This is a genomic window from Nocardia sp. SYP-A9097, assembly GCF_009649815.1.
Taxonomy (GTDB): Bacteria; Actinomycetota; Actinomycetes; order Mycobacteriales; family Mycobacteriaceae; genus Nocardia.
In genome coordinates this window covers 1-57,404 of the sequence record NZ_WJIC01000018.1, presented here as the reverse complement: position 1 = coordinate 57,404, position 57,404 = coordinate 1, and the positions used below count along the sequence as shown (strand labels likewise).

The window sequence follows — 57,404 nt, the reverse complement described above, 5'->3', positions numbered from 1 at the left end:
TAGCGAGCCAGCTCCACCGCCCGTCGCCCCGCTGCCTCCCGTCGCCCCGCCGTCGCACATCGGTAGCGCTCTACGGGTTCCCGCCACCGGTTCAGTAGCGACCGGTCTGTTTGATTCGCCCGAATCCGCCGCGAGTCTCGCGCAACGCCGCGCTTACGCCACGCGGACGCCGTTGACCTGGTGGTATGCGCAGCAGTAACTTGGGGGGCCGATGCGCTGGAGATACCGGTCGGCGTGCTGTGCGAAATCCTCGGGAGCGTAGGTGATTCGACGCTGGAGGCGGGTTATGTGGTGCGATGACGCGGCCGAGTTCGGAGGATCCTCGCGAGCGAATACGATCCGAAGCCTACTGTCGAAGCGGTTCGGGCCGCAGCGCGGTCGAAGGTGGGCGAACCTGTTGTGGCGAGCCGGATCGGCCGGGCTCACAAGCGTTTTGGTGGCGGCGCTGATCATGCCGGGGGCGCGGGCCGAAGTGGAAGTGGTTCCGATCCCGGATGCGGATCCGTTCTACGCGGCCCCCGCCGACCTGGCGGCCAATGGCAATGGGGCGGTATTGAATTCGCGGCCGATCTCGATATTGGGCTTGGGACTGCCGGTGACCGGATGGCAATTGCAGTATCGGAGTACGGATTCGTCGGGCGCGGCGGTGGCCGATGTCGCCACCGTGATGACGCCGCCGATCCCCTGGCTGGGTGGGGGCGGGCGGCCGCTGCTGTCGTATCAGGTGGCGGAGGACAGTCTCGGGACCCGGTGCGCACCCTCGTTCGCGCTGCGCGGCGGGCGGGACTTCTCGATTGTCAATACGGCACTCGATATTCCGTTCCTGACCGCCATGCTGTTGCGCGGGTGGGCGGTGGTGGTCTCCGATTACGAGGGGCCGCAGTCCCGCTTCTTCGATGGCGTGAACTCGGGGCGCGGGGTGCTGGACGGCGTGCGAGCGGCCAAATCCTTTGCGCCGGTGGGGATTACCTCCGACAGTCCGATCGGGGCGTGGGGCTACTCCGGTGGCGCGTTCGCCACGCTGTGGGCCATGCAGCAGCGCGCGGATTACGCACCGGAGCTGTGGTTCTCGGGCGCGGCCGCGGGTGGTGTGCCCGCCGATATCGCGGCAATAGCCCGCAGGGTGGACGGTGGCATCCAGGCCGGGTTGGCGGTGCTCATGATCGTGACCTTCGCGCGTATCGATCCCGGATCGGGATTGGCGGAGGATCTGAACGATCGGGGCCGGGAGTTGCTGGTGCAGGAGTCCTCGGCCTGTGGCGCGGATCTGGTGCTGCGACATCTCAACCGGCATATGGACGAGTACTCCGATACGCCGAATCTACTGTGGCATCCGCAATTTCAGGCCGCCACCGAGCGGCAGGAATTGGGTGCGGTCGCCCCGGATGTGCCGCTGTACATGTATCACGGCAATGCCGACGACGTGATTCCCGTCGAGGGTTTCAGTGCCCTGGCGGATCGCTATTGCGCGCTGGGAGCGGATATTACGGTTTTGCACTCCGGCATTTCGGGCCATAATCCGGCAGCCGCGGTGGAATCCATCGGCGCGATGAATTTTCTCGGTGACCGTTTCGCCGGAATCCCGGCACCCGCCGGCTGTATCGCGGGTTGAAACCGGTTGGGGCGCACGCCGCGCGCCCCAACGGATTTCGTACCGGTTTACTTCTTCTCGTTGAATTTCGTGGTGCCGGGTGCCGCGGTGAGCGTGCCGACCAGATCCAGACCGGCGACGAGCAGTGCCGGACCGCCGACCACCAGGGTGCCGATAATGCCGCCGATCGCCGCACCGGCGATCACGCTGGCGACGACGCCGGGACCGGCGACAATGCCGGTGAGCCCGACCAGCGCGCCGAGGGCGGTACCGATGAAGGCGCCGATGGCGGTGGCGATACCGAACTGGCTGCTGAAGGTCTGCATGGCCAGCGAGTTCTCGGTGGGCGAGGCGATCGGCTGTACCTCGACCGGGCGGGCCGAGGAGACATCCTTGATCGCGGTGATATCGAGGGTGTGCGCGCTATCGGCCAGCATGGCCGGCATCGTGTACTCGACCCCGTCCTGCCGGAAAGTGAGCGGCAGGCTGACCACCGTATTACCGGCGGTGTCCTTGACATTCACCGACTTGCCGGACAGCTCGAACACACCATTGGTCAGGGTGGTGATCACATTGTTCCCGACCAGGTCGGCGGAGTAGCCGACCTCGGGAATGGCGGTATCGGCATGTGCCACACCGGAGCTCGCGATTGCGACGGCGGCAGCGATGGGCGCGGCGACTGCCGTGAATTGGCGCAACTTCATTGATTGTCCAATCTTCATCAGGTTTCGGGGCAACACACGCCCAACACAATCGATTCCCTGCCGAGCGGAAACGTGTTGAGCCCCCGTGCGTTTGCGCAACCCCACTGCTACCGACCACGGTAGCTCGCCCCACCGACAGGTCGAATCATTTATGACTCGAGTGTCGCCTCAGAAAAGCAGTTCGCTCGCAATGCCCATCGCGCACATGCCCGCCAGCGCAATGAGTGCCACAACGTCCGCCCGCCCCGGCGAGCCGGGTTGTGCGGTCAATTCGCCGGTGCCGCCGCGCGTGGTGATGGCCTCGCCGAGTTCACCGGCCCGGCGGCTGGAGACGGCCAGGCCGGCGGTGAGAATATCCACCAGGGGGTTCTGCGCGGCCTGATGCAGCAGCGAATCCTTGGGCCGCAGCTTGCGCGCGGCGCGCAGAATCCGCATCTCCTCCAGCAGCAGCGGTAGTCCGCGCAGGGTCAATGCGATCACCACAGCCCACTCGTCCACCGGGATGCGATGGCGGACGCCGTGCCTGGTCCAGCCGATATGCCGCAGTGGCGCACCGAGTTTCGCGAGTGCGGGGGCGACCTCGCCCATGGGGGTGGTCCAGGCGACCATGAAGCTCGCGCCCAGCAGCAGGAAGCCGAACAGCACGATCTGCGTGTAGCGCAGCAGCGCGTCCATGCCCACGGGCGCGTTGATGGCCCCGCCGATGAGAATGCCGATCCAGACCCACCAGGGGAAGCGCGGGAGGGTGCCCAGTGGTAGCCGGGCGATCAGTCCGATCACGATCAATACGACCGTGCCGATGCCCAGCAGCGTCCAGGACGGTGTGAACATGAGCAGGACGCTGAAGACGAAGACCCAGATCATCTTGGTGCCCGCCCAGAGTCGATGCACCGGGCTGTCGGTCGGTACCTCGCGCAGAATGACGCTGCTCATCGCCGCCCTCCGATCGGATCGTGTGCCGCGTGGGCGCCGGAATGGACTGGGGAAGAGTCGTTTTCGATGAGGTGACCGTCACGCAGGTGCACGATGCGATCGCAGACGGCGGCCGTATCGGCGACATCGTGCGAGATGATGATCAGGGTCAGGCCCGAATCCCGCAGTCGCGCAAGCAATTCCACCACACCCGCGCGGCCTTGCGGATCGAGTCCGGCGAGTGGTTCGTCGAGCACCACCACCTGTGGGCGGCTGGCCACGATGGCGGCCAGCACCACGCGCTTGGCCTGTCCGCCACTGAGGGATTCGATGGAGCGGGAGGCCAGTGCGCGATCCAGGCCGACGGCGTCCAGGGCGCGGGCGACGGCGGCGGTGCCGCGCCCGCCCCAATCCTCTATCTCCGCGCCGACGGTCTGGCGCTGTAATTGCAGCCGGGAATGCTGAAATGCCAACTGCACCGCGCCGATTCGCTTGTGCGAGGGTTTGGTGCCGGTGTATTCGCGTAGTTCGCAATCGCCGCCGCTGGGGATGGTGAGTCCGGTCATGATCCAGGCGAGGGTGGACTTGCCCGAGCCGTTGCCGCCCACGATCAGCAGCGCCTCACCGCGTCGCACGGACAGGTTGATGCCGTGCAGAGCCGGTGCCTCCCAAGGGGTTCCGCGATTGTAGGTGTGCCGGACGTCGCGCAGTTCGAGCACGGTGTCACCCATGGGCCGGCTGCGCTGGGCGCTGACGGGGCGTGGCCAGGCGGGCAGGTGGTCGACGGCTCGTCCGTTTCGCAGATGTACGACGCGATCGGCCGCGGCGGCATCGGCCTCGTGATGGGTCACCAGGACGACCGCCATCGGATGCCGGCGCGGTAGCTCCGCGAGCAGGGCGACGAGGTCGCGCCGTCCCTCCGGATCGATCATGGAGGTGGCTTCGTCGGCGAGCAGCAGGGTGGGTTTGCGCGCCAAAGCCGCTGCCACCGCGAGCCTTTGCTGTTGTCCGCCGGAGAGGGTGGCGGTTTCGCGCCGGCCCATGCCCGCGAGGCCGACCTCGCCGAGCAGCGCGTCGATATCGACCTCTGCGGCGAGGTCGGTGGGCAGGCCCCACACCACATCGTCGGCGACGAGTACGCCGAGGGTTTGGCTCTCGGGTCGTTGCAGCACCATCGCGGTGCCGCCGCTCACGCCGAGTCCGGCCGAACCTGGGCGGGTGACGGTGCCGCCGGTGGGTGGGCGGCCCGCGAGAATCCTGGTGAGCGTGGACTTTCCGGAGCCGTTGTGGCCGACCACCGCCACGAATTCACCGATCCGCACGGTGAGGTCGATGCCCTGCAGGGCATCGGTGTGGGTGTCCGGGTATCGGAAGGTGACCTGCCGCAAGGTAACCGGCAGCGGGGCGACCGGGCGGTCGTCGGCGGGCGCGTCCAGTAGATCATCGCGTCCGGGTAGCCAGGCGAGCCGATCCAGGACGGAGCCGAGTACGAACCATGAGACGACTCCGCTCACGACCATGGCCGCGATGATGCCGCCGCCGATCCAGGCCCACCACCAGTGCAGGACCGAATCGGTGTAACCGGCGATATTCCGGCCGAGCGGTTCCAATGCCGCTTGGCGCGCCGCCAGATCTTCCACGCCCTTGGCGAGGTTGCGGATACTGTCGAACAGCAGGTGACGGGTCCGGGAGAACAGCAGCAGCATTCCGACGGAGAACGATGCGAACACCAGTCCGGCCAGCGTGGAGAGTCCCAGCACCGCGGGGAGGCCGCCGTGCCGCCGCTTGACGATTCCGATGATCCCGCCGATCACCGCCACGCCGACCAAATTGGTCGCGGGGATCAGTCCGGCGGCGACGAAGGTCACCAGGGTTCCGGCGATGGTCGCCGTGACGATGGCGCGCAGTCGCTGCCGGTGTGCGAGCAGGCCGAGCGGTACCGCGGCCACCAATTGCAGTGCGGCGGCGAACGGCACCAGCGAGCCGACGGTCACGAGTCCGACGGTGGCGCCGCCCAGGACCGCGCCGGTGGCGAGCTCGATGGGCCGCAGCGGACCGTGCGGAAGTACGGACCCGTGCTGCCGGTCCGGCTTGGCGCGTCGAGTCTGGGACGAATCGGTCACGCACACCAGTCTGCCGTGTATTCGAGAGTGCCCAGGCAGACCTACGTCAGATCCACACAATTTCTGCATACATGCGCAACTACGCATATGTTGAGGCGCTATGGGGCATGATCATTCGCACGCTGTCGCACCCGAGAGCGCCTCGGGCAAATACCTGACCCGCCTGGTCCTCGCACTCGGTATTGCGCTGGTCTTCATGCTGGTGGAGTTCATAGTCGCCATCGCGACCTCCTCCCTGGCCCTGCTCTCCGATGCCGCCCACATGCTCACCGACGTGGTCGGCATCGCCATGGCCCTCTCGGCAATCCTGCTGGCCCGCCGCAGCCGCCCCACCTACACCCGCACCTTCGGCTACTACCGCGCCGAAGTCCTTGCCGCCCTGGCCAACGCCCTGCTCCTGTTCGCCGTGGCCATCTACGTCCTGTACGAGGCGATCAGTCGACTGAGCGAACCCCCGAAAGTCCCCGGCATCCCCGTCCTGGTGGTCGGTGCCCTCGGCCTCCTCGCCAATATCGTCTCCTTCCTCCTACTCCGCTCCGGAGCCCAGGAGAGCCTCAACGTCCGCGGCGCATACCTGGAAGTCTTCGCCGACCTCATCGGTTCGGTAGGCGTCCTACTCTCCGCCCTGATCACCATCACCACGGGTTGGCGCTACGCCGACATGATCATCGGCGTAGCCATAGGCATCTGGGTCCTCCCTCGCACCTACATCCTGGCCAAACGCTCCCTGCGAATCCTGTTCCAGCACAGCCCCGAAGACCTCGACGTAGCACAGGTGGCGTCCGCCCTCCAAGCAATCCCCGGCGTAGCCGATGTCCACGACCTCCACGTCTGGACCCTCACCTCCGGCATGGAAGTAGCCTCGGCCCACATCACAATGGCCCCCACCCACTCCACCGACCAAGTCCTCCAAGCCGCCCAGCAAGTCCTAGCCAACGATTTCCACATAGAACACGCCACCCTCCAAGTGGAAGGCAAAGACTCAGCCCGCCGCTGCACCGAATTATCTTGGTAGCCACCATCACCGACTCCGCATCTCATATGTAGCATCCGGCGGAATAATCCACCGCGCAAAGGTTTCCAGCGGCTCGACAGTGATCAGATCGACAACCTGAATCAGCGCAATTGGGGTACTACCATCGAAGTGGCCGAGGCTAGGAGTGACGACAGCCTCGGCACGCATCCTGGTGGCAATATCGGCCAACCGCTCAGCAGGTGACTCGGTAACGTCCGAGCGAGGGGCGATATGGCGACGGTATTGAGAGCGCTTCTGCAACAACGGCATTTGCAAACGGTCTCGTCGTTCAACCGCGAATACGACCGGCTGGCGCGCCACGTCGATCCTGAACTCGTGGGCTGTGGTCCGAAGAAGGCACAGTTCTATCGATGGCTCGCGGGTGATCTGAGCGGACTGCCATACCCGCATCACTGCCGAATCCTGCAGGCGATGTTCCCCGAATGGTCGATCGGCGAATTGTTCGATCAGCACTCCGAGCGGATTGGTGCACCGGCACACCGGATTTCGGGACCGGAGTCGCGGGCCGGCATCGACGCGGAGCAGCATCAGGTCGCGGGAGTCGAGGCCGTGTACCTGAGCAGGATGGACTTCCTCAGGGCGTTGCCCCCGCAGGAGCTGTTCCGGGATGTTCAGCGCATCGACATGGCCGGTCTCTCGCTGAACCTGCTGTGCCAGCAGTGTTCGGACACTGACATCCTCGCCCTCGTCCGTGCGGGCACGCATATCCGATGCCTGTTCCTGGATCCGGATGGCGTGCATATCCGTCACCGCGAGAGCGAGGAAGGACACGCCGCCGGTGTGCTGAGAAGTCTCACCGACCTCAATATTCGGACGCTGGCGGGGATCCGGGCGAGGCTGCCTGGCGAGGCGGCCGGGTCGATCTCCATTCGGATCTACGATGCACCGGTCAGATACAACATCACCCTGGTCGATTCGGGCATTTGTGTCGTGCAGCCGTACTTGCCTACCGCACGCGGTGTCGACTCACCGACTTTTGTGGCGCGAAGATCTGATCGGCGCGGGCTGTTCGACACTTTTGCGGAGGTCTTCGAGACCATGTGGATGAATGCTCAGGATGGGGTCAGCGGATGACGGATATGGTCGAGCTGCTGGGGGTCGCGCGGTCGGCAGTTGCTCAGGGGTGTGCGCTGTTGAGGACTTCGGAACCCGGGGTGGTGACGGCGAAGAGCGATCGTGACTTTGTCACCGAGCTCGACGTGAGCATTCAGGAGATCGTCCAGGAGTTCCTTGCGGATGCGACTCCCGAGATCGCATTCCGGGGAGAGGAAAATGGGCAGGACGCGGCGATAGGGGAGCGCGATCGGTATAGCTGGGTGTTGGATCCGATCGATGGGACCTCGAACTTCATTCATGGGTTGCCGCTGTGTGCGGTTTCGCTGGCGTTGGTCAGCGGCGATGGTGCGGTGTTAGGGGTGATCGGGGCGCCCTTCCTGGATCTCGAGTATTTCGCGTCCGCTGGTTCGGGGGCGTTCCGCAATGGGCGGCCGATTCGGGCGAGCGGTGCCGTATCCCTGTCCGGGGCGATCGTCTCGATCGGTGATTACGCCGTCGGGGCCGGGGCGGAGGTGAAGAACCGAAGCCGGATGGCCCTCACTTCGGCGTTGGCCGTGGAGGTCGAACGGGTGCGTATGTTCGGTTCTGCCGCAATGGATTTGGCCTGGGTGGCGGAGGGGCGAACCGATGCCTGTGTGCTGCTTTCGAACAAGCCGTGGGATATGGCCGCGGGTGTGCTCATCGCCAAGGAAAGCGGTGCTCTCGTCACGGACTCGAATGGTGACCCGCACAGCCTCGCCGCCGCGCATACGGTAGCGGCGGCTCCCGGCATCGGGGCCGAGCTGCTACATCTGATCAAAGACAGTGTTGGTGGCTAGTCGGTGGCGGTGAGGTTGTAGTCGTAGAGGTGGAGTTGGCGGGTGCGGCGGCGGTAGCTGTGGGTGGTGCCGGGCCAGTTGTTGGTTATGCGGCCGGATTTGGTGCGGTACCAGCTGGTGCAGAAGTTCCAGGGGGTGCGGGTCAGGCGGCGTTGGAGGGCGCTGTTGTAGGCGTATTCGTTGTCGGACTTCACTTCCAGAGTGTGGCCGGGGTTTTCGGCGAGGAGTTGGATTGCCTGGCGGATGTAGTGGGCTTGGGATTCGATCATGTAGATGATGGAGCCGACGCCCACGTTCGTATTCGGGCCGTAGATGAGGAACATGTTGGGGAAATCTGGGACCGTCATGCCGAGGAAGGCGTGGGCGCCTTCGGACCAGACATCGGAGAGGTTGCGGGCGTGCCGGCCTCGAATCTTCATGGGCCATAAGAACTCTGTGCCTTTGAAGCCGGTGCCGTAGATGATTACGTCGGCAGCGTGGACGAACCCATCCGCGGTGCGGATGCCCTCGGGGACGATTTCGCTGATGGCGGTCGTCTCCACGTGCACATTGGGTTGGGTCAGCGCGGGGTAGTAGTCGTTCGAGAAGAGGCCGCGTTTGCAGCCGATCGGGTAGTCGGGGGTCAGTTCGGCCAGGAGTTCGGGGTCGGTGACCTGGTCTTCGAGGTGTTTCTGTGCGATTCGAGATACCCCGCGCACGATACCGGGGAACTCGACCAGACCCAGCGCTACGAATTCGGCCAGGACCCACCAGTAAAAGCGTTCCGCCACAGGCAATCCCGGCACATGCAGCAGCACCCGCTGATGCACCGGCTTGTAGTCGGTGTCGTATTTGGGCAGCACCCAGGCCGCCGTCCGCTGAAACAGCGTCAATTCGGCCACATCCGGTTGAATCTCGGGAATGTATTGAATGGCACTGGCCCCGGTTCCTATGCAGGCCACCCGTTTTCCCGCCAGCTTCACCTCGTGATCCCACTGCGCGGAGTGGAATGAGCTCCCCTCGAAGCTCCCGATCCCCGGAATGTCCGGCATGGCGGGCCGCGACAACTGCCCCACCGCCGACACGAGCACATCCGCGGTCCGCGCACCCCCGTCGGCGGTCCGCACCGTCCACTGCCCCGTGCCCTCATCGAACTCGGCCTCGGTCACCTCGGCCCCGAACACGATCGACTCCAACAGCCCATGCCGCTCTGCCACCCCGCGCACATAAGCGAGAATGTCATCCCGCCTCGAATACCGTTGCCGCCATTTGGGTTTCGGCTCCCGCGAGAATGAATACAACGGCGAAGGCACATCACAAGCCGCCCCCGGATACGTATTCTCCCGCCAAACCCCACCCAAATCCCCGGCCCGCTCCAGAATGGTCACCTCCCGAAACCCATTCCGTTGCAGCTCCAAGGCCATCCCCAGCCCCCCGAACCCCGCACCGATCACAATCACCGAAGGCATAAGCCCTCCTCAATCGAAGACACCTACCACTCTAGGAGCCCCTCCCGCGCCGCGTAGCGGACTCGATTGGGAATTCCGGCCGACATCGGCAGCCTGGAGTCATGCCTGATGTAGTGCTTCGAACGTAACCGCCAACGTCACAGGCATATCGAGCACCAGTCCGATCCTGTGCACCTTGTGCGGCATATATCGCGTCCCCGACCAGTCGAGCCGAAACTCCTCGATCCGGTCGATCGATTCCCAGCTTTTGTCGAAGTGCACGATCAGGTACACGGGAATCCCCGCGCGCGCGTAGATCAGAGGTTTGATCGAAACATCGGCGTCCGCTGTCGCCTTCGATACCACCTCTGCAAGGAGCAGAATGTGATCCCGCACGGTATTCACGTCATAGGGTTCGCAGTCCCGCATAGAAATATCCGGATACCGAACGTTCAGTCGCCGATCCGCCTGCCGATGCTCCGCATCCGGAAACCGCACCGCCACATCGGATCCCACCCGCAGGCATGGTCCAGCCGGATCTCTCGCATCCTCCAGGGCGGCCGCCAACCGTCGAACCACCCGGCTGTGCGCATCGCTCTGCGCCATCATTCGAATGATCAGGCCATCCTCGATCTCGACGTCACCGAACGCATCGGGTTCGCTCTGCAGGAACTCCTCGGCAGTCAGGCGCCCCTCGTCCCCGGTGTGCGTCGCGGTCATCGTGTAACTCCTCCCGAGGGTGTATCGAGTGATGTGAGCCTACCGTTGCCGAACGTCCTGACCACCGTTCTCCAATGCGCTTGGGGGTGGTTCGATCGAGAATTTCGGCCATAATTTGGGGATGAGCACGGTGACGGAGGCGGGGGTCAAGGATTGGGATTTTCCGCGGGGGGTGGCGAGTGTGGCCCTGATGGTGGGGTTTGCGGGGGAGCAGGGGGTGGGGGTGGGGCGGATGTTGCAGGGGAGTGGGCTGAGCGAGAAGGCGCTTGGGGATCCTGATGCGCAGATTGATGCGCATACCGAACTGGCGGTTATTCGGAATTTGGTGCGGGAGCTGGGGGATCGGCCCACTTTGGGATTGGAGGTGGGGCGGCGGTATCGGATTACCACGTTCGGGATTTTCGGGTTCGCCTGTGTCAGCTCGCCCACGCTCGGTGAGGCCATCGCTTTCGCGCTGCGGTATCTCGAACTGAGTTTCACGTTCTGTATTCCGGTGGCGCGGTGGCAGCCGGGGGAGTTCGTGGCCCGGATTCACGATGAGCGGGTGCCGGCGGATGTGCGGCGGTTTCTGGTGGAGCGGGATGTGACCGCCATGCATCAGATGCTCTGCGATCTGCTGGGGCATCGGGTGGAGCTGGTGCGGGCGGAATTCGATTATCCGGCACCCGCGGATACCACGCCGTATGTCGAAACCTATGGACTGCTACCGGGTTTCGATCGACCGCACAATCTGTTCTCGATGGATCCGGCGGTATTGGAGCGCCCGCTGCCGCAGGCCAATGAGCACACCCTGGCCATGTGCCTGGCGCAATGCCGGGATTTGGTGTCCCGCAGGCGGGCTCGAACCGGAATCGCGGCGGATGTGCGCGAGCTGCTGGTGCCGCGCGGCGGCGTGGACGGATTCGCCGCACCACCCGGAATCGATGCGGTGGCAAGGGATCTCAATATGAGTACCCGGACGCTCAGAAGGCATTTGGATACCGCGGGCACCAGCTACCGGCAGCTGCTGGATGAGGTGCGGCGCGCGCTGGCGGAGGAAATGCTCACCGCCACACCGCTTTCGGTGAGCGATGTGGCGATCCGGCTCGGCTACGCGGAGGCGTCCACTTTCATCCACGCGTTCAAAAGGTGGACGGGCACAACGCCTTCCGCGTATCGCAGGGATGGGGTCAGTCGAGCGGTTCGCTGAGCCAGCCGCCCATGGCGATGGGCCGGAACATGGTCAGCAGTCGCCCGTCCGCAATGGAGTGGAACAGTAGCGACGGGTCCGGTGCGAAGTCGATGGGCACGTGTCCCGGTGCGATCACTTCCCATTCGCAGCCGATGGTGGAGGAGACGCTGGGTGCGACGATCAACGGCTTACCCGCGAATGTGGTGATCAGTCCGGCATGCACATGCCCGGTGAGCACACCCAGAATGCGGTCGTCCCCGGCGACGATCTCGGCCAGCCGCTCCGGATTGGTGAGCCGGATGGGATCGCAGACCGTGCTCTGCACCGGCACCGGCGGGTGATGCATGGCGATCAGTATGTGTTCGTCGGCGGGCGCGGCGGCGAGCAGCTCGGTCAGGAAGTCGAAGGTGGCATCGTCCAGCAGCCCCTCGGGCTTACCGGGAATGCTCGAGTCGAGCAGCGCGAGGGTGACCCCGTCCACGCTGTGCGACTGATTGATCGGCGCATAACCGGCCTCCTCACCGAACAGCACGGTGCGCATATGACCGCGATCATCGTGATTGCCGGGCAGCAGAATCACCGGTACATCGGCGACCAGCGCCGCGCGTGCCTGCTGGTACTCCTCGATATCGCCCTCGTCCGCGATATCGCCGGTCACGATAATGACGTCGGGCCGCTGCGGCAGCTCGGCCAGAAAGGCCATCACCCGTTCGGCGCGTTCATTGTTCCGGGCGCCCATATTGAAGTGGGTGTCACTGAGCTGAGCCAGCAGAACCATCGGCGTTCGCTTTCTGTCAAGGGCAGCACCATTGCGCCCGCAGCGCCGCAGTGACGCGGCACTTATTCAGGCTAGATGGGCAGCCACTACGCGGTCTCGGTGAGACTCGCCACCGAATATAGCGATCTCGCATCAGTGTCTAATTTGCCCTACGCTGCGCTCCGGGCGGGTTCGCGGCCCCGAAGTCCCGTTTCTTCCCTCCCTCCGCTCCTCCGCTGCGCTCCCCCGCTCCACTCAGTCCAGAAACGGGACGGCCGCGAACTTTGATAGCTCGTCTGGATCGAATGTTACGGGCGTCTCTCCGAATTGCCAGAAGTCCACGCCCGGATCGGCTTTCAGCTCCAGTCGCGGGGGAGTGCGCCAGGCGGCGTCCAAGCCCAGTCGCCACGAATGCAGGTAGGTCCGGTCGTGTGTTCCGGACCTGTCGAACAGCGGATCGCCGACAATGGCGTGCCCGATCCACGCCAGATGTACGCGTATCTGATGCCGCCGTCCGGTGATCGGCCGTAGCGCGAGCACGGTGTGCGTATCGGTGGCTGCCACGGTCGCGAACTCGGTGATCGAGGGATAGTTCTTGCCCGCCAGCACATCTGACGCCTCCACCAGCCAGGTGTCCCCGTCCCGCCGAATGCTCTCGCGCGGCGCGGCGATTCGCACCCGGTTCTTGCGCCCCACGCTCAATGGCAGGTCGATGACCCCGCGCGCGGGCAATCCGGCGGATTCCACCACCGCCAGATACGCCTTGGCGGCGGTCCGCTTGTTGAACTGCCGCGTCAATTCCCCATGCGCGGGCAGCTCTTTGGCGAGCAGTACGAGTCCGGAGGTCACCTTGTCGATGCGGTGTACCGGATACAGCGTCTCCCCGGCCGCCGCGGCGAGCTCCACGATATCGGTGTCGTGGCGCTCCCCGGTGACGGAGATCCCGGCGGGTTTGTTCAGCGCGAGGATGTTCTCGTCCTCATCGATCAAGCACTGTTTCCGCAGTTCCGGCCACGAGGTATCCACCGTGCCCAGAGTAGAGATCAGGTGAGTGCCCGCTCCAACTCGGCCAGTCCGGCCTCCATGTGCTCGGGTATCCGTTCCAGGTCGGGCACGGTGCGGCGGCAGCCGACGAACCCGAAATCGAGATTGTCGCCATTGGTGGTGAGCGTGATGTTCATGGCCTGCGATTCGAACGGAATCGACAGCGGATAGTTGCTGTCCAATCGCGCACCCTGCATATAGACGGGTTTGCGCGGTCCGGGCACATTCGAGATGACCAGATTGAACGGCATCCGCGGCAGCGCTTCGAACCCGGGCAGCAGCGAAAGCCCGAACGGTGTCATGAGTAGCGCCGACAATGCCATGGCCTCCAGCTTCGGCAGCTGGGTGAAGACCTTTTTGGCCTCGCGCATGGAGGTGCTGATGATGTTCAGCCGTTCGACCGGATCCTCCAGATGCGTAGCCAGATTCGCCAGGCAGGCGGCGATCAGATTGCCGTCGGAGGCATCGGCATCGGCGGTGCTGCGAATATTCACCGGCACCATGGCGATCAGCGGTTCGGCGGGCAGCCCGTCGTGTTCGATCAGATATGACCGCAGCGCGGCGGAGCTCATGGCCAGCACCACGTCATTGACGGTGGCTCCGGTGGCGAGCCGAATCGTGTTGATGCGCTCCAGCGGCCAGGATCGGACGGCGATCCGGCGCGCCCCGCCGATGGACACATTGAACATGGTGCGCGGCGCGGTCATCGGCAGGGTGAGTCGCCCGTCGATGGCTCCGCGCAGCGGCGCGGCGATATAGGTGGTGCTTTTGATCATGCGCGGCAACGCTTTTCGCAGTTGCGACAGAGAACTCTCGGGTTCGACGGCGTCCTTGACGACCGGGGCGGTGCCCCACGGCACCCGCATGCGCGTGTCGAAGGGATCGTCGGTGAGGGTGCGCTGCAGTAGTCGCATGGCGGAGACGCCGTCGATGAGCGCGTGATGCATTTTGATGTAGACGGCGAATCGTCCGTCGTCCAGGCCCTCGATGACCCGCGCCTCCCAGAGTGGGCGATGCCGGTCGAGCAGAGTGCCGTGTAGTCGTTCGGTGAGGTCGATGAGATCGCCCATGCCGCCGGGGGTGGGCAGGGCGCTGCGCCGCAGGTGGTAGCCGAGGTCGACCTTGTCGGCGTGCGACCAGGTCAGACTGGAGAAGCCGCCGAACCTGCGGCTGGGCCGACGGCGGAAGCGGGTGCGCACCTCGGTGGTGCCGGCCATGGCCGTGTAGATGTCGTGCAGAAATTCGGGCCCGGCATCGGCGGGCGGCTCGAACAGTTGCAGGCCGCCCACATGCATGGGGTGTTCGCGGGATTCGATGGCAAGGAAGACAGCGTCGATCGGGTTCAAAAGGTCCATCGGTTTCGCCTAACCGGTGGGGCAGCGTTCATGGAAAGAAGCACGCACGGACTGCCCTGGGGAGTGACGGTCGGCGACGCTGCCCCCCGCTGCGTTGATGGGCAGTTACGTTATCACTGTGCTTGATTCGTTATAACCCGAACTTCGGAACGCAAACTACCGGTACCGTAGCTGGTTATTTGCTTACGCGCCAGATCCGCCGCCGAAGCAAAATGCATGCCGACCACTGTGCGCCGCCCGTGCGCGAAGGGATGCACGCGGTGCAGGGTGGTATCGGTGCGCATCAGGTAGAGGTCGCCCGCCTGTAGCTCATGCGAGTGAATCGGGTTGCGCGTCAGGGTGCGATACACCTCGGATTGGAAGCGGGAACGCGTGGTGTGCGCGACGGTCTGCACGAAACCGCCGTCCTCCAGCGGTGGGCACTCGACCACCAGCACCAGCGCGAAAGTGTAATCGTCCCAATGCCATCGGCCCGCGACATCGTCGTGATGCCGGCGCCGCACCGTGAATCGGCGTGGCGCCGGGCAGGGCAGTACATGCTGGGAAGCGACCTCGGTGAGCTTGTGCCGCAAGGGCTTACAGTCGTACAGCTGTGGAATGCATTGGCTGCGTGCGACCACTTCGCGCGAGTCGATATCGACGGTATGCCGTCCCGGTGCCTCCTGCCCCGGCCCCTCCCAGTCCAGGTGGTGGTCGACCAGGGCCAGCGCCTCGGCGGCCAGCGTGCGTTTGACGCGATGCGGCAGCAGGAATCCCAGGCGCGCTATTCCGGTCTCCGCCAACCGGTCTCGCGCATGACGCAGGGCCGTGGGGTCCACCGCGCTCAAGTGTTTCCGGGCGGCGTCCACGGTGCTGTGGTGCTGCACCTGTTCGATTGTAATTCGTTGCCCGCCAACGAATATGGAATCGGATCGCCGATAGATCACGATCGGGTGGCGGTCCGTGATCTGAGCGACGCGCCGCAGCGACGGGGTGTCCGAGCGGGGGTGGGCGGACCGGAGTAGCTTTGCATTCGCTATGGCTGACTACGGGCATGAGCTGAGGTTCGGGATTTTCGTTCCGCCCGAGGCGGCGCGCGGGCAGGCGCTGCTGCGGCTGATTCGCCGCGCGGACGAGTCGGGACTGGAAGTGCTGGCGGTGCAGGACCATCCGTATCAGCCCGCGTTCCTGGACACCTGGACGCTGCTCTCCTATGCCGCCGCCATCACCCGCAAGCTCACCCTCATGCCCGCCGTGGCGAATCTGCCGTTGCGCCCGCCCGCGGTGCTGGCCCGTAGTGCCGCCAGCCTGGATCTGCTCAGCGGCGGTCGGCTGGAGCTCGGCCTGGGCGCGGGTGCGTTCTGGGATGCCATCGAGGCCATGGGTGGCCCGCGCCGCACACCCAAGCAGGCGCTCACGGCATTGCGGGAGGCGGTCGGGGTCATTCGTGCGCTCTGGGGTGCGGAGAACCGCCCGTTCCTGGACGGCGAGTTCTACTCCCTGTATGGCGCGAAACCCGGTCCGGCGCAAGCACATCGGATCGGCATCTGGTTCGGCGTATACGGCCCGCGCGCGCTGCGACTGACCGGCGAATTGGCGGACGGCTGGCTCGGCAGTTTCTCCTACGCCCCGCCCGATGTCCTGCCCGGCCTGATGACCGCCGTCGATACCGGCGCTCGCGAGGCGGGCCGCGTTCCCGCGCTCATCCGCCGCGCCTATGTCATGGATCCGTCCATGCCGGTGGCTCAGCTCACCGATGTGGCCCTCGCGCACGGCATCAGCGAATTCCTGCTCCCGGTCAACCCCGACGGTGAAAGGGAGACACGGCATTTCGCCGAGGAGACCGTCCCCGCGGTCCGCGCCGCCGTGGCAACGGCCCGCGTCGCCTGAGGCACTTCGGCGGTCCGGCTATTGGCCGAAGAATCCGCTGTTCAGGATCTGGCGGAGCGGGGAGAGCGCGCCGTCGTAGGTGACGCGGTCGGAGCGGACCGTATGCAGTGAGCTGTCACCGCGTTTGGGGTCCTCGCAGATGACGCGAATGTGCTTGCCATTGGGGCGGAGTGGGCCGAGGGTGAGGTCGGCGGTGCCGCTCTTGTCGACCACGCTCCAGGGTCCGGCGAGGTTCTTCCCGGCGATCTGGCAGCGATTGCCGGCTTTCTCGCCGGTGACGTGCGCGGTGACGGCGGTGCGGCCCTGGATGACGGCCTTGGGTTCGCTATTGGCGGTGGCGGCGCCGGCGGCGAGCAGCGTGCCGAGGGTGCCGATCACGACGGCGGTGGTGACGCGGTGGCGGAGCGATCGAGACATGGTCCCGATAGTGAAGCGCGTCCCGTGAGCTTTCTGTGAATTCTCGGGGTGAATTGGCGATGAATTTCGCGCCAAAACCCGTTTCACCCGGTCCGTTTGGTACGTTTTGTTGATCATGGACCGCGCCATCAGCCGTCGCGCCATGCTCGGTTTGGTCACCGCCGCCGGGCTCTCCATTGCGGCCTGTAACCGTTCCAGGGATTCTTCCGGTAGATCCACCACGTCGACAGTATCGAACACCGATGCCGTGGCAATCGCGACCGACGCATACATTTTCGGATATCCCTTGGTCCTCATGCACGCGACTGCGGATTCCAATGGTCCGGTGAACCGTTTCCGGCATACCCAGGCGACGCCGACCGCCGCCGATCACATCGTGCCCGGCCTCAACGTGGACACGCTCTATTCGTCCGCCTGGCTGGATCTGTCCGCCGATGCCCTGGTGCTGCAGGTGCCGGCCATCAATCCGGGCCGCTTCTGGGGCATGCAGTTGCTGGACGCCTGGTCCAATACCGTGCACGACCCGAGCAGTATGCGGCCCGGTGACGGCCGAGAACCACCGTTCACCTACCTGATCAGTGGCCCGGACTGGAAGGGCACGGTGCCCGACGGCATCGAACACCTCACGATGCCCACCAAAACCGCGTGGCTGCTCGGCCGTATCCAAGTGGACGGTGCCGCCGGTATACCCGCTGTACTTGCCATTCAGGCGGAATTGCGGCTGGCTCCGCTGACCGCGTGGCGGGCGGATCCGGGAGCGCCCACCCCCGGTTTGCCGGCTTTGCTGGGTGGTCACGGTCCGGTCCCCGTTCAGGATGTGGCGGCGCTCGACGGTCGCCGATTCTTCGATCGGCTCTGCGAATTGATGGCGGTGGACGCGCCGGCGCCGGACGACGCCCCGGCGCTGAAACGGTTCGCCAAGATCGGGATCGGGCCCGGCGGCAGTGTCGACGCGGTGCGGATGGCCGATCTGGACGCGGCCGCCGCGGCCGGCCGCAAGATCATCGCCGGGTATACCGACCCGGGTGCGCGCATCGAGAACGGCTGGGACTTCCTCGACAATCTGGGCACCTACGGCACCAATTATCGGTTGCGGGCCGCCGCCGCCATGGCCGGGATGGGCGCGAATGTGCGCCGGGACGCGCTGTATCCGACGATCGGGGCCGTCGCGGACAGCAATGGCGAACCGCGTTCGTTCCGGCTGCATTTCGAGCGCGGTCAGCTGCCGCCGGTGGATGCCTTCTGGTCCTTGACCGCGTATGACGCCGATGGATTTCTGGTGCATAACCCCGCTGACATCTACTCCATCGGTCATCAGCTGCCCCCGGTCCCCGGTCCGGATGGTTCCTTCGAGATCGTCCTCCAGAACGCCGACCCGGGACCGGCTGTGCCACATGGTAATTGGCTGCCCATCCCGCTGTCGGGCCGGTTTTCACTGACCCTGCGGTTGTACGCGCCGCGCCCCGAGGCCCTGGACGGCAGGTGGAAGCCGCCCGAACTCAAACCGGTGTCCTGACTGTCCGGCCGGAGTGTTCTCTGCCAGAATCGAATTGCTGTGAGTACGCTGACGCCGTTCATCGTGGGTTCCGGAGCCGATAGGACCAGCTGCGGACCGACCTCGAGGAGGATGTGGTGACTGCCGTAACTCCCAAACCGGAGGCGGGGTTGACGGCCGAGCGGCCCTATCCGCCACGGCTGGGACCCAAGGGTTCTTTCCTCTACAAGGCGGTGACGACGACCGACCCCAAGGTGCTCGGCGTCATGTATCTGTTCACCGCGATCTCGTTCTTCCTCATCGGCGGTCTGCTGGCGCTGCTGATGCGCGCCGAGCTGGCGCGGCCGGGCATGCAGTTCCTGTCGCCGGAACAGTTCAATCAGCTGTTCACCATGCACGGCACGATCATGCTGCTGTTCTATGCCACGGCGATCGTCTTCGGTTTCGCGAATGTGGTTCTGCCGCTGCAGATCGGCGCGCCCGATGTGGCGTTCCCGCGATTGAACGCCTTCAGTTACTGGCTGTATCTGTTCGGCGGCACCATGGCCACCGCGGGCTTCGTGACCCCCGGTGGCGCGGCCGACTTCGGCTGGACCGCCTACAGTCCGCTCACCGATATGGTGCATGCTCCCGGCGTCGGCGCCGATCTGTGGATTCTGGGCTTGGCCGTTTCGGGTCTGGGCACCATCCTCGGCGCCGTCAATATGATCACCACGGTCGTCTGTATGCGCTGCCCCGGTATGACCATGTTCCGGATGCCCGTCTTCACCTGGAACATCATGGTCACCAGCGTGCTCATTCTGCTGGCCTTTCCGATCCTGACCGCCGCGCTGTTCGCCATCGCCTACGACCGGCATCTCGGCGGGCACATCTACGATTCGGCCGTCGGCGGCACCCTGCTGTATCAGCATCTGTTCTGGTATTTCGGGCATCCCGAGGTGTACATCATCGCGCTGCCGTTCTTCGGCATCGTCACCGAGATCTATCCGGTGTTCTCGCGCAAGCCGATCTTCGGTTACACCACACTGGTTTACGCGACCCTGGCGATCGCGGCACTGTCCATCGCGGTGTGGGCGCATCACATGTACGCCACCGGTGCGGTGCTGCTGCCGTACTTCTCGTTCATGACGTTCTTGATCGCCGTTCCCACCGGCGTGAAGTTCTTCAACTGGATCGGCACCATGTGGAAGGGGCAGTTGACCTTCGAGACGCCGATGCTGTGGTCGATCGGCTTCCTGGTGACGTTCCTCTTCGGTGGTCTGTCGGGTGTCATCCTGGCGAGCCCGCCGCTCGACTTCCATGTCTCGGACACGTATTTCGTTGTCGCGCACTTCCATTACGTGCTGTTCGGCACCATCGTGTTCGCGACCTTCGCGGGTATCTACTTCTGGTTTCCGAAGATCACCGGCCGCATGATGGACGAGCGCCTGGGCAAGTGGCACTTCTGGACGACTCTCGTCGGCTTCCACGCCACGTTCCTGGTGCAGCACTGGCTGGGTAACGAGGGCATGCCGCGCCGGTACGCCGACTATCTGGAGACCGACGGATTCACCACGCTGAACACCATTTCCACGATCGGCTCATTTATTCTCGGCGCGTCGATGCTGCCGTTCGTGTGGAACGTCTTCAAGAGCTTCCGCTACGGCGAGGTGGTGACCGTGGACGATCCGTGGGGCTACGGCAACTCCCTGGAGTGGGCGACCTCCTGCCCGCCGCCGCGGCACAACTTCTACGAGCTGCCCCGGGTCCGCTCCGAGCGTCCCGCGTTCGAGCTGCACTACCCGCACATGGTCGACCGTATGCGCGCCGAGGCGCATGTGGGCTGGGGTTCCAAGTCGCACCAGCTGGCCGAGGAGTCGAAGGTCTCCGGATAAATTTCAGGATTGACATACGAATCCCCTTCAGCCGCATCTGATCTCCGCTACCGGATTCAGGCTGAAGGGGATTTCTCATGCTCGCGCCGCGATCTCGGCCGCGTGACGGTTCGGGTCCGCTGAGGCGAATTACGGTCGCGGCCAGGGTCTTCCGTCGATGCGCTCGATATCGGTATTGAGCCGTTCCAGATATTCCGCGAAGGTGGCGACGTCGGCGGCCGACCAGGTCGACATAACCCGTTGCAGCCCTTCGGTATTGGCCGCGCGTTCGGCTTCGAGGCCGCGTTCGCCGGCGGCGGTGATGCGGAATTTGCGGGCGATACCGCCGTCCGGATCCGGGATGCGTTCCACCACGCCGGTGCGCAGCAAGGCGGCGGTCTGCCGGTTGAGGGTGGAGGTGTCCAGGCCGAAGGCGTCCGTGAGCTGGCCGATCGTCATGGGGCCCTGCACACTCAGGCGGCTCAGCAGCACGTAGGCGCTGCGGTCCATGCGGGTGCCGTCGCGCCGGTAGCGCGCGTTGATGGTGTATCGGCCGAGCAGCATGGTTTCGAATTCGACCCGGTCCGTGGGCTTTTCCATGCCGTCCTTCCGTCGCGACTCGGTGAATCTGTCTACCACAGGTGACCCGCGTCACAGCAGACATGTGCATTATGCATTACATGTGTACCGTACACATGGCATTGAGCTCGATCGATGAGGAGAAGCACGTGGATGAGTCACCCGGATCCAAGGGCATCGTCGGAGTGCTGGCCCTGGGCGGCATTGTCGCCGCCGTTATGCAGACCCTGGTGGTGCCGCTGCTCGGCCAGCTGCCGGTGCTGCTGCACACCAGCGCCTCCAATGCCTCCTGGGTGGTGACCGCGACCCTGCTGGCCGGCGCCGTCGCCACGCCCGTCGCCGGACGGCTCGGCGATCTCTACGGCAAGCGCCGCATGCTGCTCATCTCGGCCGTGCCGCTCATCGCGGGCTCGGTACTGTGCGCCGTGGCGGATTCGGTGCTGCCGATGATCGTCGGCCGCGGCCTGCAGGGCATGGGCATGGGCATTCTGCCGCTCGGTATTTCGGCGCTGCGGGATCTGCTGCCCGCCGAGCGGCTCGGCCCGTCCATCGCGATGGTGAGCGCCTCCCTGGGAATCGGCAGCGCGCTGGGGCTGCCCGTCGCGGCTGTTGTTGCGCAGCATACGAATTGGCATGTGTTGTTCTGGGGCGCGGCCGGATTGAGCGTGCTCGTCGCGATTCTCATCTATGTGGTGGTGCCCGATGTCCCGGTAGTCGCCACCGGCCGGTTCGATGTCGTCGGCGCGATCGGGCTGGGTGCGGGCCTGATCTGTCTGCTGCTCGGGATTTCGAAGGGCGTGACCTGGGGCTGGGGCAGTGGCAGCATTGTCGGTCTGCTCGCGGCGGCGGTACTGGTGCTGGCGCTGTGGGGCTGGTGGGAGCTGCGGACCGGTGATCCGATGGTCGATCTGCGGGTCGCCCGGCGGCCGCGGGTGTTGCTCACCAATGCCTCCTCGGCGGTGCTCGGTTTCGGTATGTACTCGGCTTCGCTGATCGTGCCGCAGCTGCTGGTGCTGCCGAAGATCACCGGATACGGCCTGGGACAGTCGATGTTGGCCATGGGCCTGTGGATGGCGCCGGGCGGAATCATCATGATGGCGGTGTCGCCGCTGGGCGCCAAGCTCTCCGCCGCGCGCGGACCGAAGGTGACGCTGGTCGCCGGGGCGCTGGTGCTGGCCGCCGGATACGCGGCCTCGGTGGTGATCATGGGTTCCACCTGGGGGCTGCTGGTGGCGGTGTGTATCTGCAACTCCGGAGTGGCGCTGGCCTACGGTGCCATGCCCGCGCTGATCATGAGCGCGGTGCCGCTTTCGGAGACGGCCGCGGCGAACAGCTTCAATACCCTGATGCGCTCCATCGGCGCGTCGTTCTCGGCGGCGATCATCGGTGTGGTGCTGGCGCAGCTGAGCACCACGCTGGGCGGGCATCCGATTCCGACCGAAAACGGTTTCCGCGTAGGACTTTTCATCGGCTGTGGGGTGGCGCTGGCTTCGGCGGCCATCGCCGCATTCATCCCGGTGCGGAATACCGGAGCAAGCGAGCGCTCGACGGAGAGCGAAGCGGTGGTCGCAGCCTGATCATTCGTCCACTTACGGCACGCCCGGGCTGAGCCTGATCGGGCAGTGGTACGAGGCGCTGTCGCGCGCGGCCGAACCGCCATCGTTCGGTCTGCTGCTGATTCGCCTGCACGGCGCGGGCGCGGTCACGCACGGGTGCGCCCGCTGCGCCCGGCGCATCCGGCGTATGTCATCTACGCCTCCGGGTCGACCGGTGCACCGAAGGTGTGGTCCTGACCCATGCCGGGCTGACGGGTCTGATTGCCGCACAAGGCAATAACCTCCCCGCCGGGCCGGGCGACTGCGTGCTGTGCGTGACCACCCCGACCTTCGACGCCTCGATCTGGGAGTTGCTGCTCGCGGGTGCCGCCGGTGCGGCACTGATCATCGCCCCCGACGAGGTGTACGCGGGTCCGCCACTGGCCGGCCTCATCCGCCGCGAACGGGTGACCCATGCCTTCATCACCGCGCTGGTGCCCATGTCTTATGCGCAGCAACGGCTTTGGCCGGCGCATCTGAGGGATCCGGACTCGGCGGCGTTCAACATGCTGTTGAGGTTGCGGTTGATCGGGGCGGTGGATGTCAGTGCGCTGACCGCCGCGCTCACCGATGTGGTGGAGCGGCACGAGGCGCTGCGGACCTCGTTCGAGGAGGTCGACGGGGTGGTGTGGCAACGGATTTCGCCGGTCGGCACGGTGGTCGCGGGACTGGTGGCGGAAGACGTTGCGGCCCAGGACGTCGACCGGACACTGTACGAATTCGGCGGTAGCGGTTTCGATCTCGCGGCCACCCCGCCGATTCTGCTGCGGCTGCTGCGGATTCATGACCCGAAGGGCGTGGCGGAACAGCATATTCTCGCCGTTCTGGTGCATCATGTGATCGCCGACGGACTCTCGCTCGCTCCATGCGCCCGAGATCTGGCGGCCGCGTACCCCGCACGGGCGCGCAGCGCCGCCCCGGAGTGGGCGCCACTGCCGGTGCAGTACGCGGATTACACCCTCTGGCAGCGTGAGGTGCTCGGCGCCGCAACCGATCCGGAGTCCGAACTGTCTCGGCAGCTCGGCTACTGGTCGGAGGTGCCGGCCGGGCTGCCGGTGGCATCCGGTCTGCCACCGCACCGGCCGCGCCCGGCGCGGCCCACGCGGCGGGCCGGACGGGTGGATGTGCGGATCTCCGGCGAAACCGCCGGGGGATTGCGCGAGGTGGCCCGCCGACACGGCGCGACCATGTTCATGGTCGTGCACGCCGGTCTGTCGGCGCTGCCGACCGCGGTATCGGGTGGAAGCGATATCGCGGTCGGCACGCCGGTGGCCGGGCGCGGTGTCGCCCCGTTCGAGCATGCGGTCGATGCCGCCGCCGCGCCGCGTACGCATTTCCGGCATCCACTGTTCCAGGTGATGTTGTCGTCCGGCCGCGCGCGTACGCCGAATTCGACCTGCTCTCCACCGGTGAGCGCCGCCTGCTGCGCGAGTGGAACCACACCGGCCATCTGGTCGACGGTCAGCCTGCCCCTGCGATGGGATCCCACCGTCTCCATCGGTGGCCCGGTTGTGGGGCCGAACCGGAGTGCGCTTCAGAGGCCGGGGATTTTCGTGAAAACCGCTGCGGCGCTGTCCTGTCGGAAATAGGTGTCGTCCGGGTGGGCGGGGCCTTGGGACAGTTTCGAGTCCGGTAGCCAGGTGTAGTCGACGAGATAGAGCTCCAGGGGACCGGCCGGGGCGACCAACTCCACCTCGATGCCCTCGGCCGGGGGTGCGGCGAAGTGGAAGTTCTTGTGCGGTGGGCGAGTTACTTCGCGACCGGCGACCCGCAGCGCGTTGGGGGCCTGTTGCCAGTTCAGGTCTATCCGGGTCGCGGCACGGGTGGAGCGTAGCCGCAGCCGGATCGTGCGCTGCCCGGAAGCTGTTGTGTCGGAGAGGATTTCGGCGATCGGAGCGCTGAGGTTCTCGACCTCCGCTCGACCGCTGGATACCGAACTGGGGAACAGTGCGGAATAAGGCGCACCGGGAGCGTTGCCGCTCAGGAAGGTTCGCGTCCAGTCGTCCGGTGGCAGTACCGACAACCATTGCGCCGCATGGTGATCCGCGTCCAGGGCGTAGGCCACCTGTGTCACCCGGGGATGCTCCACATCGAATCGGTCCACGGCCAGACCGACGGCGGTCAGCACCAGCGTCAGTACGAGCGCCAGCGCCGGAATCGTCCAGCCCCGCCGCTGCGGCCAACTCCGAAGGAGCGTCAGCAACAGCAGTCCGCCGAGCAGCGCCACCAGCGGCACCGCGGTGAACGGTGCGGTCATCAGTCCGGCCTGCAGGCCGGGCCAGGTGCTGCCGCCCAGCAGCAGCGCCGCAGGAAGCAGGAAGACCGTGAGCGTCACCAGTCGCCAGCGGTCCGGGACCAGGAAGGTCGATGCCACCCCGATTGCCGCCGCTGTCGCCGGGATCACCAATATCTGCGCCGCGGCGGGGGAGTATGCCGTCACTCCGGCACCCGCCACCGACACTCCCGTGACCAAGCCGATCGCCGCGCCGGTCGGTCCGAACAGGCGGCGCGCCAAGGCATAACCGGCGGTGAGCACGCATACCGTCAGCACCAGCACGGCGGTCTGGAAGAATTCGGGTCGATAGGGGTCCACCGGCCAGGCCCGATACTCGGGCCGGATGCGCTGCACCAGCCACCACCACCCGTAGGTCGCACCCACCGCGACCAAAGCACCCGCCAATATGACTGCGGTGGAGCCGATTACACCCTTCACGGTGGTCTCGCCATTACGGCGTACCTGCCGGATCACCCAGCCCACGATCAGCAGCGACAGCACCGCGAGCGCGATGATCACCCAGGCGGGCACCACCACCAGGACACCGAAAGGCAGAGCGAAATAGGCCGGATTCGAGCGATTCGAGGTGTCCGCCAGATCCCGCTCGCCGAAATCGCGGGCCAGCGCGAGGGTGTTCTCACCCAACTGCTGCACGGTCGCGAGATCCACCTGCCCCGGCTCATCCTTCGGGTTGTGGTAGTAGGCGCTGCGGCCGGCGTATGCCCAGTCCAGGACCGGTAATCCGGCCTTGTCGAAGGCGACGAAATCCGTTGTGCTGGAGACGCCCGCGCCCGCGAGCGCGGTGGTGGTCGAATCGGTGTCGGGATGTGGTGCGTCCTTCGCGACCCCGATCAGCCCGCCGTCGGGCCGGGTGATCCGCCACAGCAGCGCGGGCCCGCCCGCACCGCGCGCGTCATGATTGATCACCACCGCATTGCGGTCGTAATCGCCCGCTGCGACAAAGGATTCCGCACCGAGCAGGCCCGGCTCCTCGCCGTCGGTGAACAGTGCGACCACGTTATTGCGCAGCCCGTTCTCACTGTCCCGCAGTGCGCGCACCGCCTCCAGAATCGCCGCGACCGCGACCCCGTCGTCATTCGCGCCCGGCCCGGACGGCACCGAATCGTAGTGCGCCACCAGGTAGACGGTGCCGGTCGGATTCGTACCCTTCAGCGTGCCAACGATATTGGCGACCCGGCCGAGTCCGGCGCTGTCGGGTTTGAAGTCACCCGGCCAGCGACCGACACCCTCGCGAATCTCGGTCTCCAGCCCCAGCTTTCGCAACTCACCCGCGAGATGATCACGCACCCGGTCATGTTCGGCCGTACCCACCGGATGCGGTGCGCGCGCGATCTCCTCAACCGTCCGCAAGGCCCGGCCCGCACTGAACACCTCCGGCGCCGCCGATTCCCCCAGATACCCGTGTGGTTGCCCCTGCCAGGCGGTGGCCACCACCACCGCCAGCAGTACCGCGAATGCCAGAAACCCGGAAAGCCCTCGTCCCACCCGCATGAGGTCGATAGTAGGCATGCCGGCGGGGCAATCGGCTCGGCTTCACGCCTGCTGGGTCGGCAGCACAATGACCTGACGCAGATTGACGTGCGCGGGACGGCTCGTCGTATATGCGATCAGGTCGGCGATATCGTCGGCGCGCATGGCGTCGATGGCCGCGAACATGCCGTCGAGTTGGCCGCTCAGGTTCGGATTGTCGATATGTGAACCGAGTTCGGTATCGGTCAGGCCCGGTTCGATATTGGTGACGCGCACCCGGCGCGGCCCCAACTCGGTGCGCAGGCTCGCGGACAGATGGGTGAGCGCGGCCTTGGTCGCACCGTAGACCGCGTAATCCGGGAAGGTGACATGCGCGCCGATGGAGGAGATATCCACCAGGTCCGCGGTGCGGCCGGCCGCGGCGGCGGCCAGCAGATCCGGTACGAAAGCGCGGATGATCCGCAGTGCGCCGGTGATATTGGTGTCGATCATGCGCGCCCACTCGTCCTCGCGGCCTGCGGCAATCGGGTTCGGCAGCATGACACCGGCCGAATTCACCACCAGATCTGCGGGGCCGAAACTTGCGTGGACGAGGTCCGCCGCAGCACTCACACTCGCCGGATCGGTGACATCGACCGGTACCGCCACCGCCACCCCGCCCTCGGCCTGGATCTTGGCGACCAGGGTGTCGAGGCGATCCGCGCGGCGGGCCAGCAGCGCCACCCGGGCACCATTGCGGGCCAGCAACAATGCGGTCGCCTCACCCATACCGCTCGCCGCTCCGGTGATGACGGCGGTGCGTCCTGCCAGGTTCTCGTAACTCATTTCCTGCTCCTTCGCTGTGGTCTGCACCCATCCTGGGCGGGGGCGAAAGGGTCAGCGAGGGGTCCGGTTTTCCTGGGTCCGGCAGTACCAGGATGGGACTTCCCTAGGGTGGAGCGTATGGACAGCGATCTCGGCGAGTTTCTGCGATCCCGGCGCGCCCGCATCCAGCCCGCCGAGGCCGGCTTGCGCGAGTACGGCCGCCGCCGAGTGCCCGGACTGCGGCGCGAGGAGGTGGCGCAGCTGGCCGGGGTCAGCGTGGACTACTACATCCGGCTGGAGCAGGGGCGCGGCCGCAATGCCTCCGACGCGGTGCTGGACGCGGTCGCCCGGGCACTGCGGCTGACCGATTCCGAACGGCTGCACCTGTACGCGCTGGCCCGGCCCAGCGGTACCCATCTCTCCGGCGGCGGGGTGTACCAGGCCACGCTGCGACCGGGCGCGCGGCTGGTGCTGGACTCGATCGCGGCACCCGCGTTCGTACTCGGTCGCCGGATGGATGTGATCGCCTGGAATGCACTGGGCGACAAGGTATCCGGGTTCTCCTCGGTACCCGCCGCGGAACGCAATCAGGCCCGCTACCTCTTTCTGAACCCGGCCGCACCGGACTTCTATCCGGACTGGGAGACCGTGGCCGTGGAGACCGTCGCCTTTCTGCGCCGCGATGCCGGACTACACCCGGACGACCCGGCACTGCCCGCACTGGTCGACGAATTGACCACGCGCAGTGCGGAATTCCGCCGCATCTGGACCGCTCACCCGGTCGAGGAGAAGACGCACGGCAGCAAACGAATTCGGCATACCCGGGCCGGAATGCTCGAAATGGGTTACGAATCCCTGCTGCTGCCGGGCGATCCCGATCAACTGCTCGTCATCTACACCGCCGTCCCGGGCTCGGCCACCGCCGCCGCCCTGGCAGCCCTCGCGGAGAGCGATACCACCGCACACGTCTGAGGAAGGGGGAGGTCTTGAGCGCCTCCATCGAACACACCCCCGGCCGGTTCGCCTCGAACGAAATCGTCACCGTGGGAATAGGACCGGTGAGCCCGGCGGAGGTGGTGCGTGTCGCCCGCTATGGCGCGCGCGTCGAACTGTCGGCGGAATCGCTGGCGGTGATCGCCGAAAGCCGCACCCGCATACAAGAACTCGCCGACGATCCGAAACCGGTGTACGGCGTCTCCACCGGATTCGGCGCGCTGGCGAGCCGTTATATTCCACACGAGTTGCGAACCCAATTGCAGCGCAGCCTGATTCGCTCGCATGCGGCGGGCTCCGGGGCCGAGGTCGAGACCGAAGTGGTGCGCGCGCTCATGCTGCTGCGGCTCTCCACCCTGGCAACCGGACGCACCGGCGTGCGACCCGAGGTCGCGCGGACCTACGCCGGAATGCTCTCGGCCGGAATAACCCCGATCGTCTACGAGTACGGCAGCCTCGGCTGTTCGGGTGATCTCGCACCGCTGTCCCATGTGGCCCTGGCGGCCATGGGCGAAGGTCAGGTGCGGACGGCCGACGGTGAATTGCTCCCTGCGGCAACAGCTTTGGCGCAGGCCGGGCTGGAGCCGGTGGTGCTCGCCGAGAAGGAGGGCCTGGCCCTGATCAACGGCACCGATGGCATGCTCGGCATGCTGGTGCTGGCGCTGCACGACCTCGACGAACTGCTGCGCCTGGCCGATATCGCCGCCGCCATGAGCGTGGAGGGCCAACTCGGCACCGACCGCGTCTTCGCCGCCGACCTGCAGGCCCTGCGCCCGCATCCGGGACAGGCGATCGCCGCGGCGAATATGACCCGCCTGCTCGCCGGCTCCGAGATCGTCGCGAGCCATCGCGGACCGGAGTGCGCTCGCGTGCAGGACGCGTACTCGCTGCGTTGTGCGCCGCAGGTCGCGGGCGCGGGCCGGGATACCGTCGAGCACGCGCGCACCGTGGCGCTGCGGGAACTGGCCAGTGCCGTGGACAATCCGGTGATCACCCTCGACGGCCGCGTCGAATCCAACGGCAACTTCCACGGTGCGCCGGTCGCCTACGTATTGGACTTTCTCGCCATTGTGGTCGCCGATGTGGCGAGCATCAGCGAGCGGCGCACCGACCGCTTCCTGGACGTGGCCCGCAATCACGGCCTGAACGCCTTCCTCGCCGATGATCCCGGCGTGGACAGCGGGCATATGATCGCCCAATACGCCCAAGCCGCAATGGTTTCCGAGCTCAAGCGGCTCGCCAATCCGGCCAGTACCGACTCCATTCCGTCCTCGGCCATGCAGGAGGACCACGTCTCCATGGGCTGGTCCGCCGCCCGCAAACTCCGCCGCTCCATCGACGGGCTGACCCGGGTGCTGGCCATCGAAATCCTCACTGCCGCACGCGGAATCGATATGCGCGCCCCACTCGCCCCGTCCCCGGCCACCGCCGCCGTCATCGCGACCTTGCGCGAACAGGTCCCCGGACCCGGCCCGGACCGTTACCTCGCACCCGATATCGAGGCCGCTGTCCGCCTCGCCGCCGCCGGCACCCTGGTCGCGGCCGCCGAAGTGATCACCGGACCGCTGAACTGACGTCCGTTCGCACCGGCGATACCGACTTCCTCACCTGGACAGTGCGCCGCCGTCCCGCGACTCATGCCGGACACCGTTCGACTCGACGACCGAGTCGCGGTTGCAGGTGCGGCTGGGCGGCGGAAAACCCGGGTTCATTCTCTCCGAAATGTGCACGTCACCGAACCGGGATAGGATCCGCGCACCACAGGATTGCGCCAGGTTTTCACCGCTCGGCGACATGGAGCAGGAGGGAGCGGCGCTATCACGCTTCGCATTTGGCTGAGCAGCGCAGGGGCGGCAACGGCCCAGGTCATGCGATTGCTTCGGCAGAACCCCGACGGGGTCGACGTCATCATCTACGCCAGCAATGTCGACCCGGGTGCGGCGGCGCTGTCGGTCTGCGATGTACCGGCGGTCGAACCCCGGCATGTCGGCAATGACGAGTACGCCGAATTCGCACTCGACTTCTGCCGCAGACACCACATAGACGTCATGATCCCGCCCCGCCGGCTGACCGCGTTGGCGGGCCGGGCCGCGGACTTCCAGGCGATCGGGACCAGTCTCATGTGCTCGCCGCTGGCGGCGGTACGAGCACTCACCGATAAGGTCGCGACCTACGAATCCGCCGGTGCCGCAGGCATTCCCGTGCCACCCTGGCGGGCGGTCTCGGATGCGGAAGGTTTACGCGAGGCCGTCGAGGAGCTGTCCCGCACCGACGAAGTGCTGTGCATCAAACCGAGCGGTGAATACTCCGCCTTCGGTTTCCGCATCCTCGACGACCGTCCTCTCACCCTGGCGACCCTGCTGGCCGCACCCCAGCCCCTGGCCTCCGTCGAGGCGGTGGCCGGAGCCCTGCGCCGGGCCGCCGAACAGGGTGACCGTATTCCGGAACTGCTGGTCATGCCCTTCCTGGACGGGCCCGAGATCAGTATCGACTGCCTCTCCGGCCCGGGCGGCGTACTCCTGGCGGGCATTCCGCGCTCCAAACAGGGGCGCTTCCGGCTACTCCTGGACGATCCCACCCCCGTGGCCATAGCGGAGCGGCTGATCCGGCACTTCGAACTCGCCTACCTGACCAATGTCCAACTCCGTCATTATCACGGCAATCCGGTTCTCCTGGAAGCCAATCCGCGCCCCTCGGCGGGCTTGTTCCAAACCGCGTTCGCCGATGTCAACCTCCCGTGGGCTGCGGTTCGCCTTCTCCTGCAAGGAGATTCGGGTATGACCCACCCACCCCGGCTCGGCCGCTGCCTGGCGGTCGCGGAAGCGGTGATGGAGGTAACGCCGCGCGCCATCAACCCCGAACCCATTCCCGCCGAACCTATTTCGCTACCCGCGCCGTCGGTCGTGCGTTCCTCGGGGTCGGTACCGGTCGGGGTGCCGTAACCCTGCTTTTACCGGTGAGATCGGCTCATTCGGTGGTGGCCGGCATCGATCTGGTCCGCCGCCACTGAATGGGGCTGCAGCCGTGCTGTTTCCGGAACCAGCGGGAGAAATTGCCGGGGGTGGAGAAGCCGAGGAGCTCCGCCGTCTCGGTCAGCGAGCGGCGGGGATTGGCCACCAGGTGGCGGGCGAGTTCAGCACGGGTGGCGTCCAGCAGATCGGTGAAGGTCTCGCCCTCGGCGGCGAGATGGCGGGCAATGGTGCGGCGGTCGACGCCGAGGCTGCGGGCCACCTGCTCCACCGAACAGCGGCCGGTGGGCAGCAGTAGTTCGATGAGTTCGCGGACCCGCTCCGAGGTGGTCGCGGGGCGTGCGCTGCGAATCGGATTCAGCAGCTGCTGGGTGTAGGCGCGCAGCTGCGGGTCCGCCATCGCGTTCGGTGCGTCGAGATCTGCTGTGTAGGTGAGGATTCCATTGAAATCCTGGTCGAATGCCACCTGCGGGCCGAAGATTCGATGATGGGCGCGCAGATCCGGCGGAGCCGAGTGGGTGAAGCGGACTTCCATTGGCTGCCAATCGGTTCCGATGAAACCCTGCAGCAGTCCATGCAGTACGCCGACGGAGAGTTCGACCGATTGCCGGGTATCGCCGGGCTGCCCGGTATCGAGGGTCAATCGGATGGCGGCGATGCCGTTCTGTTCGGTGAGGCGGGTGTGCAGGGCCTCGTTGTACATGTCCTCATGCCGGGACATGACGGTCAGGGCGCTGCGCACATCGGGCTCCTCGCGAACTACCAGGCTCAGCGGACCCAGATTGGCGAAACGGCGGCGCTCGGCCAGGCGTAATCCGAAATCGGCGCGGTCCGCCGCGGCCGCCGAACGCTCCAATAGTTCGGCGATGGCGGCGGCGGGAACCCAGCGATCCTGCAGGCTCACCCCGGCCGGATCCAGGCCGGACGCCCGCATCAGCCCGATCGGGTCGATGCCGAGTTGTGGGCCCAGCTCCACATAGCTGTGCAGGGCCGCATAGCGCGCCAGCGGTTTCACCGCACCCCTCCGTGTCCCGAAATGATCAGTCATCTGTCCCCTGATGATAAGCGATAGCCCGTCGCTCCACATAGGCTGAGTTTCATTCCAGCTATCAGTGACTGATCGAAGGAAGGATTAACGGCATGACCACGAGTGGAGAGAATTGGTCCAAGCCAGCGGCGATGGCCATCCCCGCTGAGGGGTACTTCGAATACGAGCAGGGTCGGTACGGACCGGTATATCCCCGTACTCCAGCTAATTTCGGGTTTTCCATTATCGCGAAGGTCAAGCCGGGCTGCGAGGCGGCGATTCGAGGGCACGGCCAGATTATCGAAGCCGCCGTTCGACAGGACCCGAGTGTGCTCGCGCCACTGCGCCTGCACTACCTGCGCTGGGTGCTGTTCGATATCGGCGACGGCCTGACCTTCCAGTACCAGGGCATCTTCGACACCGACTTCGACAAATACCTCGAGGACGCGCTCGACCTGTTCCTGTCCACCGGTATCACCACCACCTTCGTGAATCTCGTCGGCTTCCCGGAGGATTGGCAAACCAACCGGACCGCCGCCATCGAATTCTTCCGCTCACATCACTTCCCGAGCTTCCTCGAATACGGCGAATACCCGTATGCGACAGCGGATGAGGTCAAGAAGGCGCTGCGACTCAAGGACGCGTTCTCGAACATGCTCGACGAGATGCAGTAGCGCGGGGGAGAGGTAATGCTCGAATTCGACGATATCCAGCACATTCTGCTGACCCGCGTACCCGCGTTGACCGGACGCTACGAGTTCCTGTCCTTCGCCGATGCGGCCGGAGCGCGGGCCTGGCTCGCGACCATGGCCGACCGGGTGCCCTCGGTCGCCGACCTACAGGACACGGTGGACACCGATAAGCCGTGGGTGTCGGTGGCATTCACCTGGACCGGACTGCGCGCCCTCGGCGTACCGGACGACGCGCTGGCCAGCTTTCCGGAGGAATTCCGGCAGGGTATGGCCGCTCGCGCCGGAGTCCTCGGTGATACCGGGGCCAACCATCCCGAGTACTGGATCGACGGCACCGCGGGCGACGAATTGCATGCCATCGTCATACTTTTCGCTCGCGATGCCGCCGAACGCGACCGTCAGGTGGCCGAGCACAATGCGCTGATCGCCGACTGCCCAGGCGTCACCGTGCTGTCATCGCTGGACCTGGAGGCGCTGCCGCCGCTCGGTTACGCACACGATCACTTCGGTTACCGAGATCGGTTGTCGCAGCCGGTAATCGAGAACACCGGGGAAGAACCCACACCCGGCAGCGGTGCACCATTGAAGGCGGGGGAATTCATTCTCGGTTACGACGACGAGAGCGGCCCGCCGATGGAACAGCCGCAGCCCGAGGTGCTTTCACGCAATGGCACCTTCATGGCCTACCGTCGCCTGCGCGAACACGTCGGACTGTTCCGCGATTTCCTGGCCGAGCAGGCCGAGACCGTCGAGGAACAGGAACTGGTCGCGGCAAAACTCATGGGGCGCTGGCGAAGTGGCGCACCACTGGTACTCGCACCCGACGCCGACGATCCCGAACTCGGCGCGGATATGCGGCGCAACAACGACTTCAACTACAAACAGCAGGATCCACACGGCTACGCGGTCCCGCTCGGATCGCATATACGCCGGATGAATCCGCGCGATACCGGCGTGAATATTCAGCGCCGCCGCATGATTCGCCGCGGTGCGACCTACGGGTCACACCTGCCCGAGGGTACGCCCGACGATGGTGCCGACCGTGGTATCGCGGCCTTCATCCTGTGCGCCAGCCTGGTGCGCCAGTTCGAATTCGCACAGAACGTGTGGGTCAACGACAAGTCGTTCCACGAACTCGGCAATGAGCGCGATCCGATCATCGGCAATCAGGACGGCACGCTCGAATACAAGATTCCCAAGCGCCCGATTCGCAAGACCATCAAGGGAATTCCGGCCTTCACCAGCGTCGTCGGCGGCGCCTACTTCTTCCTGCCCGGGCTCCGCGCACTGCGCTACCTGAGCACTCTCCCCGAAAGCGAGGCAGCGGCATGAGTTCATTCCCCGCACGCACTTACAACCAATCCCATCTGCCCCGCCCGTACGTACCCGGTAAGCGCCGGATCAGCATCTACTGGTCCTGGAGCTATCCCTGGGAGGCTCAGCGCGATACCGCCGAGCTGGACAATCGCTTCTCCACCATGACCGAGGTGCGCCAGGTCAGCTGGCCCGCCTACGAGACACCCGAATACGATGCCGCGCACTTCCTGCAGGGCATCGCGGGCACCTTGGAACTGTTCCATCGCTCCACCCTCGACTTCCAGCGGGTGGCGGGTGAGGTGACCGGCAATCCGGTGGCGGTTTTCCAGCGCATCGACCAGGCCGGCTTCAAGCTGCCCATCGACGAACGTATCCTCGCCGATACCGACACCCTCATGGTGTTCGGCCTCGATCACCTTCTCGCACAAGAGGAAGCGGCCCCCGAGGAGATCGCCGCCATCCAGCGGTGGTTGCAGCGTGAGGGCACCTGCCTGCTGCTCGCACCGCATCACGATGTGGGCTTCACCAACGATCTGAAGCAGCGTCAGATGGAGTTCGAGCATCACGGTGATCCGCTGGTGCCGCGCCAGCAGCGTTTCGGCGCCTACACCCGCTCCCTCATGACCGCCTTGAACGTGCCGGTCCGCAATGTGTACGGGCTGCGGCCCGCGGTGGTCGAGGGCACCCGTTCGATCGCGCCGCTCACCACCTTCCGCGACCTCGATACCCCGCGCCTGCTCGATGACGTCACCACCTTCAACTTCCATCCGCATCTGCCGCACTACGAACTCACCGAACCGGAGAGCGATGCGGTGCGGCTGCTCGCCCGCCAGCCCATCGAAATGAGTCGCCCGCACCCGTTCATCACCGCGGGTAATACCGAATTCAATTCGCTGATCTGGTTGCCGCCCAACACAGCTCGCGCCGGCGATATCGTCATGGCCGACTCCACCAACTTCACCACCCTCTTCGGCGGCACCGACAGCCTCGCCAACTTCTGGCGCAATCTGGCGGCGATGCAGTGATCGGAGACCTGTTCCCGCTGGCCGTGGGCGTGTGGCTGTCGCCCATTCCGGTGGTGGCGGCCATCCTGATGTTGTTGTCCGCCAATGCCCGACGGGCCAGTGCCGGGTTCGCGGTCGGCTGGGTGCTGGGCATTGCGTCGGTCACCGGCGTGGTGACGGCCGTGGCCGGATCGGGTCACACCGATTCGTCGGAGGCGCCGTCGGCCGTGGTCTCCGGGATCAAGATCGTGCTGGGTGCACTGCTGCTGTTCATCGCATTCCGCCAATGGCGCAGCCGCGCAGACGATTCGATCCCGCCGTGGATGAGAGCGATCGACGGACTCGGATTGGGTAGGGCGATCGGGCTGGGCCTGCTGCTGTCGGTGGTGAATCCCAAGAACCTGCTGCTCTGTGTCACCGCGGGGGTGACGATCGGTTCCGGCGGACTCACCGGGGCCGGTGAACTGGTCGCGATCGCGGCATTCGTACTGCTGGCCGCGGCCTCGGTGGTGCTGCCGGTGGGTGGCTACGCGGTGGCGGCGGATCGGCTGCGGGGCGTGCTCTCTCGCCTGAAGAACTGGCTGCAAGCCAATAATCACACGGTGATCGCGGTGGTTTTCCTGGTTATGGGCACCACGGTGTTCGGTAAGGGGGTAGTTGGAATATAAAGGTGCGCAACTTGATTCGGTGAGCCGCCGCCGTACCGCTACTCGGGCAGCGCGCGCTCCACGACCACCCGGATCAGTTCGCTCGCGCGCTCCTCGGTGAAAACACCGGGGAGCGTTATGCGTTCGACAATCAGCCAGTTCAACGCGAGATAGAGCAGTACGACCGTGTCCTCATCACCCGGCTGTCCGGTGCCCTCGTAGTTGCCGATATTGAAGTCCAGATCCGCGCGCACCCGCTCGGTGAGCAGGGCCTGCAATTCGGGCCGCCGAGTGGCCTCGAGTCGCAGCTCGAGTATCGCGAGATACCCGGTCCGGAACCCCGCGACCCGCTCGAGCACCTCGGTCATGAGTTCGGTCATGCCCGCACGGGTCTGCGGCCCCCGCGATTTCGCCATCGCCTCTTCGCTGGGAATCAGCCGCTCGTAGTACCGGTGTCCCACCTGCACGAGCAGCTCATCGCGATTGGCGAAGTAGTTCGACGCGGTCCCGGCGGGCACCGCGGCCTCCTTGTCCACCGCGCGAAATGTCAACCCCCGCGCCCCTTCCCGGGCCAGCACCTCGATCGAGGCGTCCAGCAGCGTCTGCCGTCGCTCAGGATTCGTACGCACCACTTGACACCACTCCATCTGTAGTACTAACCTTCAAACCACTTCACGCAGAGTACTACAACCTAGGCGGTAAACATGCGAAAGCTCGTCTACTACGTGGCAGTCTCCCTCGACGGCTACATCGCAGGTCCGCAGGGCGAATTCGACTTCTACCCGATGTGCGACGACATGACCGCGTGGGCCGTCCAGGACTACCCGGAGACGGTGCCGACCCATCTGCGTGAGCCGATGGGTATGCCGATCGATACGCCGAACCGAGTCTTCGACACCTTGCTGATGGGCCGCGGCACCTACGAACCCGGCCTCGCCATCGGCACCGACAGTCCCTACAACCACCTGAAGCAGTACGTCTTCTCCAGCACCCTCGCACCGGTGGCCAACCCGCAGGTGGAGATCGTCGACACCGACCCCGTCGACCTGGTCCGTCAATTGAAAACCCAACCCGGTCTGGACATCTGGCTCTGCGGCGGCGGCAACCTGGCCGGCCAGCTGATCAACGAGATCGACCAACTGATCCTCAAGACCTACCCGGTAATCGCAGGCGCGGGCATCCCCGCCCTCACCGCCAACTTCAACCCCACCCAATTCAAGCCCACCCACCGCCGAGAATTCACCAACGGCGCCCAAGCCACCTGGCTCGACCGCCGCTGACCTAACTCCCGAGAAATTCTTTCGGGGGCGTGTCGATCTGTCGGGGGGTCCGTTCGACCTTGGGGTGAGAGGGTCGGTGGGCGACCCGGGACCAGGAGGACGATCGTGAAGTTCATGTTGATTTGGCGGGCTACCGATGAGGGGAATGCGGCCATGATGGGGGCCGATTTCGAGAAGGTGCTCGAGAATGTCGGGCGGTACAACGATGAGATGATTCGCGCGGGGGTGTTGGTCGCGGCGGAGGGGCTGGATCCGGAAGAGGGTGTGGTGGTGGACTTCTCGTCGGAGCCGCCGGTGGTTACCGATGGGCCGTACGGGGAGACCAAGGAGTTGTTCGGGGGGTTCTACATTTTGAATGTGGCTTCCAGGGAAGAGGCCGTGGAGTGGGCTCGGCGGGCGCCGTCGTTCGGGCCGGGGTTCAAAACCGAGATTCGGCGGGTCACCACCATCGATGAATTCCCGCAGGACAATGAGTGGATTCAGAAGGAACGGGCGTGGCGCGAGGCCACCGGACAGCTGTGAGTCGCTGAGCGGATGGTCGAATCCACGGGTCGGGCGGCCGTTGCCGCGGTGTGGCGGATCGAGTCCGCGCGGATTGTCGGCGCGCTCGCCCGCTACACCGGGGATTTCGTACTGGCCGAGGACCTCGCGCAGGAAGCCTTGGCCGAGGCATTGGTGACCTGGCCGCGCGACGGCGTGCCGCGCAATCCGGCCGGATGGCTGCTCACGGTCGGGCGGCGGCGGGCCATCGACACCTTCCGCCGGCGGGCCACCCTCGATGACCGGTACTCCGCCCTCGCCCGCGAACTGGGTGAGGGCGGGGTCGCGGCGGGCGGCCCGCCCTTGGAATCCGTTGAGCCGGTGTGGGATCCGGATCAGATCGACGACGACGTGCTCGCGCTCGTCTTCATCGCCTGCCATCCGGTGCTCTCGCGCGAGGCCCGGATCGCGCTCACGCTGCGGGTCGTCGGTGGCCTGTCCAGCGATGAGATCGCCAAGGCGTTCCTGACACCGACGGCCACCGTGCAGGCGCGCATCACCCGAGCGAAGAAAACCCTTGCGGCGGCGCGCATTCCATTTACCGTACCGTCCGTTCCGGAGCGCGGTGAACGCCTCGGATCGGTGCTCAGCGTCCTCTACGTGATCTTCACCGAAGGATCGTCCGCCACCTCGGGCACGGATCTGATCCGATTCGACCTCGCCGCTGAGGCGCAACGGCTGGCCCGGGTACTGGCCCGGCTGATGCCGGAGGAGCCCGAGGTGCACGGACTGCTGGCACTGCTCGAACTCACCGCCGCACGCTTCCCGGCCCGCACCGATACCGACGGCCGGCCGATCCTTCTCGAACAGCAGAATCGACGCCGCTGGGATCGCGCGGCCATTCGCCGTGGCCGCGCCGCCCTGGACCAGGCGGCCAGGATCGGCCGCGGCCTCGGTGCGTACGGCCTGCAGGCCGCGATCGCCGAATGCCATGCCGTCGCCGCATCGGTCGAGGCCACCGACTGGGACCGCATCGTGCTCCTCTACGAGGCCCTGGGCCGCCTCGCACCCTCCCCGATCGTCGAGCTCAATCGCGCGGTCGCGGTATCCATGGCACAGGGTCCCGCAGCCGCACTGCGTATTGTCGACGAACTCGAAACCGCTGCAGCCCTTGCGAATTCGCATCTGCTACCGAGCGTGCGCGGTGAGCTGCTCACCCGCCTGGGCCGCACCGATGAAGCGCGCGCCCAACTCGAACTCGCTCTCGAACTGTGCGGCAACGAACCCGAACGTGCCTTGCTGACAGGGAAACTCGCCGAGCTGGGACCCACCTGGCCCCTGTGAGCAGGTTGGCTCAGGCCAGGGCGGTATGGCGTGTGCGTTGTTATTGAGGATCACGAAGGTGATCGGCAGGGCGTGTTCGACGGCGGTGTGGATCTCCATGCCGTGCATGAAGAATGAGCCGTCACCGGCGATGACATAGGTCGGGCGGCGGTCGGCGAAGGCCGAGCCGATGGCGGCGCCGAAGCTGTAACCCATGCCCAATGCCAGGCCGAACCGGCCATCCACGGGGAGGTCGAGGTAGTGCACGGCCGACGCGCCGGTATTGCCGGCATCCGCGAAAACCGCACTGCCCGTGGGCAATAGACCGGAAATTGTCTCCATTACTTCCCGATAGCGCAGCCCCGGCCCGCTTGCCGTCGGCGGTCGCAACCGAACCGCGGCGGCAGGCCGATCGTCGGGGCGCTCATCGAATCCTGGTGACCCACGCCTGGCCGCTGCGCGAGGTCTTCGCCGGCAGCGGCGTGCGGGTTCGGCAGGCGCGGGTCACCGTTACAAGATCGGGATGGCAGCGTCATCCGAGGAGGGGCGCTCGACCGGCGGTACGGGCTGCGGCCTCGGCGAATGCGCGGACCATCGCCGTCTCGCGGGCAGCACGCCATACCAGTCCGAACTCGAATACCGGCCAGTCCGGCAATGGCAGATACGCGATATCACGCCGCCCCAGATTACGGACCACACCATCATCGACAGTGCACACGCCCCGGCCGTCGGCCACCACCAACAGTGCTTCGTTCAGGGTCTTCACCGCCGGACCCCGTTCGATCGGCACACCCGCGACGGCCCGAGGCAACAGGGCATCGCGCCAGTAGTCGGGTATCGGCGCGACGAGGTCGACGAACGGGAGCCCGGGCTCGGCCGTCGACCGGCGTGCGATGTGCAACCGGTTCGAGACCGCAAGCAGACGTGGTTTGCGCAGTAACACCGGCCCCACCTTCAGTCCGGCCTCACGAACGGGCAGCTTGGTGAACACGACATCGACCTCACCGGATCGCAGTCCCGCCAACGGGTCGCCGAGGTCTGCCTCGCGCAACGTCACAGCACACTCCGGTTTCCGGGCGCTCAGGGTTTTCGAGGTGGCGGCTACGAAATCCCCGGCGGTCGGCCCGAGGAATCCAACCGCCAGCTCACCATTTATCTCACGTGCCGCGTCCGCGGCGCGCTCCAGCGCATCCGCGACCGCATTGTGCGCCGGTGCCAGGTCTGTGAACAACTGCGTGCCGATCACAGTGAGTGCGACCCGGCGGCTGGTTCGCTCGAACAGCGGTGCGCCGATACGCCGTTCGAACCGGCGGATGACCTGACTCACCCGCGCCGTCGACACCATCAAAGCCTCCGCTGTCCGGCCGAAGTGCAGTTCCTGGGCCAAGGCCAAGAACACTTCGATCTCCCGCGGCTCCACGGTGGTTACGTTTCGCCGAACCACTACGGACCTCCGAATCGTTAAGCCGTGATACACAATCACCGCGCAAATCGCCATTGTTCGTCGAACAGGACGCCGCGAAGCTCTAACACATGCCCCTCACCATTCCCGATTTCGACTACCAGCGCATCACCGTCGGCGACGGTGTCACCCTCAACGTCGCGATCGGCGGCGCCGGACAACCAGTGGTCCTACTACACGGCTTCCCCCAAACCCACCTTGCTTGGCGGCACATTGCCACCGACCTCGCAGCCGACCATCTCGTGGTATGCCCGGACCTCCGCGGCTACGGCGCCAGCGACAAACCCCTCGACGACGAAGCCCACACCGTGTACTCCAAACGCACCATGGCCGCCGACATCGTGGAACTGCTCGCACATCTCGGACATCGCCGCTTCGCTGTCGCCGGTCACGACCGAGGCGCGGTTGTCGCGTTCCGCGCCGGACTGGATCATCCCGACCTGATCACCCATGCCGCCTTCCTCGATGTCGTCCCCAGCCTCGACATATGGCCCCTGCTCACCGGGCAAACCGGTGTGGCGCTGTTCCACATCTACTTCATGGCCCACCCGGCACCACTGCCCGAAACACTCATTCACGCAGCACCAGAGGCCTACCTCGGCTACTTCCTCGACCTCTGGGCCACCGACCCCGAAGCCATCCCGAGAGACATCCGCACCGCCTACCTCGCCGCATCGATGACGCCAGATGCCATAGCCGCCATCTGCGCCGACTATCGTTCCGGCGCGACCACAGACATCCGCCACGACGCCCACGACCGCGCAGCCGGGCGACAACTCACCATGCCGACCGCAGCCCTGTGGACCCCCACCTGGCCGTTCGATCCCGCACCCATCTGGCACTCATGGACCACGGACCTGCGCACATCGGTGATCCCGGGTGGTCACCTGCTGCCGGAGGACAGACCCACAGAGGTCACCACCGCACTCCGCGAACTCCTGTCCACGTGACCGGCCCCGGTTGAGTCCAGGCCACCCCTCAGCCGAGGCTCGCGCTTTCGAACGGTTGGGCATCAGGGTCCACGAGGGTGCCGCCATCACCGGTGTGGAGGCGAACGGCGCAGTCACCGAGACCGGGCGCATTCCGGCCGAAATAACCATGTGGACAGCAGGTTTCACCGTCCACCCGATCGCGGCCGCCACCACCCTGGCGGTATCCGATACCGGGCAGATCGTCGTCGACGGCACCATGCGCTCGATCTCGCACCCGACCCTGATGATCCCGAGCCGTCGCCGTCGCATCGCTCCGGCTTCTCGAGTCGAATCCACCGCAATCACACAGTGACACAATAGATTTCACCCCACCCGAGGTCGAGATCGACGGCACCGAGCTCCCGTGCCGTTTTCGTTTCCGCCCGTCAGCGTGCCTCGAAAGGTGCTTTGTTGTTGACATCGAGGATCAGGTCGGTGGTCGCCCCGGATTCCTCGATGAAACCGCCGAGCGGCACGACACCGGCGTTATTGACGAGGATGTCGATGTGGCCCTCCTGCGGTGTCCTCATTCAGGTTCAGCGAGTAGATGATTCGACGCGGGTGGCGTCGGCCGCCGGTGCGTGACGGGTGATCAGGAAGTCGCGGTCGTCGGGTTCGGTGAGCAGCGCTGTCATCGTCTTGCGGTCGAAGGGCCACAGGTCGATGGTGTTCTGTTCGGTGAAGTACCAGGAATTGCAGCCGGTGTTCCAGACGGTCGGACCCATCGCCTGCGCGACCGCGTCGTGGAATCGGGTGGTGGCTTCCTCGGTGACCTCGACTGTGGCGAATTCCCCGGCACGGAACCGTTCGAGCCAGCGAGTGATGTAGCGGGAGGTGAGTTCCGCGGAGTACTGCAACGAGATCGATCCGGTCGGCGAGTTCGGGCCGAGCACCGTGAACAGATTCGGGAAACCCGGGATCGCCGACATGCGGTAGGCGCGCGGACCCTGCTCCCACGCCTGATCGATGGTCAGCCCGTCGCGTCCGCGCAGATTCATAGGCCGCATGTAGTTGTGCGGGTGGAACCCGGTCGCGAAGACGATCACATCGATCTCGTGCTCGCGTCCGTCGGCGGTGCGGATACCGGTCGGGCGGATCTCGGTGATCGCGTCGGTGACCAGTTCCGCGTTGGTGGCCTGGATGGCCTGGTAGTAGGTGCCCGAGACGACCTGCCGCTTGCACAATGGCTGATAGTCCGGGGTCAATGTTCGGCGCAGGCCGCGGTCGCGGACCTGTCCGCGCAGTGACCAGCGCGCCAATTCCTGGACCGTTTTGCGCCGCCAGGTCGGGTGCAGGGCGATATCGGCGAGGATTCCCGACGCCCACAGCGCCGCATCATAGAGCCGATCGTGCAGGGCAGGGGCCGCCGCGAGTACCTTCGCCACCAGCGCGGATTGGCGCAATTCCATCGGCGCCCACAGCACCCACTGCGGGGTGCGGGTGAACTGGGTCAGCTTCGCCGCACCGGGCTGCAAGGCCGAAATCACCTGTACACCGGTCGAGCCTGAGCCGATCACCGCGATCCGTTTGCCCTCGGTCACGAGCGAGTCGTCCCAGCGCGCGGTGTGCACCGTGGCGCCGGTGAAGCTGTCCAGGCCCGGGATGTCGGGGGTGAACGGATGATGTAGCACGCCGGTCGCCGCGATCACGAAGTCCGCGCTGAGCCGGGTGCCGCCGGTGACGGTCACGTCCCAGCGGGACCCGTCGAATACCGCGTCGGTCACCTCACTGTTCAACCGCAGGTGTGCTCGCAGACCGAACTTCTCGACGACTTCGGCGTGATAGCGCTGGATTTCGGGTCCGGTGGCCCAGATCCGGCTCCAGTCCGCTTTCGGGGCGAACCCGAACTGGTACAGCTGGGAGGGCACATCGCAGGTCAGGCCCGGGTAGCGATTCCAGAACCACACCCCGCCGACGTCGGAGCCCTTTTCCAGAATCACGAAATCCTCGAACCCGGCCTGCTTGAAGGTCACCGCCGCGGCGATGCCCGCGACGCCGGCGCCGATGATGATGATCGAGGGCTCACGAGTTGGCTTCGTTGCCATGGTTTTTCGGCCTTTCGGAAGAGTTGGATCAAGACGCGGTCGGGGTGTGCAGTCGGGCGCGCAGCACCTTGCCGCCGGCATTGCGGGGGATCTCGTCGAGCACGATGAATCGTTTCGGGACCTTGTAGCGTTCGAGCCCGGCGCGCATGTGCTGTTTGAGGGCGTCCTCGGTCGGGATCGCGGCTCCGGACGCGAGCACGATGAACGCCCGCAGGACTTGGCCGAACTCGGCGTCCGGGACGCCGATCACGACCGCGTCGGTGATATCGGGGTGTGCGGCGAGGCGGTCTTCGACTTCGCCGGGGAAGATGTTCTCCCCGCCGGAGACAACCATGTCGTCGGCGCGACCATCGATGAACAGTCGGCGTTCGGCGTCGAAGTGGCCCATGTCCCCGGTGCTGACGTGACCGTCGATGATCGCCTTCGTCGCTGCTTTCGCGCCGGCGTCGGGGGTGTAGCCGGTGTATTCCAGGCCGCTGCGTACGAAGATCTCGCCGATCTCGCCGGTCGCGGCCTCGCAGCGGTCGGCGCGCAGGATCCGCACCGAGACACCGAGGGCGGGCCGGCCGACGGTGTGCGGTGCCACGACCAGGTCGTCGGGTGTGGCGATGGTGACGAGTCCGGCTTCGGTCGAGCCGTAGCCGTTGGCCACGATCGGCCCGAACGCCTCGATCAGCGCCGACACGGTAGTCGGCGCGATCGGCGCCGCGCCGGTGACCATGATTCGCAGGGCCGATCGCGTCGCCGCCGACTCGCTCAGATCCGGCACGGCCAGCAGCCGCTGCAGCATCACCGGTACCGCCATCACCACGGTCACCCGATGGCGGGCCATATCGTCCAGAGTGGTCTGCGCGTCGAACCTGCGCCGGCAGATCACGGTCGCGCCCAAGGCCATTGGGCCGATCAGGGCGAGCAGCCCGAAGCCGTGGAACATCGGCGGTGCCACGATGACGCGGTCGGAGGTGCGCAGTCGCAGGATCGCCATGCCCGTCGCGGTCAACAGCGCGATCGCGGTGGGCGCGATCGACCGTCGTACCCCTTTGGCCAAACCGGTGGTTCCCGAGGTCAGCAGTGTCAGCTTGACCGCGTGACGCACGCGCGGCGGTACCGGATGGTGCTGGGCGGCAAGGTCGTCGAGGCTGGGCAAGGTGGAGGTCCCGGTCTCCCGCCAGGCCAGTACGCGCAGTCCCGGATAGTCGAAGCCTTCGACGGTCGCCGCGTACTCGTCGTCATAGATGAGTACGTCGGGATTGTGTCTGGCCAGGATCGCCCGCAGCTGTGCCGGTGAGAGTTCGGTATTGATGAAGATCAGTTCCGCACCCAGCTGCGCGCCGGCGGCCAGCGCCTCCGCGAATCCGCGATGGTTGCGGCAGATGATGCCCACCGATTTCGGCGGTGTCGCAGTGGCGGCGAACAGCGCTGCCGCGATCGCTTCGGCACGCTCCTGTAGCTGCCGGTAGGTCAGCTGCCCGCTGTCGTCGATGATCGCGACCTTGTCCGGATGACGGATTGCGGTGGCCGCCAGCAACATTGCCGGGGTCGGCCCGTACTGATGAAAAGCGCGCGCCAGGGCCACGGCTCCGCGCGGGCCCACCGGTGCGAGCATTCCCGAGGTGGCGATCGCCGGTAGCGCCGAAACCCATTGCCGCAGTGAGTGTTCGAGTTCAGTGCGCATTGCTTGCCCGCGCCTGGTCGTCACCCTGGATTCCAGGAATCGCGAGCTTCGGTTCGAGCCGCGACAGGGAAGCCTTCGTATCACCGAGATTCCGGAAGATGCGCTCGACGAGCAGTTCGAGCGGCTGCCGAAACAGCGTCGCCGAGATCGCCGAGGGGAAACCGTAGAGCGGGGTCATCGTGCGCGGCTTCTTCACCACGGCTTTGGCCAGTACCTCGGCCGCGTCCTGCGGGGTCTGCCCCGGCAGCACCCGCATCCAGCGGCTGGGCGCGCTCATCCGGGTGTGCAGCAGGCCACCGTAGAACGTGGTCAGTGTGACCCCGTCGGCGCGAGCCTCGGCGCCCACCGAGCGCATCCACCAGTCGAAGGCCAATTTCGACGACAGGTAGAAACCCCATTTCGGCATGGCAGGGAACATGATTCCCACTGTCGAGACATTGACGATGTGGCCGCTCCCGCGCTCGCGCATACCGGGCAGCAGGGCCAGGGTCAGTCGCATCGGACCCAGGTAGTTGGCGCCGGTGGTGGCGGTGATGTCCTTGGGCCGGTTGTAGGACAGGTGAATTGAGCGGCGCAGCGACTTGCCCGCATTGTGGATCAGCACATCGACCCCGCCGAAGTCGCACAGCACCGATTCGGCGAACTCGCGCACCGATTCCTCGCTGGTCAGATTGAGTGGGTACGGGTAGGCCTCGCCGCCGGCGGCCTGGATCTCCTCGGCGATCTCCCGCAACCGATCGACCGACCTCGCGGCGAGGACAACCTTCGCGCCGGCGCCAGCGAACCATTTCGCCGTCGCCTCGCCGACGCCGAAGGAAGCTCCGGTGATGACGACAACTTTGCCCTGTACTTCGCGGCGCAGCGCAGCCTGACTGCGCAGGCCACGCGGCCCGATCACCCAGGCCAGCGCCCGCGCGAGCGGGGTTTCGACGATCCGTGACGGACCGGTGGGCAGAGACTCGGACATCACTGACTACTCCGATATTTCGACACGGTCGATAGACGTGGGGGAGCCCAGGAGCAAGCCGAAACCGAGCGCGTCCGAGAGCAAGGCCTCGCCGGCGGCCGGAGTCAGTTCGATATCGGTGTCAATGCGCAACGCGCTCAATGCGGTACCGAAGAAGCTGCCCACGATCAGTTCTTTCACCTGCACGCGAGTGATCTCGCGGGTGTGCAGCCAATGCAGCACCACCCCCTCGACGAAAGACACGAACCCATTGATCGCGGCCCGCAGCACCGGAGAAGGTTTCGAGCCGGTCACCTCGACGGCCAGCGCATCGGCCAGCCGGCCTCGATGCCGGTCCTGAATGCGGCGTACCTCGGCATCGGAGACATCGGCGATGAGCGCTTCGAACGAGGCCGGCTGCTGTTCCGCCTGATCGAGCAATTTGTCGATACCCCGGCTCAGCCGATCGAGCGCGGGACCCCGCATCTCCAAGACATCGCTCCAGAACGAATCGGTCGCCCCCTCGAGCACCGCCAGGTAGAAGCCTCGCTTCCCTCCGAAGTGATAGCTGATCGAGCCGGCCGCCACGCCGAGCGAGCGCGCGAGGTCCACGATCGAAACCTCTTCGTACCGCTTACTACTGAACGCGATCGCACCTGCGGCCAACAGCGCGGAACGCGACGCTTCACCACGCCGATTGACCATCGCCCCTCCAGTTACTGAATCTGATTCAGTAACTGGAGGTTAGGCGGCGTCGAGGAGGCGGTCAAGAGTTTTTTGAATCAGATTCAATTAATAGTCACTACGCGCCGTCGAGGTGATCGAGGTCGGGGGAATGGGATAAACCAGTCTGCTCCCCTGCACTCGCCGAGTCGGCCCGCTGGTTGTCGAACAGATCCGCTGTCTGTCGCCGACCTACGTCAGTCAGCAGCGGCTCGACCTGGTGACACAGTTCGGTGCAGTCACCGGCGATGGGGCTGGTCGGGGCTGGTAGCGACGATCACCGAGCCTGGCCACGGCATCCAGCCCAAGAAGGCCATCGCTCAGTAGCCGCCTACGGCTAGCAGCAGATATACCGCCTCAAGATGCACGACGCACTCGTCCGGCCGATGAAACCGATGCATGTACCGCAGTTCCCGTGCTCGGTCGCTGGTTAATTCGAGCAAGTGCACCTGACACATGAACTCTGCCAGCACGCTATCTGCTTCGATGAATGTCTTGTGCTTCAACGGATCTGGTGAGCTCATCGGCAATCAGTCCCAGAGTTCGGCGCACGGCAACGGCGGCATATCAGGGCGTACGTCATCGTCCACCGTGACGATCAGCTCTGGAAAGCCCTGCGCCAGTTCATCGGCCACGTTCTGCACCTGTTGTGCCGACGCTTGGTAATCCAGTGCGAGGGTGCCGAACTCGATGTGGATGTGGCGAATGCGTCGAGGTGGAGTCATAGACCGCACGCCAGATCACCGCGGTTTGCTCGAAGAGAGCACGAGGCGGCCGGCGTCGATAAGAGCCTGGAGCGCCGCAGCCTTTCGCGGACACTTCGTCGCCCTGCACGCAACGTGAAACTGCATCACGGCGTGAGCCTCAGTTGCCGTAAACCGTTGCGCCGGTGGCTGATGGGCTTCCTGTTGGGTCGTTGAGACAAAACAGTGGGTTACGAGGGTCGTGTGGGACATCGGTGAGCGCCTTTCCAGCGAAGCGAAGAGGATGTGCCAAAGGCACCCGATACCAAGGGCTTTCGCCACCCAGCCCGGCTCACGGGGCGGGGTGCGCCGCACGTGCGGTACGGCGTCGGCTTGGTACCGGGTGCCGGTTCAACGGTGCCCTTTTGCCCGTACGGCCTGCGACCGCGTAATGGTCGGGTACTGTGGGCGTAAATAGGCATTTCCCCAGGTCAGGCGGCTATTGGCGAGGTAAGAAATGGTCAGAGGGCGGGCATGGACCGGGTTCGAAGCAGTGGCGCTCCAGGAAGCAATGCGGCGGTCGGTTCGCGACTTCGCCGCGATGCTCGGGGTGGAGACAACCACTGTCAACAATTGGCGCACTGGCCTCAGCGCAGTCAAGCCGCGTACTAACACTCAGTCGATTCTTGACACCACTCTCGGCCAGCGGGCGACTCCTGATGATCGGGCACGTTTTGAGCAAATCGTGGCCGACGGTGAGTCGGTATGGCGGGCACGAAACCCGTCATCGTCGCGGCGCTCAGCTGGAAGCGCTTCGGAGGGAACGGAGCTCAGAGCTTCGTCAGCTCGCGGGTCCGAAAGCGACTCGTTCCGTTTCGGTCGTGGTCAGGCGACGAGCATCAATGATGATCAAACGAAGGAGCCGTCCCCGCCGACGGATCCCGGGGTGACTGAAGAGCTGATCACCGTACTCAGCCGCGTCCACAAGCTGAGCCGATCTGTGAATCCCGAGATCATCGCACAGCTGCAGCTGAGCACGCTCCAGAGCATCGCTGGGTACGAGACGGTAGATGATCCGTCCGAACTTGTTCCCGCCCTTATGAAACAGCGTGCATGGCTCGATGAACTCCTCGATGAGTGTGGCCATCCGGCACGGCGCAGCGGGCTGTTCGAGGTTGCGAGCGAGACGTCGGGGCTCCTGGGTTACATCGCGGTGGGAAGCGGCCAGTTTTCCTTGGCCCGTGCGTACTGCCTGGAGAGTTTTCAGCTCGGCGACTACGCACAGGACCCAAACCTCATGGGGTGGGCCCGGGGCATGCAGAGTTTCTGTGAGTACTACGCCGGGCAGTACGTCGAGGCGCTGCGCTACGCCGAGGACGGCCTGGCTCATGCTGGAGCCGGACCGCAAAGTGTTCGCTTAGCGGTCAATGGTGTTGCGCGGGCAGCGGGCAAACTTGGCGATGCCGAGGCGGTCCGTCGGGCGGTGGATCGGGCATACGAACTCATGGCAGACAATGGGGCGCCGGCCGGGGTTCCCTCGAGCATCTCGCTGGAGAGCTACAGTCCGGCGCAGGTGGCAGGAAACGCGGCTACTTCATTTCTATCCCTGGCCAGGCCGGACAGGGTCGAGCAGTACGTCGAACTGGCCTTGCCTGAGATGAATGACGCTAATTCCCCATGGGGCCGTTCGCTGGTAATGATCGATTTGGCGCGGTCACACGTCCTGGCCGAGGACGCCGACTTGGATGCGGCCGCAGGCATCATGCTCGATGCGCTCGACGTGTCGCCGGGCAAGCCGATGATGCAAGTTCGTCGCCGCGGCCTGGAGTTCGCCCACGATGCCGCTGCCAAGTGGGGCGACACCGCCCAACTGCGTACGGTGCAAGAGACACTCGCAAGTCTGAAGGGTCTCGACGAACAGCATGGATGATTCCCGGGCACAGAAGCGCGGCGGGCAGATCGGCCCGCTGGGCCACTACTGGTTCCTGACCTTTGAGTACTCTTCGGAGCTCCATAACTTGGTGAAAGAATGCCAAGAGGCAATCGACGTCAGGTACTTCTATCCGGTCCCTCCGGATGGACTCCACCTGACGCTGGACAGAATCATGTACGCCGGACAGAGCACGCCAGCCGAACTCGACGTGATCGCCACGGCCGCGCGAAGCGCTTGTACGGACCTAGCACCGTTCACTGTGACGATCGACCAGCTGAAGAATCTCCGTGGTGCGATGGGCTTTGAGGTGGGGCCTGTTCAGCGCGTCCATGCCCTTCGCAACAGGCTTCGGGCAGCTACCTTGTCGGTCTTTCCCGAGGCACCGGTGAAGAGGTCTAGCTCCAATCCGCATGTGACAGTTGCCTACCCGGTAGGCGACAGGCTCTCGGATCGGGCGGTGTCAGCAGCTGAAACGATCAACGCCACTCTCCGCAGTGTGGACGTGACTGTGACGGAGGCTGTGCTGGTTGCACTCGAACGTCACCAGCACCGCTACTCGTGGACGGTTGTGGACCGCGTACCGCTGGTGGGCTGATCCCGAAGCGTCGGAGCCGCAACCGCTGGGGCCGCGAATCGTTCGGCGAACATCTGTAGTGGCATGTAGAGATCGGGAGAGTCTTGTGCCGCTCGATCGCCAACCGCCGCAGCCGAGCGGATGAGGGTAGCCAGCACCAAGGTCACCGAGGAGTGCGCCGCGGGCAGCCTGAAACATCGGCGGGTGCCAGCCTGGGCGCACCGGTTCTCGACTTGGGCTGCGTTGCTGGACTTTCCGGTGCTGCTGTGCTTTGTGACGCAGGTGTTTAACGTCGATCTGGCTGGACTATCAGCTGGTGACGGAGCGGTGTGGAGTGAGGGCCTAATCCCCCTGATCACGTCCATCATCTTCGCCCTGCTCGGCACGGCTGCGGTTGGACTGAAGTTCTTCGGCCGAGACCTCGAGGACTACCACGGGCACATCACGTTGCCCGAGGGCGAAGCACGCATCTTTGGTGCCCTCGGCAGGAATCGAACCTGCGACCTACCCTTTAGGAGAGGGTTGCTCTATCCCCTGAGCTACGAAGGCTGGACCGGTTGCTGGTGGGCGACCTGAACGTCGGGGAGTCTACCTGGTTGGGGAGCTGGGGGTCGCATTCATATCGGTGCGGATGGTTCGCGGCGTCGCAGGGGTGTTTTGCGGGCGGCGGGGTGCGGGGAGTCGGCCGCTGGATGTTGGTTAGGCACAGGGGGCATAGGGCGGGTGTATGGGCACGCTGGTGTTCGTGCCCATCGCCGGATCGCTCAGCGGGCCGCGGCCCGCTCCTCGTCGTAGTCGGACGGCTTGAAAGTGCTTGTCTTCCAGCGGAACAGCGCTGTCGCGCCCGGCCAGTTATTGGTGATCCGGCCCGAGGCATTGCGATACCAGCTGGAGCAGAAATTCCACGGGGTGTCCTTCAGACGGCGCTGTAGCCAGTCGTCCCAGTCCTGCTCGACCTCTGGTTTGGCTGCCAAGAACCACCCGGGCCGTGCCGCCAGGTACTCCGCCACCTGCCGGATGTACCGGGCCTGCGACTCCAGCATATAGATGATCGAACCCGACCCCACATTGGTGTTCGGCCCGTACATCATGAACAGATTCGGGAAGCCGGGCACCGACATGCCGAGGTAGGCGCGCGCGCCCTCGGCGGACCACTCGTCGGCCAGCTTGCGCCCGTTGAGACCGTAAATGTGCATGGGCGCAAGGAATTCCGTGCCCTTGAAGCCGGTGCCGTAGATGATCACATCCACCGGATGTTCGACGCCGTCGGCGGTGCGAATCCCGGTCGGGGTGACCGCCTCGATGGCCGTGGTCTCCACCTGGACGTTCGGCTGCCCGAGCGCCGGCAGGTACTCGTTGGAGAACAGCCCGCGCTTGCAGCCGGCCGCGTAATCGGGAGTCAGCTTGTCGCGCAGCACCGGATCGGGCACCTGGGCTCGCCGATGCCGATCGGCGAGGGCGACAACAGGGGTCTTCATGGCCGGAATATCGGTGAGCGCCAAGGCCAGCACCTCGAACAGTCCCCAGATGGCGAACCGCTCCGCCAGCCGGGTGATCGGTACGTGTTTGAACATCGCCTTGTGCAGCGCGCTGTACTCGGTATCGAACTTCGGCAGCACCCACGCCGCCGAGCGCTGGAACAGTGTCAGCTGCGCCACCTTGGGCTGGATCGCCGGAATGTATTGGATGGCACTGGCTCCCGTGCCGATGCACGCCACCCGTTTACCGGTGAGATCCACCGAATGATCCCATTCGGCGGAGTGGAAGGCCGCGCCGGTGAAGCTGTCGATGCCCGGCAGATTCGGCATGGCGGGGCGGGAGAGCTGACCCACCGCCGGAATCAGAATATCGGCGATATGGGTGACGCCGTCGGAGGTGCGGACCCGCCAAATGCCGGACTGCTCATCGAATTCCGCCTCGGTGACCTCGACGCCGAATTCGATCTTCGCGGGCAGGCCGTGCTTCTCGGCGACGCCGCGCATGTATTCGTGGATATCGGCCTGATGCGAAAACCGCCGCGGCCAATCGGTTTTCGGCTCGAACGACCAGGAGTAGAGCGGCGAGGGGACATCACAGGCCGCGCCCGGGTAGGTGTTCTCGCGCCAGACGCCGCCCAGATCGGCGGCCTTCTCCAGAATGCTGAAGTTGGTCAGGCCGTGGCGCTGCAATTCCAGCGCCATGCCGAGTCCGGCGAAGCCGGCGCCGATGATCAGGATGGACGGCTCACGATTCATGACTCGACATTAAAGCTATCGGCGCTGGTCACGCAGACATCCACGGTCATCGAATCGGTATTTTCGGCCATTTCTGCGAGTCGGGTTTGCTGTCGCCGCCGCGATCCGGGCTCACCGGCATCTTTCTGGGACGGTGAGCGCCGTCTGACCTGCGTCGCTGTCCTCGACTGGACAGCCTCCTGTCCGACTACATATATTCACGGAGAATCGTGCTCCAATTTGCTTGTCCTGGTTAGTGATTGGCTATTCTGCGGCGCCGCAGGGGGCGTCGTTGCAAGCCTGATCCTGGCCGGGACTTCGAAGCCGGCGGGTCATCGTGTAGGCGGTGGCAAGTCGGCGACAACCGCGGGCGGCGGAGGTGGGGTCCGCCGTCCGCGGTCATAAACGTGCGTTTGCTTTCGGATTGCCATCAGTAGACCGCCGAACCGGCCGTGTCCGAATTCGGCTATCCTGCCGGGAAGTGACTCAGTTCACTCTCCAGTAGGGATATGTAGGGAGCGGTTGGGAAATGTTGAGCACCATGCAGGACGAGCAGCTGTCACTCGCGACACTGCTGCGGTACGCGTCCACATTCCAAGGCGACAGCACCATTTCGACCTGGACCGGAGACGGTATTCGCACCCAGACTTTTCGTGAGATCGGCGCGGACGCCGCCCGCCTCGCCAATGCCTTGCGTGACCTCGGCATCGGTGAGGGCGACCGAGTCGGCACCTTCATGTGGAACAACAATGAGCACATGGTCGTGTACGTGGCCGTGCCCGCCATGGGCGCGGTACTGCACGCGCTGAATATCCGGCTCTTCCCCGAGCAGTTGGTCTACGTCGCCAACCACGCCGAGGATCAGGTGGTCATCGTCGACGGCTCGCTGCTGCCGATGTTCGCGCAGTACCTGCCGAATCTGAAGACGGTGCGGCACGTGGTCGTGGTCAACGGTGATGCCGCCGCGCTCACCGCACCCGAGGGTGTGCAGGTGCACTCCTACGCGGAACTGCTTGCGGCACAACCGGATACCTACGACTACCCGATCGTGGACGAGCGCTCCGGCGCCGGAATGTGCTACACCTCCGGCACCACCGGCGACCCCAAGGGCGTCGTCTACTCGCACCGCTCGAACTACCTGCACGCCATGCAGGTGTGCGCGCCCAACGGCATGGGTTTCAGCGAGCGTGACACCGTGCTCGCCATCGTGCCGCTGTTCCACGCCAATGCCTGGGGTCTGCCGTACGCGGCCATGATGTCCGGCGCGAACCTGCTCATGCCGGACCGCTTCCTGCAGCCCGCACCGCTGCTGGAGATGATGGCCGCCGTCAAGCCGACCTTCGCCGCGGCCGTGCCGACCATCTGGGGTGGCGTACTGGCCGGATTGCAGGCCGCGCCGCAGGACATTTCGCATCTGCGTACCTGTGTGGTCGGTGGCGCCGCCGTACCGCCGTCCATGATGCGGGCCTTCGAAGAGCTGCACGGCGTGAAGCTGCTGCACGCCTGGGGCATGACCGAAACCTCCCCGCTCGGCTCGGTCGCGCACGCGCCCGCCACGTCCGAGGGTGAGCAGGAGTGGGCCTACCGGTACACCCAGGGCCGCTTCCCGGCGGGTGTGCAGGCGCGCCTGGTCGCCGATGACGGCAGCGTGCTGCCCAATGACGGTGTCGCGCTGGGCGAGCTGGAGGTGCGCGGCCCGTGGATCACCGGCTCGTACTACTCGCCGACCGGCGGCGAGGTCGATCCCGACAAGTTCGACGACGGCTGGCTGCGCACCGGTGACGTCGGCAAGATCAGCCCCAATGGCTATCTGACACTGGTGGATCGGTCCAAGGATGTCATCAAGTCCGGTGGCGAATGGATCTCCTCGGTGGATCTGGAGAACGCCGTCGTCGGGCATCCGGGTGTCGCCGAGGCCGCGGTCATCGGCATTCCGGACGAGAAGTGGGACGAGCGCCCGCTGGTCGCGGTCGTGCTGGCCCCCGGCGCGGAGGCGAAGCCGGAGGAATTGCGTGACTTCCTGGCCGACAAGTTCGCCAAGTGGCAGCTGCCTGAGCATTGGGCCTTCATCGAAGAGGTGCCCAAGACCAGTGTCGGCAAATTCGACAAGAAGCGGCTGCGGGCGCAGTACGCCGATGGCGCGCTGATCGTCACCACGCTGTCCTGAGAGGCATTCCGCTCGCGCCTCCTCGCCCGTACGGTTAGTTTGAGGGCAGATGCCCGCAAAACGCAGGGGCGGACGAGGAGGTCCGGGTGGAAGTGCAACGCGCGCAGGGGAAACCGCAGTTCACGGGATTGCGGAACGGGGTGCGGGGATGACACTCGGGCTGATTCGGACGGTGGGGGAGCGGGCCTGTCTGGAGCTCGAATCGGCGCGCTTGTTCTTCGATGCCGGGCTGGTGCGGATCGAATCGCCGACGGTGCTGCTCTCCGCCGCCACCGCCATGCTGCGGTACGGGACCATTGCCGCCGGGCTGCGGCTCTCGGCCGCGCGGTACGGCGGGCGGACGGCTCTGATCGATGAACTCGGGTCGCTCACCTTCGCCGAATTGGAGGACCGCTCCAATCGGCTGGCCAACGCCTGGCGGGCGCGCGGGCTGAAACCCCGTGAGGGCGTGGCGATTCTGGCCCGCAATCATCGCGGGCTGGTGGATGCGATCTTCGCGGCGGCCAAATGCGGGGCGCGGATCATTCTGCTCAATACCGATTTCGCCGGACCGCAGATTCGGGACGTCGCGACGCGTGAAGGCACCGATCTGCTGGTGTACGACGCCGAATACGCGCACATGCTGGATGAGGTGTCGCCGCCGCGGGGCAGATATCTGGCGTGGACGGATGAGCCCAGCGCGGACAGCCTGGAAGAGCTGATCGCCGACGGCTCACCCGACGCGCCACCGTGGCCGGGAGCCGAGCCGCGCATCATCCTGCTCACCAGCGGCACCACCGGTACACCCAAGGGCGCGCCCCGCCCGGAGCCGAAATCGCTTGCCTCCCTTGGTGGTCTGCTCTCCAAGACACCATTCCGGGCGGGCGAGGTGACCGAATGCTGCGCGCCCATGTTCCACACCCTCGGATTCGCCTGCGGCATGCTGACTCTCGGCTTCGGCTCGACACTGGTGATCCGCCGCCTCTTCGACCCGCAGGCCGCGATCGACAGTGTCGCAAGCAATCACGCCACCGCCATGATCGTGGTACCGGTCATGCTGGCGCGCATGATCGACCTCGGCGGCAAGGGCGTCACCGGACGCGACCTGTCCGCGCTGCGCATCATCTTCGTCGCCGGATCCCAGCTCGGCGCGCAGCTGTGCCGGGAGGTGACCGCCACCTTCGGCCCGGTGGTCTACAACCTTTACGGCTCAACGGAAGTCGCGTACGCGACCATTGCCACGCCGGAGGATCTGGCGGTGGAGCCCGGGTGCGTCGGCCGCCCGGTGCTCGGTGCGCGAGTCGAGATTCTCGATGACGAGGGCCGCAAGCTACCCGCCGGGGCGACCGGGCGCATATTCGTCGGCAATGTCATTCAGTTCGAAGGCTATACGGGTGGTGGGCACAAGGAGATCATCCGTGGCCTGATGTCGTCGGGTGATGTCGGCCATTTCGACAGGGCCGGAAGACTTTTCATCGACGGACGTGATGACGACATGATCGTCTCCGGCGGTGAGAACGTCTTCCCGGTCGAAGTGGAGGAGCTGCTGTACACCCACGCGGCCGTCCGTGAGGCAGCCGTAATCGGCGTACCGGATGACCAATTCGGTTCGCGTCTAAAGGCTTTCGTGGTAGTCAACGAGGGGCGGTCCTGCACCGCGGATGACGTTCGCGACTTCGTGAAAGCCAACCTCGCCAGATATAAGGTGCCTCGCGAAGTCGTCTTCCTCGAAGAGCTCCCGCGCAACCCCACCGGCAAGGTGTTGAAACGGAAATTGCTGGACATGTGAATGAAAGGCAATTCCTTCTGAAAATCCTTGCATCACAATAGAATTCGCCTTTCGTGGTCTGTGTTATCACGGTAGAATAAAGGCATGAATTCAGGAGGAAACACCGCATTGACAGTCAGTGCTTCGGCGCTGGCTGTAGCGGTGGACGGCCTCCTGGACGCGGATCTGACCCCGCACCTGGATACCGAATTCATCGCGGTCATGCGTGAGGTGGAATCGAGCCTGCGCAAACTGGAAGCGGTCAAGCATCGCCTGACCGTGGAGACCGGCACCCGCTGCCTGGCCGCCCGCGCAGGCGCGTCGACCCCGATCAAATTCCTCGAACAGACCCTGCGGTTGTCGCACGCGGATGCGACCGCACGCTGGAATGCCGCACAACTGTTGGCTCCCAGGGTCTTTCCCACCGGCGAGCTCGAGCCGGTACTGCCGTATGTGGCCGAGGCGCAGCGTGCAGGCGAGATCTCCGCCGACCACGCCCGCCACATCATGGCCATCATGCACCGCCTCCCCGACAGCTTGCCGGACCGCAAAAAGGAAGCCGCCCAACAGATCCTGACCGACTACGCCTGCAACGGCTTCCCCGATACCCTGCCGCGGTTGGGCAACGAAATCATGATGCGGGTCAACCCCGATGGTGAACTCGCCGCCGACCGGGATCGGCAACGTCTGCGTGGGTTGACCATCGGTCGTCAGCGCGTGAATGGGATGTCCCCGGTGTCGGGTGAACTCACCCCGACCCTGCGTGCGGTGCTGGATCCGCTGCTGGCCAAACTCGCGCGCCCCGGCATGTGCAACCCCGAAGACCCCGACAGCCCCTGTACCACGACCCAAGCCACCGACCGCACCGTGCTGGCCGCAGCGGCCAAGCGTGACACCCGTAGCGCGGCGCAACGCAATCATGATGCGCTGCTGGCGTTCCTGCGTTTCGAATGCGACCCCACCATCCTGGGCACCCACCGTGGCCTGCCGGTCACCGCACTGCTCTCGATGAGTGTGGCCGATGTCGAACGCGGCACCGGTATCGCGACCACGGCCACGGGAGGAACCCTGTCGGTGTCCGAAGCCCTGAAATTGGCTACCACCGCCCAGGATTCGAGCACCTTCGTGGCAGTCCTGGACCAGGTCGGGGCACCGGTCCATGTGGCGCGTGTACGCCGCACGCCGGGGAACCGTGCGCGCGGTAAGGGCGCTGCGAAGAACCCCACGCCCGGGATCGGCTCGGTGGGAAAATGCTCGGCAGGCGCGACTCCCGGATTCACCCTGACGGACCTGCCCCTGCACGTCGGGCATGACGACCGCCTGGCCACCAAGGCCCAGCGGTTGGCTCTCATCGCAGCCGAAAAGGGTTGCACCCGACCGGATTGCAGCGCGCCCGCGTCCCTGTCGGCGGTGCACCACATCACCGAGTGGGCCAAGGAAG

At 65.5% G+C, this 57,404-nt stretch carries 50 protein-coding genes, 1 tRNA gene and 2 pseudogenes; 27 read left to right on the top strand and 26 right to left on the bottom strand.

The features are described 5' to 3' along the window. Positions 1–436: 436 nt before the first annotated feature. The gene (locus tag GFY24_RS28765) at positions 437–1,612 is read left to right on the top strand and encodes a lipase family protein (protein ID WP_194853055.1); all 1,176 of its coding nucleotides are present in this window, start codon (positions 437–439) and stop codon (positions 1,610–1,612) included. A gap of 47 nt (positions 1,613–1,659) precedes the next feature. Here GFY24_RS28765 and GFY24_RS28760 read toward each other — a convergent pair whose 3' ends face one another. The 3 genes from GFY24_RS28760 to GFY24_RS28750 form a co-directional block, all read right to left on the bottom strand. Continuing rightward, positions 1,660–2,295 carry an ammonium transporter gene (locus tag GFY24_RS28760; protein ID WP_153808252.1) on the bottom strand — a complete coding sequence of 212 codons (636 nt, stop codon included), beginning with the start codon at positions 2,293–2,295 and terminating at the stop codon, positions 1,660–1,662. 168 nt (positions 2,296–2,463) lie between these two features. Next, positions 2,464–3,228, bottom strand: a complete 765-nt coding sequence (locus GFY24_RS28755) for an energy-coupling factor transporter transmembrane protein EcfT (RefSeq protein WP_153808251.1) — start codon at positions 3,226–3,228, stop codon at positions 2,464–2,466. Next, positions 3,225–5,258: an ABC transporter ATP-binding protein gene (locus GFY24_RS28750; RefSeq protein ID WP_228566739.1), complete on the bottom strand. Its 2,034-nt coding sequence runs from the start codon at positions 5,256–5,258 to the stop codon at positions 3,225–3,227. The genes GFY24_RS28755 and GFY24_RS28750 overlap by 4 nt, the downstream gene beginning before the upstream one ends. Before the next feature lie 172 nt (positions 5,259–5,430). Here GFY24_RS28750 and GFY24_RS28745 point away from each other — a divergent pair, with 172 nt between their 5' ends. Further along, a complete protein-coding gene (locus GFY24_RS28745) occupies positions 5,431–6,345 on the top strand; it encodes a cation diffusion facilitator family transporter (protein WP_153808249.1) in 915 nt (304 codons plus the stop codon). Between the two features lie 6 nt (positions 6,346–6,351). Here GFY24_RS28745 and GFY24_RS41275 read toward each other — a convergent pair whose 3' ends face one another. Further along, positions 6,352–6,615 carry a hypothetical protein gene (locus tag GFY24_RS41275; protein ID WP_194853061.1) on the bottom strand — a complete coding sequence of 88 codons (264 nt, stop codon included), beginning with the start codon at positions 6,613–6,615 and terminating at the stop codon, positions 6,352–6,354. On the opposite strand from GFY24_RS41275, the gene GFY24_RS28740 reads away from it, so the two are divergent. Next, positions 6,616–7,440 (top strand): DUF5919 domain-containing protein, encoded by an 825-nt coding sequence (locus GFY24_RS28740; protein ID WP_228566733.1) that lies wholly within the window; start codon positions 6,616–6,618, stop codon positions 7,438–7,440. Further along, on the top strand, positions 7,437–8,240 hold the full coding sequence (locus GFY24_RS28735; RefSeq protein WP_153808247.1) for an inositol monophosphatase family protein: 804 nt from the start codon (positions 7,437–7,439) through the stop codon (positions 8,238–8,240). The genes GFY24_RS28740 and GFY24_RS28735 overlap by 4 nt, the downstream gene beginning before the upstream one ends. On the opposite strand, the gene GFY24_RS28730 is transcribed toward GFY24_RS28735, so the two are convergent. Continuing rightward, the gene (locus tag GFY24_RS28730; protein ID WP_153808246.1) at positions 8,237–9,688 is read right to left on the bottom strand and encodes an NAD(P)/FAD-dependent oxidoreductase; all 1,452 of its coding nucleotides are present in this window, start codon (positions 9,686–9,688) and stop codon (positions 8,237–8,239) included. The genes GFY24_RS28735 and GFY24_RS28730 overlap by 4 nt on opposite strands. Positions 9,689–9,787: 99 nt before the next feature. After that, a complete protein-coding gene (locus GFY24_RS28725; protein ID WP_153808245.1) occupies positions 9,788–10,387 on the bottom strand; it encodes a Uma2 family endonuclease in 600 nt (199 codons plus the stop codon). Between the two features lie 121 nt (positions 10,388–10,508). On the opposite strand from GFY24_RS28725, the gene GFY24_RS28720 reads away from it, so the two are divergent. Next, complete coding sequence (locus GFY24_RS28720; RefSeq protein WP_153808244.1) at positions 10,509–11,576, top strand: AraC family transcriptional regulator; 1,068 nt, start codon at positions 10,509–10,511, stop codon at positions 11,574–11,576. On the opposite strand, the gene GFY24_RS28715 is transcribed toward GFY24_RS28720, so the two are convergent. The 4 genes from GFY24_RS28715 to GFY24_RS28700 all read right to left on the bottom strand — a co-directional run bounded on the left by GFY24_RS28715 (position 11,557) and on the right by GFY24_RS28700 (position 15,580). Continuing rightward, a complete protein-coding gene (locus GFY24_RS28715; protein ID WP_153808243.1) occupies positions 11,557–12,336 on the bottom strand; it encodes a metallophosphoesterase in 780 nt (259 codons plus the stop codon). The two genes, GFY24_RS28720 and GFY24_RS28715, sit on opposite strands and share 20 nt — an antisense overlap. 234 nt (positions 12,337–12,570) lie before the next feature. Further along, positions 12,571–13,341 (bottom strand): RNA pseudouridine synthase, encoded by a 771-nt coding sequence (locus tag GFY24_RS28710; protein ID WP_309231453.1) that lies wholly within the window; start codon positions 13,339–13,341, stop codon positions 12,571–12,573. A 17-nt stretch (positions 13,342–13,358) separates the two neighbouring features. After that, entirely contained in the window at positions 13,359–14,714 is a 1,356-nt protein-coding gene (locus GFY24_RS28705) for a wax ester/triacylglycerol synthase family O-acyltransferase (RefSeq protein WP_153808241.1), read from the bottom strand. 113 nt (positions 14,715–14,827) lie between these two features. After that, on the bottom strand, positions 14,828–15,580 hold the full coding sequence (locus GFY24_RS28700) for a hypothetical protein (protein WP_153808240.1): 753 nt from the start codon (positions 15,578–15,580) through the stop codon (positions 14,828–14,830). A gap of 151 nt (positions 15,581–15,731) precedes the next feature. Between GFY24_RS28700 and GFY24_RS28695 the strand changes: the two genes are divergently transcribed. Further along, positions 15,732–16,583 carry an LLM class flavin-dependent oxidoreductase gene (locus GFY24_RS28695; RefSeq protein ID WP_153808239.1) on the top strand — a complete coding sequence of 284 codons (852 nt, stop codon included), beginning with the start codon at positions 15,732–15,734 and terminating at the stop codon, positions 16,581–16,583. Between the two features lie 18 nt (positions 16,584–16,601). Here GFY24_RS28695 and GFY24_RS28690 read toward each other — a convergent pair whose 3' ends face one another. Then, a complete protein-coding gene (locus GFY24_RS28690) occupies positions 16,602–17,000 on the bottom strand; it encodes a hypothetical protein (RefSeq protein ID WP_153808238.1) in 399 nt (132 codons plus the stop codon). A 115-nt stretch (positions 17,001–17,115) separates the two neighbouring features. Here GFY24_RS28690 and GFY24_RS28685 point away from each other — a divergent pair, with 115 nt between their 5' ends. Further along, positions 17,116–18,516 (top strand): DUF1254 domain-containing protein, encoded by a 1,401-nt coding sequence (locus tag GFY24_RS28685; RefSeq protein WP_228566732.1) that lies wholly within the window; start codon positions 17,116–17,118, stop codon positions 18,514–18,516. 116 nt (positions 18,517–18,632) lie between these two features. Beyond that, entirely contained in the window at positions 18,633–20,369 is a 1,737-nt protein-coding gene (gene ctaD / locus GFY24_RS28680; protein ID WP_309231452.1) for a cytochrome c oxidase subunit I, read from the top strand. Between the two features lie 129 nt (positions 20,370–20,498). Here the strand turns inward: ctaD and GFY24_RS28675 are convergent, their stop codons facing one another. Next, a complete protein-coding gene (locus tag GFY24_RS28675) occupies positions 20,499–20,948 on the bottom strand; it encodes a MarR family winged helix-turn-helix transcriptional regulator (RefSeq protein WP_153808237.1) in 450 nt (149 codons plus the stop codon). 95 nt (positions 20,949–21,043) lie between these two features. Here GFY24_RS28675 and GFY24_RS28670 point away from each other — a divergent pair, with 95 nt between their 5' ends. Continuing rightward, entirely contained in the window at positions 21,044–22,504 is a 1,461-nt protein-coding gene (locus tag GFY24_RS28670; protein WP_153808310.1) for an MFS transporter, read from the top strand. 206 nt (positions 22,505–22,710) lie between these two features. After that, entirely contained in the window at positions 22,711–24,111 is a 1,401-nt protein-coding gene (locus GFY24_RS28660; protein WP_153808235.1) for a condensation domain-containing protein, read from the top strand. Here GFY24_RS28660 and GFY24_RS28655 read toward each other — a convergent pair. Both GFY24_RS28655 and GFY24_RS28650 read right to left on the bottom strand, forming a co-directional pair. Next, positions 24,057–26,309, bottom strand: coding sequence for a M20/M25/M40 family metallo-hydrolase (locus tag GFY24_RS28655; RefSeq protein WP_194853054.1), 2,253 nt, complete (start codon positions 26,307–26,309; stop codon positions 24,057–24,059). The two genes, GFY24_RS28660 and GFY24_RS28655, sit on opposite strands and share 55 nt — an antisense overlap. Before the next feature lie 42 nt (positions 26,310–26,351). After that, on the bottom strand, positions 26,352–27,113 hold the full coding sequence (locus GFY24_RS28650) for an SDR family oxidoreductase (RefSeq protein ID WP_153808233.1): 762 nt from the start codon (positions 27,111–27,113) through the stop codon (positions 26,352–26,354). A gap of 117 nt (positions 27,114–27,230) precedes the next feature. On the opposite strand from GFY24_RS28650, the gene GFY24_RS28645 reads away from it, so the two are divergent. From GFY24_RS28645 to GFY24_RS28635, 3 genes are all read left to right on the top strand, one after another. Next, positions 27,231–28,064, top strand: a complete 834-nt coding sequence (locus tag GFY24_RS28645) for a helix-turn-helix transcriptional regulator (RefSeq protein WP_153808232.1) — start codon at positions 27,231–27,233, stop codon at positions 28,062–28,064. 14 nt (positions 28,065–28,078) lie between these two features. Next, the gene (gene hutH, locus GFY24_RS28640; protein WP_153808231.1) at positions 28,079–29,659 is read left to right on the top strand and encodes a histidine ammonia-lyase; all 1,581 of its coding nucleotides are present in this window, start codon (positions 28,079–28,081) and stop codon (positions 29,657–29,659) included. Between the two features lie 294 nt (positions 29,660–29,953). Further along, positions 29,954–31,027, top strand: coding sequence for an ATP-grasp domain-containing protein (locus tag GFY24_RS28635; protein WP_153808230.1), 1,074 nt, complete (start codon positions 29,954–29,956; stop codon positions 31,025–31,027). Between the two features lie 25 nt (positions 31,028–31,052). On the opposite strand, the gene GFY24_RS28630 is transcribed toward GFY24_RS28635, so the two are convergent. Then, positions 31,053–32,069 carry an AraC family transcriptional regulator gene (locus GFY24_RS28630; protein WP_309231474.1) on the bottom strand — a complete coding sequence of 339 codons (1,017 nt, stop codon included), beginning with the start codon at positions 32,067–32,069 and terminating at the stop codon, positions 31,053–31,055. A gap of 125 nt (positions 32,070–32,194) precedes the next feature. On the opposite strand from GFY24_RS28630, the gene GFY24_RS28625 reads away from it, so the two are divergent. Genes GFY24_RS28625 through GFY24_RS28610 form a run of 4 tightly spaced genes read left to right on the top strand, consistent with a single transcriptional unit; the run spans position 32,195 to position 35,762 of the window. Continuing rightward, entirely contained in the window at positions 32,195–32,755 is a 561-nt protein-coding gene (locus GFY24_RS28625) for a hypothetical protein (protein WP_153808228.1), read from the top strand. 15 nt (positions 32,756–32,770) lie between these two features. Then, positions 32,771–34,105, top strand: a complete 1,335-nt coding sequence (locus GFY24_RS28620) for a peroxidase (protein WP_153808227.1) — start codon at positions 32,771–32,773, stop codon at positions 34,103–34,105. Next, a complete protein-coding gene (locus tag GFY24_RS28615) occupies positions 34,102–35,115 on the top strand; it encodes a hypothetical protein (RefSeq protein WP_153808226.1) in 1,014 nt (337 codons plus the stop codon). The genes GFY24_RS28620 and GFY24_RS28615 overlap by 4 nt, the downstream gene beginning before the upstream one ends. Then, positions 35,112–35,762 carry a GAP family protein gene (locus GFY24_RS28610; RefSeq protein ID WP_309231451.1) on the top strand — a complete coding sequence of 217 codons (651 nt, stop codon included), beginning with the start codon at positions 35,112–35,114 and terminating at the stop codon, positions 35,760–35,762. Before GFY24_RS28615 ends, GFY24_RS28610 begins: the two co-directional genes overlap by 4 nt. A gap of 38 nt (positions 35,763–35,800) precedes the next feature. Here the strand turns inward: GFY24_RS28610 and GFY24_RS28605 are convergent, their stop codons facing one another. Beyond that, positions 35,801–36,373 carry a TetR family transcriptional regulator gene (locus GFY24_RS28605; protein ID WP_309231450.1) on the bottom strand — a complete coding sequence of 191 codons (573 nt, stop codon included), beginning with the start codon at positions 36,371–36,373 and terminating at the stop codon, positions 35,801–35,803. Between the two features lie 72 nt (positions 36,374–36,445). On the opposite strand from GFY24_RS28605, the gene GFY24_RS28600 reads away from it, so the two are divergent. The 3 genes from GFY24_RS28600 (at position 36,446) to GFY24_RS28590 (ending at position 38,845) form a co-directional block, all read left to right on the top strand. Continuing rightward, the gene (locus GFY24_RS28600; protein ID WP_153808223.1) at positions 36,446–37,021 is read left to right on the top strand and encodes a dihydrofolate reductase family protein; all 576 of its coding nucleotides are present in this window, start codon (positions 36,446–36,448) and stop codon (positions 37,019–37,021) included. Between the two features lie 105 nt (positions 37,022–37,126). Further along, the gene (locus GFY24_RS28595; protein WP_309231449.1) at positions 37,127–37,543 is read left to right on the top strand and encodes a YciI family protein; all 417 of its coding nucleotides are present in this window, start codon (positions 37,127–37,129) and stop codon (positions 37,541–37,543) included. A gap of 12 nt (positions 37,544–37,555) precedes the next feature. Beyond that, the gene (locus GFY24_RS28590; protein WP_153808222.1) at positions 37,556–38,845 is read left to right on the top strand and encodes an RNA polymerase sigma factor; all 1,290 of its coding nucleotides are present in this window, start codon (positions 37,556–37,558) and stop codon (positions 38,843–38,845) included. Between the two features lie 24 nt (positions 38,846–38,869). On the opposite strand, the pseudogene GFY24_RS28585 reads toward GFY24_RS28590, so the two are convergent. Together GFY24_RS28585 and GFY24_RS28580 are read right to left on the bottom strand one after the other, a co-directional pair. Further along, positions 38,870–39,226: pseudogene (locus tag GFY24_RS28585) on the bottom strand (thiamine pyrophosphate-dependent enzyme); the annotation flags it as partial. Positions 39,227–39,356: 130 nt separating this feature from the next. Next, positions 39,357–40,223 carry a LysR family transcriptional regulator gene (locus tag GFY24_RS28580; protein WP_194853053.1) on the bottom strand — a complete coding sequence of 289 codons (867 nt, stop codon included), beginning with the start codon at positions 40,221–40,223 and terminating at the stop codon, positions 39,357–39,359. A 134-nt stretch (positions 40,224–40,357) separates the two neighbouring features. Between GFY24_RS28580 and GFY24_RS28575 the strand changes: the two genes are divergently transcribed. Next, positions 40,358–41,236 (top strand): alpha/beta fold hydrolase, encoded by an 879-nt coding sequence (locus GFY24_RS28575; protein WP_153808220.1) that lies wholly within the window; start codon positions 40,358–40,360, stop codon positions 41,234–41,236. A 55-nt stretch (positions 41,237–41,291) separates the two neighbouring features. After that, entirely contained in the window at positions 41,292–41,570 is a 279-nt protein-coding gene (locus tag GFY24_RS28570) for a hypothetical protein (protein WP_194853052.1), read from the top strand. A gap of 88 nt (positions 41,571–41,658) precedes the next feature. Here the strand turns inward: GFY24_RS28570 and GFY24_RS28565 are convergent. The 6 genes and pseudogenes from GFY24_RS28565 to GFY24_RS28540 all read right to left on the bottom strand — a co-directional run. Next, a pseudogene (locus GFY24_RS28565) lies at positions 41,659–41,775 on the bottom strand (short-chain dehydrogenase); the annotation flags it as partial. A gap of 18 nt (positions 41,776–41,793) precedes the next feature. Further along, positions 41,794–43,302 (bottom strand): NAD(P)/FAD-dependent oxidoreductase, encoded by a 1,509-nt coding sequence (locus GFY24_RS28560; protein WP_153808219.1) that lies wholly within the window; start codon positions 43,300–43,302, stop codon positions 41,794–41,796. 28 nt (positions 43,303–43,330) lie between these two features. After that, complete coding sequence (locus GFY24_RS28555) at positions 43,331–44,977, bottom strand: AMP-binding protein (protein ID WP_153808218.1); 1,647 nt, start codon at positions 44,975–44,977, stop codon at positions 43,331–43,333. Then, positions 44,967–45,944 carry an SDR family NAD(P)-dependent oxidoreductase gene (locus GFY24_RS28550; protein WP_153808217.1) on the bottom strand — a complete coding sequence of 326 codons (978 nt, stop codon included), beginning with the start codon at positions 45,942–45,944 and terminating at the stop codon, positions 44,967–44,969. Before GFY24_RS28550 ends, GFY24_RS28555 begins: the two co-directional genes overlap by 11 nt. A gap of 6 nt (positions 45,945–45,950) precedes the next feature. Next, positions 45,951–46,628 (bottom strand): TetR/AcrR family transcriptional regulator, encoded by a 678-nt coding sequence (locus GFY24_RS28545; protein WP_153808216.1) that lies wholly within the window; start codon positions 46,626–46,628, stop codon positions 45,951–45,953. A 548-nt stretch (positions 46,629–47,176) separates the two neighbouring features. Further along, positions 47,177–47,371, bottom strand: a complete 195-nt coding sequence (locus tag GFY24_RS28540) for a hypothetical protein (RefSeq protein ID WP_153808215.1) — start codon at positions 47,369–47,371, stop codon at positions 47,177–47,179. Positions 47,372–48,275: 904 nt separating this feature from the next. Here GFY24_RS28540 and GFY24_RS28535 point away from each other — a divergent pair. Together GFY24_RS28535 and GFY24_RS28530 are read left to right on the top strand one after the other, a co-directional pair. Beyond that, the gene (locus GFY24_RS28535) at positions 48,276–49,259 is read left to right on the top strand and encodes a hypothetical protein (protein ID WP_153808214.1); all 984 of its coding nucleotides are present in this window, start codon (positions 48,276–48,278) and stop codon (positions 49,257–49,259) included. Further along, on the top strand, positions 49,252–49,857 hold the full coding sequence (locus GFY24_RS28530; RefSeq protein WP_153808213.1) for a 2'-5' RNA ligase family protein: 606 nt from the start codon (positions 49,252–49,254) through the stop codon (positions 49,855–49,857). The genes GFY24_RS28535 and GFY24_RS28530 overlap by 8 nt, the downstream gene beginning before the upstream one ends. A gap of 452 nt (positions 49,858–50,309) precedes the next feature. Here the strand turns inward: GFY24_RS28530 and GFY24_RS28525 are convergent. Next, a tRNA-Arg gene (locus GFY24_RS28525) sits at positions 50,310–50,385 on the bottom strand. A 215-nt stretch (positions 50,386–50,600) separates the two neighbouring features. Further along, entirely contained in the window at positions 50,601–52,070 is a 1,470-nt protein-coding gene (locus GFY24_RS28520) for an NAD(P)/FAD-dependent oxidoreductase (RefSeq protein ID WP_153808212.1), read from the bottom strand. Between the two features lie 508 nt (positions 52,071–52,578). Here GFY24_RS28520 and GFY24_RS28515 point away from each other — a divergent pair. From GFY24_RS28515 to GFY24_RS28505, 3 genes are all read left to right on the top strand, one after another. Further along, positions 52,579–54,216 (top strand): long-chain fatty acid--CoA ligase, encoded by a 1,638-nt coding sequence (locus GFY24_RS28515; protein ID WP_153808211.1) that lies wholly within the window; start codon positions 52,579–52,581, stop codon positions 54,214–54,216. Positions 54,217–54,364: 148 nt separating this feature from the next. After that, positions 54,365–55,984, top strand: a complete 1,620-nt coding sequence (locus GFY24_RS28510; RefSeq protein ID WP_153808210.1) for an acyl-CoA synthetase — start codon at positions 54,365–54,367, stop codon at positions 55,982–55,984. 84 nt (positions 55,985–56,068) lie between these two features. After that, a partial coding sequence (locus tag GFY24_RS28505; RefSeq protein WP_153808209.1) for a DUF222 domain-containing protein occupies positions 56,069–57,404 on the top strand: 1,336 nt, incomplete at its 3' end.

Excerpts from the sequence above, each read along its gene's own strand:
- GFY24_RS28760 (WP_153808252.1), bottom strand. The coding sequence starts at position 2,295 with ATGAAGTTGCGCCAATTCACGGCAGTCGCCGCGCCCATCGCTGCCGCC.
- GFY24_RS28755 (WP_153808251.1), bottom strand. The coding sequence starts at position 3,228 with ATGAGCAGCGTCATTCTGCGCGAGGTACCGACCGACAGCCCGGTGCAT.
- GFY24_RS28745 (WP_153808249.1), top strand. The coding sequence starts at position 5,431 with ATGGGGCATGATCATTCGCACGCTGTCGCACCCGAGAGCGCCTCGGGC.
- GFY24_RS41275 (WP_194853061.1), bottom strand. The coding sequence starts at position 6,615 with ATGCCGTTGTTGCAGAAGCGCTCTCAATACCGTCGCCATATCGCCCCT.
- GFY24_RS28735 (WP_153808247.1), top strand. The coding sequence starts at position 7,437 with ATGACGGATATGGTCGAGCTGCTGGGGGTCGCGCGGTCGGCAGTTGCT.
- GFY24_RS28730 (WP_153808246.1), bottom strand. The coding sequence starts at position 9,688 with ATGCCTTCGGTGATTGTGATCGGTGCGGGGTTCGGGGGGCTGGGGATG.
- GFY24_RS28725 (WP_153808245.1), bottom strand. The coding sequence starts at position 10,387 with ATGACCGCGACGCACACCGGGGACGAGGGGCGCCTGACTGCCGAGGAG.
- GFY24_RS28720 (WP_153808244.1), top strand. The coding sequence starts at position 10,509 with ATGAGCACGGTGACGGAGGCGGGGGTCAAGGATTGGGATTTTCCGCGG.
- GFY24_RS28715 (WP_153808243.1), bottom strand. The coding sequence starts at position 12,336 with ATGGTTCTGCTGGCTCAGCTCAGTGACACCCACTTCAATATGGGCGCC.
- GFY24_RS28705 (WP_153808241.1), bottom strand. The coding sequence starts at position 14,714 with ATGGACCTTTTGAACCCGATCGACGCTGTCTTCCTTGCCATCGAATCC.
- GFY24_RS28695 (WP_153808239.1), top strand. The coding sequence starts at position 15,732 with ATGGCTGACTACGGGCATGAGCTGAGGTTCGGGATTTTCGTTCCGCCC.
- GFY24_RS28690 (WP_153808238.1), bottom strand. The coding sequence starts at position 17,000 with ATGTCTCGATCGCTCCGCCACCGCGTCACCACCGCCGTCGTGATCGGC.
- GFY24_RS28685 (WP_228566732.1), top strand. The coding sequence starts at position 17,116 with ATGGACCGCGCCATCAGCCGTCGCGCCATGCTCGGTTTGGTCACCGCC.
- GFY24_RS28675 (WP_153808237.1), bottom strand. The coding sequence starts at position 20,948 with ATGGAAAAGCCCACGGACCGGGTCGAATTCGAAACCATGCTGCTCGGC.
- GFY24_RS28670 (WP_153808310.1), top strand. The coding sequence starts at position 21,044 with ATGGCATTGAGCTCGATCGATGAGGAGAAGCACGTGGATGAGTCACCC.
- GFY24_RS28655 (WP_194853054.1), bottom strand. The coding sequence starts at position 26,309 with ATGCGGGTGGGACGAGGGCTTTCCGGGTTTCTGGCATTCGCGGTACTG.
- GFY24_RS28650 (WP_153808233.1), bottom strand. The coding sequence starts at position 27,113 with ATGAGTTACGAGAACCTGGCAGGACGCACCGCCGTCATCACCGGAGCG.
- GFY24_RS28645 (WP_153808232.1), top strand. The coding sequence starts at position 27,231 with ATGGACAGCGATCTCGGCGAGTTTCTGCGATCCCGGCGCGCCCGCATC.
- GFY24_RS28635 (WP_153808230.1), top strand. The coding sequence starts at position 29,954 with ATGCGATTGCTTCGGCAGAACCCCGACGGGGTCGACGTCATCATCTAC.
- GFY24_RS28625 (WP_153808228.1), top strand. The coding sequence starts at position 32,195 with ATGACCACGAGTGGAGAGAATTGGTCCAAGCCAGCGGCGATGGCCATC.
- GFY24_RS28620 (WP_153808227.1), top strand. The coding sequence starts at position 32,771 with ATGCTCGAATTCGACGATATCCAGCACATTCTGCTGACCCGCGTACCC.
- GFY24_RS28615 (WP_153808226.1), top strand. The coding sequence starts at position 34,102 with ATGAGTTCATTCCCCGCACGCACTTACAACCAATCCCATCTGCCCCGC.
- GFY24_RS28600 (WP_153808223.1), top strand. The coding sequence starts at position 36,446 with ATGCGAAAGCTCGTCTACTACGTGGCAGTCTCCCTCGACGGCTACATC.
- GFY24_RS28590 (WP_153808222.1), top strand. The coding sequence starts at position 37,556 with ATGGTCGAATCCACGGGTCGGGCGGCCGTTGCCGCGGTGTGGCGGATC.
- GFY24_RS28575 (WP_153808220.1), top strand. The coding sequence starts at position 40,358 with ATGCCCCTCACCATTCCCGATTTCGACTACCAGCGCATCACCGTCGGC.
- GFY24_RS28560 (WP_153808219.1), bottom strand. The coding sequence starts at position 43,302 with ATGGCAACGAAGCCAACTCGTGAGCCCTCGATCATCATCATCGGCGCC.
- GFY24_RS28555 (WP_153808218.1), bottom strand. The coding sequence starts at position 44,977 with ATGCGCACTGAACTCGAACACTCACTGCGGCAATGGGTTTCGGCGCTA.
- GFY24_RS28550 (WP_153808217.1), bottom strand. The coding sequence starts at position 45,944 with ATGTCCGAGTCTCTGCCCACCGGTCCGTCACGGATCGTCGAAACCCCG.
- GFY24_RS28545 (WP_153808216.1), bottom strand. The coding sequence starts at position 46,628 with ATGGTCAATCGGCGTGGTGAAGCGTCGCGTTCCGCGCTGTTGGCCGCA.
- GFY24_RS28540 (WP_153808215.1), bottom strand. The coding sequence starts at position 47,371 with ATGACTCCACCTCGACGCATTCGCCACATCCACATCGAGTTCGGCACC.
- GFY24_RS28530 (WP_153808213.1), top strand. The coding sequence starts at position 49,252 with ATGGATGATTCCCGGGCACAGAAGCGCGGCGGGCAGATCGGCCCGCTG.
- GFY24_RS28520 (WP_153808212.1), bottom strand. The coding sequence starts at position 52,070 with ATGAATCGTGAGCCGTCCATCCTGATCATCGGCGCCGGCTTCGCCGGA.
- GFY24_RS28515 (WP_153808211.1), top strand. The coding sequence starts at position 52,579 with ATGTTGAGCACCATGCAGGACGAGCAGCTGTCACTCGCGACACTGCTG.
- GFY24_RS28510 (WP_153808210.1), top strand. The coding sequence starts at position 54,365 with ATGACACTCGGGCTGATTCGGACGGTGGGGGAGCGGGCCTGTCTGGAG.